This window comes from Riemerella anatipestifer ATCC 11845 = DSM 15868 (assembly GCF_000252855.1).
Classification (GTDB): domain Bacteria; phylum Bacteroidota; class Bacteroidia; order Flavobacteriales; family Weeksellaceae; genus Riemerella; species Riemerella anatipestifera.
The window spans coordinates 1,557,132-1,614,802 of record NC_017045.1; the positions used below are offsets into that span (position 1 = coordinate 1,557,132).

Sequence of the window (57,671 nt, forward strand, 5' to 3'; positions counted from 1 at the left end):
GGGCTAAATATTTTAGCATTAGTAATTTATTTATAATTTTAGTACAAAAATAGGACAGATTTTCTATTTACGAAAAATAAAGTCTCTTTTTTTGGTTTGGCAAAACATTTGTGAGAACGGTGGTTATGTTTAAAAACAAATCTTTTCTTTCTATAAAAGTTCCTTTATTGGTGCTATCGGCGGTATGGTTGGGATTCTTATTGCAATCCGTAGGTTTAGTGGAGCATTGTCAAGGGGCGCTAATTCCTTTGGCTCCAGAAGGGCTAAAAGGCGTTTTGTTTTCTCCTTTTCTACATTCGGGATTAGAGCATATATGGAGTAACTCTGTTCCTCTGGGAGTTTTACTTTTTTTGTTATACGAGTTTTACCCTAAAATAGCAAATGTTATTTTCTTGTTGGGTTGGTTGTCTACAGGTTTTTTAGTTTGGCTGACATCTCAGGTAGACTTATTTACAGGGGAAATGTATTATACCTGTATTATAGGAGCGAGTGGTATTGTCTATATGCTAGCTTTCTTCTTATTCTTTAGTGGAATTTTTAGATGGAATATGAAATTGCTTACCATCTCTCTCCTTGTAGCGTTGTATTACGGGAGTCTAATTTGGGGAATTTTTCCTGAAGAATTCTTTTCTCAACTAGACCAACCTAGCCAAATCTCTTGGCAGTCTCATTTAGTAGGAGCGGTAGTAGGCATTATTTTGGCGTTTATGTATAGAAAACAAGGCGAAAAAAAACGCCGATTTATATGGCAATACCCTAATTATTACAGCGAAAAAGATGATAAACTTTGGCAAGCCTATAAAGCAGAACACCCCGAAGATTTTGAGGAGCTCCCAAAACTGAATGAACCTGATATATGGGAAGAACTTAATAGATTGCGTAGGCAGTAATAACTATTTATTTTTGGTTTCCTCTAAAATAATGGAAGGTAGTTGTTGCTTTCTTCTTTCTTTAGTTTCTTCTTTTTTGGCAGAGGTAATCCATAACATTAGTTCTTTTTTTCGGGTGTACGATAGCTTGTTATAAGCTAACCCTACTTCAGGATAAGCATTAAATATAGTTAATACTTCCTCGGGTACAACCACCACTCGTTCCTCCAAATCTTGCTCAAGGCTTACCTCTACAGTATCTCCAAAGGTTTTATTTAATGATGCCCTCACTTCTTTAGTTAAAATTAAAAAATGGTAGGATTTACCCATTTTAGCAAGGCTTCCTCGGTATGGCACTTTATTGTCGAATAGCACTTTTACCTTTACTTGCCCTTTTTTGCCAAAAAGTTCTTCGGTGGAAAAAGGGAAGACCACATAACCAGCATTGTCCGTTCCGTGTTGGATAATTTCTGCAGTGAAGTTAATAGTTTTCATATTAAATTTTTCCATTTAGAAAATCTTGTCTTAGAGGTTCGTTTAGTTTTTCTATAGCGTATCTTAGAGTAGTTCTAGGCATAGTGGTGTAGTGCTGTTTGAGGAACTCTAATAATATTTCTTCGTTTTTTATCATAATATTTAAATAAGAAAACATCTTAGTAATGAGATGCTTTCTGGTCTGTTACTTCTCTCATATCCATCCTTAATAAGTGATAAGGATTTTGTATTATACTCTACTTAATGTTCGTCTTATTTTTCAATATATAGATTATGCTTACAACTATATAGATAGATACAATTGCATTACCTATCAAATTTAAAATACTCATATTCTCAAAATCTGTTATAATACAATAAAAATTGTAAGTAACAAAAAAAACAGAAACTATAATAAGAGAACACAATATATATTTTTTCATTTAAATAAAATCACTTTTTATTATGCGAACGAATTCTTATAAATATTATACATAATCCGTTGTGTATTATAATTATTTAAATTAAAGTTTTAAAAAAATTACAATAAACAATCTAAGTGCAAGTTACAACTTGCTTTACAAGTTTTACAAAAAATATCAGAAAAATCAACTTTTAACTTATCAAAGAGGAAACACCTATTATGATACGATGTAATTATGCTAAATCACTCGATAGGTTTAAAACACGGATACTTGCCAAAATAACTTCCTTTTTAAAATACACAACCGATTTAAATAATATATCTAAATTTACAAACCTTGTTTTCCTTCCACCCAATATGGCTCAGTTTGTATTTGTGTTTTTTGGTTAATCCCTAGTTTGGTTAAAGTATTTCGTAAGTTGGCAATAGATTTTGCATTTCCAGTCAAATAAAAAGCAATATTTTCTTTATTTCCTTGATAATTATTTAAAAATTCTTTCGTTTTTTCAATAGCATATTGAGCCTTGTTGATAGTAGATTTTTTGCAAGTTTCTATTTCAAAATCCAATTCATCAGCGATATTCAAATTTTTATCATCCAGTTCAGCCAAACAATAGTAGTTCTCTGGTATTTCACGAGTAAGGCATTCCATTAAACCCAAAGAAGTTTCATCTCCAAAGATAAAATGAAAATCCACATCGGTACGAAGTGCGGTTTTACCTCCTGGTCCAATCAGTTTATAATTATCCCCAACTTTCAATTGCTCCACCCACTTACTACCAACTCCCTGGTTGTGAACATAAAATAACACCTCGCAAACCCCTTTTTCTTGATTAAAATACGAAGGTGTATAATGCCGAAATTGGGTATCGCTTACCCGAAATTCAATGATATTTCCTGCGGAAAAATGTTTTTTAATTTTAGACAAATCTCCTTCAAATCGTACTTTTTTAAAGGTTTTCGTCAACATTTCGGTATACGTTACTTGTACTGGATGATAACTTCCACTAAAAAGTGCTTCAAAGGCATCTGCCATCCATTTCGGTGTCTTAGGCATAATTTTATTTTTTTTAATTATTCTAAATAACAAATGTAATTAAAATTTTTAAAATATGATTTTTCTGATAAAATTGTTTCTACCTTATTCTTGGCGTGAACAAGATGCTTGTATTAGAAGAGATAATTAAGGAGAATGCCATCATGTAAAATAATACCGAATATTTTCTATACTAATGATTATCCATAGCCTTTACAATAACGCTATGAGTTTAAAAGTCCAAATTTTGATAGTTTTACAATCATATATACCTCTGTTTGTGCATTTAACACAATAAGCTAATTATTTAAAATAGATTCTATTAAATTTTTCCATTTAGAAAGTCTTGTCTTAGAGGTTCATCTAGTTTTTCTATGGCGTATCTTAGTGTGGTTCTAGGCATAGCGGTATAGTGCTGTTTGAGAAACTCTAATAATATTTCTTTATTTCTTTTGCCTAGTTCTCTCAACATCCAGCCATTAGCTTTGTGCATTAAATCGTGAGGATGATTAAGGTGTTTCAATATGAGTTTTTGAGGAAGCGTATATTGTTCTTTCCGTATGTAGTAAAGCATTGATACTACTGCAATTCTATTTTGCCATAGGTTTTTAGAATTGGCTAGACTATCCAAAAGAGATTCAGCATTGTTATCAAAACAATATCTACCCAAAAGTTTATAGGCGGAAGTATCTACCAAATCCCAATTATTAACACCTTCAAGATTTGATAAATAAAAATCTACTAACTCTTTTCGTTTTGGAGGTGTTTTTTCAAATTTCAGGACGAGCATAAGCAGTGCTGTTAGCCTGTGTTCGTGTATTTCTGACTGTAGGAGTTGCTTAATTTCTTCTAAAGAAACTGTTTGCCAAAACGCTTTTGCAACTTGTCTTTGGTCTGGTACGGTAACACCAATAAACTGGTCTCCCTCGGCATATTCTCCTTTATTAGCTTTAAAATATTTAAGACTAAATGTAGCTCTTTGCTCGTCGGATAAATCTTTGAGTGCTTGTTTAATTTCTAGTAAAATCATTTTGCAAATGTAGTAGATTACGGCATAGAGTTACTTAAAAAATAATGACTATATTTGTCCTGCTAATGAGTCAAAAAGTCCGCATATTGTTTTTGCTACTGTGTTTGGGTATTTTTATTTTTCCTAAACAGGGTTCTTATGCGAATGTAGCAAAAACCCTGCACTGGCAAGTAGAAACTTCTAATTGCTGTGGAAAAGAACATACTAAAGAATGTTGTTCTACTCATTCTAAAGGAGAAAGCCAACACCAGAACCCTTGTGGTTCGGATTGTAGTAAGTGTCCTAATGTTTATTCATTTAATCAATTAGTTTATTCTTTAAGTATAAATCAATGGAGTGTATTATGCCATTTAAAATTTCATAAAAAGCCTAATACATATTATTTCAGATTTATTCCTACTAAACCTTTAGTAGAGATTTGGCAACCACCCAAGATAGGTTAGTTTATAGATATTTTTTTAGGTGAGATAACCTAAGAATAGTAGTTAAATATCGTTTCGTCAAATGATGAAATGGCAATGTATCGTATAAATTAAACCTAAAATCAATGAAAAATAGATTAAAAGGAACAATGTTAATTGTTCTAATATTGGTGTTTGCAAACCATATAAAAGCACAAATTCAAAACCCTAAAACAGAAACTGCTATAGTATTAGGTAACTGTGGTATGTGTAAGGCAACCATAGAAAAAGCAGCTAATGAGGAAAATGTAGTGGAAGCTGTTTGGGATAAAGAAAAGAAAATCCTTACTTATACTTATGATTCTCAAAAAACTTCAAAAGAAAAAATTCTCAAAAAAATCGCAGAAGTAGGATATGATAATGAGTTGTATAGAGCAGATGAGGATACTTATAAGAAGCTGCCCCAATGCTGTTTATACACTAGACGACTTTCTAATATCACACTAAAATCCGAGGAAGATTCCATTCAAAAAGAAGACCACCACCACGACCATCATCAAAAATCGAAGCAAATAGATGAGGTTGTGGTTACCAAAGTAGGAGAAGCCACATCACTAAATAAAAGAGAGGTAGGCTTAACTTTTAATATTTCTTCCAAAGAGCTACTAAAAGCCGCTTGCTGTAATCTCTCCGAAAGTTTTGAGACCAATGCAACAGTAGATGTAGCTTTTACCAATGCTGTAACAGGAACAAAGCAACTCAGAATGCTAGGCTTGGAGCAAAAATACACTACTCTTACCAAAGAACTTTTACCAGAAATAAGAGGACTGGCAACCGCTTATGGACTTAATTTTATTCCTGGTAGATGGATTGGTGGCATACAGCTTACCAAAGGAGGAAGTACCGTGGTTAGTGGCTACGAAGGTATTACGGGACAAATTAACACAGAGTTAGTCAAGTTTAACCAAAATCCAAAAACAGAACTTAATTTCTTTGCTGATGAAAACGGGCGTACAGAGTTTAACCTCGTTAATACCTCACTACTCTCTGAACATTGGAATCAGTCTATTTTAGTACACGCTAATGGAACTTTTCCAGAAATGGACAGAAATAAAGATGGATTTTTAGACCAACCTAAAGGTCATCAACTTAATGTAACTTACCTGTTGAACTATACTGATTTAGACCATACGGGTTGGGGCAATCATTTAGGTCTGAATGTAGTTAAAGATGAAAGAAAAGCAGGGCAGGTTGGTTATGATTGGAAGAAAACACAACATCAACAAAGTCTTTATGGCGTGGGTGTTGATATTTCTAGGTTCCAAATTTGGAATAAAACAGGTTATGTTTTTAAAGGAAAACCTTATCAAAGTTTGGGATTCATCAATCAGTTTACCTATCATCAGCAGGATAGCTTTTTCGGAGAGAGAACTTATTTTGGAAAGCAACAATCTTTCTACTCCAATTTAATTTTTGAAAGTATTATTGGAAATTCCAATCATAAATATAAAGTGGGAGGGAGCTTTTTGTATGATGCTTATGATGAAGATTATTTAGTTCAAAATTTTATAAGAACAGAACGAGTAGCAGGAACATTTGCAGAATATACACTCACAGGAGCAGCTTATACTTTGGTAGCTGGGTTGAGGTCTGATTTCCATAATTTGGCAGGAACGCAACTTTCTCCTAGATTGAATTTGAAGTATGATATTGATGATAAAACCATTGTAAGACTAAGTGCGGGGAGAGGATTTAGAACGGCTAATATTTTTGCGGAAAACCAAAACTTTTTCGCCTCTAATAGAACAATAGAAGTGCTAAATCCTAACGGTAAAATTTATGGACTTTCTCCAGAAATTGCGTGGAACTATGGACTAAGTTTGCAGAAAGAGTTTAAACTTTTTAAGAGAAAAGCATTGTGGCTAACAGATGTTTTTCGCACCGATTTTCAAAGTCAGGTCATTGTAGATTTAGACTATTCTCCTCAAAAGATGCTTTTTTATAATTTAGAAGGCAAGTCTAGGGCATTGGCTTTCCAAACCCAGCTGGATTTTAGCCCAGCCAACAGATTAGATTTTAGGCTAGCTTATAAGTATTATGATGTATGGGCGGATTATCTAGGGGGAAGAAGATATGTGCCATTTACCGCAAAGCATAGAGGTTTCATCAATATGGCATATTCTACTGTGAAAAACAGCAAACAGGCTTACTGGAATTTAGATGCAACTTTGCAGTGGATAGGCGCTCAAAGATTGCCTAATACTTACCAAAATCCAGAAGAATATCAAACGAAAGTGTTTACAAAGCCTTATGCTCTACTGAATGCTCAAATATCAAGATTTTTTAATCGTAATATTAGATTGTATTTAGGAGCAGAAAACTTAACTTCCTATACTCAAAAACGCCCAATTATAGATGCTAAAAATCCTTTTGGTAACTACTTTGACGGTGGGATGATTTATGCGCCCATTATGCCAGCTAACTTTTACACAGGTATAGATGTTAGTTTTTAAGTGAAGTAGATAATATAACTCTTAAAATAAAAAGCCGATACATTGTGTATCGGCTTTCTTTGTTTTGAAATTGGAACTTTGTATTAGAAAGTATATTTAAATCCTAATACAGCACTCCATGTAGTAAATCTGCTACTTGCAGGTCTGTATGGAGAAGAAACCAATTCGCTACCCTCTCTTTCCATTTGGAAGTTAGGATTAGGCGTTAGAGTTCTATCGGCAACTCTTAAAATAGCGGCACCATAAGAACTTATGTTATAATCTTGAATCCCCCAATTAGAGTTAAGCATATTTCCAAAGTTGATTATATCACAAGTAATCTGGATTTTGTCTCCTCTTCTTACCATATTTGTAAATAAGTTTTGAGTAAGTCTTATATCAAAACGATTTAACCAAGGTAAAAGGAATTCGTTACGAGGTAATATTTGACCTCTGTATTTTTCAAGACCATTATTTGCTATAAATTTATCAAATGCTTCTCTTTGCTGATCCGCAGTAAATACAACAGAACCACCTCTAGTAATATCAGCAAATTTTAAATCTGCAGTATTCTTTGGGATATAGAGTAAATCATTAGACATACCATCTCCATTCACATCATTAGCGTAGTAGTAAGAGAATCTACCTTGATGACCACCTGTATAATAAACACCTAAAGTAGTTCCTTTTATAGTATAGCTAAGATTCGCAACCACTCTATGAGGAATAGCAAATGCAGATGTGCTTAAGAATTGCTGGTTAGGTGTATCTACCACGGGAGAGCCTCCCCAAGCGGAAGATGCACTAGAGCCTGAGTTAGAAGATACTTCTTTAGCATCTGAATAAGTATAGAATACGGAACCGGATAGCCCGTTCCAAGGTCTTAAAGTAGCACCAATAGTAGCTGAGAGTGCGTAACCTTTAGTTCTTGTATTTGTTAATACCGTAGCATCATTCCCTCCAATGGCACTATTGTATTGGTAAGATGCTCTATTAGGGTAAAATACTCTATCTACTCCAGCGTAGGTCATTTTGGCATCAGATTCTTTTCTGTTAGCTCCAAACTGGAAAACTGCGTTCACATCTCTAGTATAGAGTAGGTCAGAAGATAGGGTTAAGTAAGTATTAGGTATCTTATAATCTATACCCAAACTAGACCTCCATACTGATGGCATTTTGAAATTATCATCTACCAAAGAAAATGTACTTGGAACACCTGCTTTTGGACTGCTTATGAACACATTTTCAGCCCCAACAGGAACGTTTTTTAAATGATAATAAATATCACCTGGTTGGAATCTTACATTTCCTATCCAACTGGCAACATCTGCGTAAGAACCAGGCTCTATAGTGTTTTGGAGTACTCCAGCATTGGTTGGCATATTGGTTAACCAAACAAAAGGAACTCGTCCTGTAAAGATACCTGTACCACCTCGGATAACCAAAGAACGGTCTCCGTTAACATCATAATTAAATCCAAAACGAGGAGAAAGCATCACTCTTGATTTTGGCCATCTACCAGAATTATAAGTTCTCTCATTTCCATTAACATCTAAAAGAGCGAGGCTGTTAATAGCTTCATTTGGTGTTAACTTATTAAGGTAAAGAGGGAGCTCTGCTCTTAAGCCTACAGTGAAGTTGAATCTGTCGTTAAGTGTTATTTTATCTTGAATGTAAGCTGAAGCAAGTCCAAAATTAATTCTAGAATAGGTGTCTTGCCCTTGATAAGGATAAGTGAGCCCGAACATAATAGGAGCTACTTCCGCTGAAGTTCCTGTTTTTAAGAAATCTTCTACAGAAGCATATCTATAATACCCTGTACCCATTCTGGTATATGAGTTTCCGAATTTTTGAAGTTCAAAAGCAACCCCTCCTGTAACAGAGTGTTTTCCTGATGTATAAGTAAGGTTGTTTATGAATGAATAGTTGTTATTTACAACATCGTTTAAGTATGAGAACAGCTCAGTTCCAAAGCTGATGTAGTTACCTCCAGTAGGTGAGCCATCCCAAATATCCACGAATGGGAACAAAGATTTAGAAGGTGTTGTTCTTTTATCTTGAATATTAGAGTAAGTGAACAAAAATTTGTTTGATAATTTAGAGCTAAATGTAGAGTTAAGTTCTGCAGTTAAAGACTGAACTTTATTGTTGAATCCATAATTACCATTTTCAAAAGTCATTGCTCTATCGCTTACACGCCCCCAAGCCGATCTAGGTCTAGGTCCTGATGTAGCATTAGCTATCTGCATAGAGTTCCCATCTAAAATATTATATCTAATGGCAAATTTATGCTTATCACTAATGTTCCAGTCTAATCTAATCAAAAGCTTGTCTCCAGTTTGCATAGCTTCATTCGCGTAGCCTTGGTACCTGCCTGGGTCGTACCCCCATCTGTCAATTAAGTGATTTCTAACGGCAATAAGATCACTCTCTTTAACTCTAGAAATGTTGGAAACTGGGTCTGCTATACCATCTTGAGATGCTTTCCATAAATTTGCTCCCGATGCATTTGCTCCTGTAGAAACTTCCCTTTCCGCACTAACGAAGAAGAATAACTTGTTCTTTACTATAGGACCTCCTATGGTAAGACCATTTGTCATTTTAGCGCCAGATAATCTATCTATATTTTCTCCATTTATTCTCCATCTGTTAAGCTCTTTTGCGTTATAATATCCGTATAAAGACCCTTGGAATTTGTTTGTCCCTGATTTTGTAACAGCGTTTATACCTGCCCCAGTAAATCCTGACTGTGTAACATCAAAAGGAGCAATGTTAACCGTAATTTCTTGAATAGCATCTAGTGAAATAGGTTGTGCATTGCCACCAGGTAAAGGGTTGCCACTAAGACCAAAACCATTATTAAAGTTAGCACCATCTATTTGTAGATTGTTATATCTAGAGTCTCTACCAGCAAAAGAAGTTCCATTAGATTGTGGAGTTAATCTAGTAAATTCTGTGATACTACGAGAAGATTGCGGTAATTCTTGGATTTGCTTTAACCCTACATTAACACCCGCACCGGCTTTATTACCACTTCTTCCCTTGCCACCAGAAAGAACCACTTCTTGGATAGTTTTAGTTTTTTCCCCTAAAGTAGCATTTAAAACATAAGGTCTGTCAAGTTCAATGTAAACATCCTCGTAAACCATTGGCGTTTGTCCAGAATATTGTATTTCAACCTTGTAAGGTCCTCCCACTCGCATGTTAGGAAGGTTGAAACTTCCTGAGTTACTTGATTTAGCAGAATAGACGGTTCCCGAAGGGAGGTGTGTAGCCTTAATGCTAGCACTGGTAGATTTTTGCCCTGAAACAGTAGTTACAACTCCAGTCATACTTCCTGTAGTTACCTGAGCTTGCATCGTTCCATAACCACAAAATGCTATAGCAGCGATTAAAACGGTCTTTTTCATTGACCCCATGTTTTTTACCATGACGAAATGTATTTTAAAGTAAGTTTTTCGGTGGCAAATATCGTTAATTATACTTTAACTAATTTTAACTTTATGTTAATTTTTAGTTTAAGTTGATTAAAAATGATTGTTGATTTTTGTGTGGCTTATGAAGCTATTGAGTTGTTAAATAATGGTGTGTGTTAATCTACTAAAGATAATGTTTATTATATTCATTTTGTAGTAAATTAAAAAAGCCAATACAATTATGTATCGGCTTTTTAAAATTTTAAATGATTACTTTCTTAGAATGTGAAGCTCACAGAAGCAGACCATGTTCTTCCGAAACCAAAGAAGACCTGGTTAGAAGTGTCTAAACCTTTGTAAGTGTTGTTCTTCAAATAAGCATCATACTGTTGTTGGGCTGTAGCGCCAGTAGCAGTATTATCATTGAAATCAGCTAGAGTTTTGGTATGGTTGTTAGTTCTAGCTTCAGCAATGTAAGTGGTGTCAAGTACATTGTAAATATTTCCTGTAAAAGTAAAAGCATTTCTATTATTCAGCTTTAATTTATAGGAAAGCCCTAAATCCATCAAGTTGTAGCTTGGTAATTTAAGAGACCCCTTGTGATTTGCAGAGGTAAAGCTACTGGGATTGATATCAGCATATAAATTATCTATATATCTCCAGTCTGCGTTGAATGATAATCCATCTACAGGTCTAATAGCTAGTCCTAAATTTGATGTTATCTGAGCTGAGTTACCTACTTTTACACCATCTAGATAAAGTGTAATTTGGTCTACAGCCTTGTTGTTAGCACCTAAAATAGGAGCATTGCTGTCATCAAAATAGCTTGCAGAAACATTTCCTTTATATTGCCAGTTTCCTGCAGAGAACATACCTGTTAATGATAATAATTTAGAAAGTTTATACTCCATATCTACCTCTATACCATGGTGAACTTGAGTTACCCCAAAGATATTGGCGATCCCTAATATGGTTTGAGCCTTACCATTAGCATCTTTTAATATAGGGTAGTTTCCTTGAGCATCTGGCGTTGCACTATAATCATACAAACTAAACTCATTTCTATTAGAGATTACTCTATCTCCCCAATGTGTTCTGTAAAGGTTTAAGTTAGCATTAAAATTACTAGATCTAAAACTATATCCTATCTCTGTTCCGAAGATTTTTTCATTCGTAAGGTTAGGGTTTAGGTAGTTTCTGTTGTTAGGATATACTGCATCAAAAAATGGCTGACGCTCATAGTATCCAACATTAGCAAACACATTATGATTTTCGTTGATGTTATAGTTAGCACCTGTCTTTATATTAAATCCGATAAGATTGTTAAATCCTGTTTTGGTTTTCATTGCGGATTTAGGATTTGTAGCTACGGCCAATGTACCTGGTAGTAAAAAATGGTCTATTCTTTGGAATGATTGGTTAGATATAGACCCTTGGAAGAATGCTGATAACTTGTCGTTAGTATATTCTACTTGACCAAACACTCCTCCCCAAAGAACTTCACCATCATTGTTATAAGAAATAGCCTCATGGTTTATTTTGGCAAAAGGATTCCAAGGTGCTCTATCTGTATAGGTTGTTGTAAGTCGTCTAGTAGAGTTAGCTAGGCTTTTGTTGGCTGTGTCTGTATAAGAAGTAGCACTTAGCAAATCGTTCAATACTTGATAGTGCATTCCCTTATAATATCTACCATCTAAACCAACACTCATTTTTAAATTAGAATTAAATTTATGAGTGAAATTAGTTAAGAATCCATACCAGTCGTGTTGATTGATACCAGATCTTCTAAGAATTTTAGGAGCGTTAGGGTTGGCAGAGTTATCTGCTACCATTTGGTCTATATTTAATTGACCGTTAGTCATTCTATATCCCTCCAAATTTCTTGCAATAAGAGGGCTAGTTCCACCACCGCCTCTTCCCCAAGAGCCGTAGATTACGGTTGCTAGATCATTGTTAGAATTAATCTTCCAATTCCAGTTAAACATGGCTACCGGCTTGTGGTAGTAGTTTACCCACCAAGCATATTTTTCTCCATTAAGATAACCCCAATCTGCGTTGTAGCGTCTGTTAGGTTTTCCATCTGTACTATACTTTATGTAGTCAGCTATGGTAACTTGGTTTCTTCTTTGTTCGTGCCATTGTGGAGCACCCGTGATTGTAAACTGGAAATCGTGGGTTTTATTAGGTTGGAATCCTAATGCAAAGTAATAGTTATATCCTTCAAAATCTGTCCCGTCAGCGTACATTGCTCCCGCTGTTCTACTCATTAAGAACGAAGAAGACCAACCTTTTTCATTTTTACCTGTATTGTATGAGAATAATGATTTGTGATATCCGTTATTACCTACACCTACAGTTACTATCCCTTGTTGTTTTTTATCTGCAGCTCTTGAAACAATGTTAATAGTTCCTCCCACAGAAGCAATAGCTAATTTGGAAGCACCAAGACCTCTCTGAACTTGCATTGCAGATGTAACATCAGAAAGCCCAGCCCAGTTAGACCAGTATACTTTGCCGTTTTCCATATCGTTAACAGGCATACCGTTAATCATTACAGCAATATTTTCTTGTGCAAAACCTCTAATGTTTATTCTAGAGTCTCCAAAACCACCACCACTCTTTGTTGCATAAACAGATGGTGTGGAGTTAAGAATTTCAGGGAACTCTTGGTTACCCATTTTTTCTACGATTTTAGACTCTTTAATAGTGGAAACAGCTACAGGTGTTTTTCTGTCTTTGGCAATATCTGCTACCCCTGTAAGAACTACGGTCTCAATATCTTTAGACCTTGCTGAATCTTTTACCGACTGTGCGAAATAAACACTTGCAGTAGAGAGTGTTACTACGGCTGTAAATGCCGTCTTTCTTAAAGCATTAATTTTCATAAGATTTATTATATCTAAAATAAGTTTTTCGGCGGCAAATATCGTTAATTATTTTTTAACTAATTTTAACTTTGGGTTGTTTTTTTTAATTTAATTGAATAAGAGAGTTTTTGTTGTGTCTAACTGTTTGTTTTCCATTATTTTATGTTGATTGTTCTTTGTGTTTAATATTATGTGTAGGATAATTTTAATGCCACTTTTTTGCTAAATAGTTAACGGATAAAAGAATGTTTCTGTTCTGAGAATTATAATGAAAGCAAAAATACCGATACATATTAGTACCGGTATTAAATGATTTTATTTTTTAGATATACAAAACTTACGAGAGCTATTCTGAAGGAATAATAGAATGTTATTTAATGAATTGAAACAAATCATCAGAAGGTTTTCTTACTTTTTTACCATGTTGAAATAAATCATCGTGAGCTCTATAACCTAATGCTAAACATACCGTAGGGATTTCCTTAGAAGAATCTATGTCTAAAACTTCTGCTACTTTATGAGCGTCGAATCCCTCCATAGGGCAAGTATCTACTCCCTCTAAAGCGGCTGAAAATATAAAGTTGCTTAGTAATATGTAAGCTTGTTTTTCATTCCAATAAGGTAGAGTTTCGCTGTTATGTCTATTGATATAGCCTTCTACACTATTTCTGAAAGGCTGTAATAGGTCTAGGGAAACTTGGCGTTCTTTAACAATAAGGTCAAAGTAGTTATCTACATAGTTTTTCTCTAATTCCTTTTTAGAAATAATGACTAATAAATGCGAACAAGTAGAAGTCTGTGAAGGGTTATAAAAAGCTGAAGCTAAATCTTCCTTTTTTGAAGGAGAAGAAATAACTAAAACTCTGTAAGGTTGTAGCCCTAGAGAACTTGCAGATAGTCTACCAGCTTCTAATATACGATTTAGGGTTTCCTCTGTAACTTTTTTTTCAGTATCAAATTTTTTTACAGAGTAGCGTTTGTTTAGTGCGTCTATATAATTCATTCGGCAAATATATAAACATTTCTGTAAAAGCATGGTTATTTGTATTTCTCATTTACACCTATATTTGCAGATATAAAACACAAAAATGCAGAGCCTAAAAACTTTTTTTTATTTCCTATGCCTACTGTGGTATACCATAGGCTTTGCACAAGATAAAAAATATTTTTTACACGATACTACCACTAAGAAAACAGTCATAAAAAAAGACTCACTTTCTGCAGTTAAGTTTTTAGATTCATTGGTAGAAAATAAGTATTACTTCACAAAGTTACTCAGAGCAGAAAAAAATGGTAATAGAGTTGATATTTATTTTGATAAAGGACAAAATTATCAACAAGTTTTAGTAAAATTACCAGATTCCATAGCGAGTGAATTAGGCTTGAAAGACACATTTGTTACCACAAATCTAGATTCTTTAAAAAAAACTATCAATAAAGCTTATTTAGAGAAAGGTTTTGCATTTAATCGGGTTAAATCTACCTTTTTAGGTTTAGATGCTACGGGTAAACCAATAGCTAGTATTTCTATAATTAAAGATAAAAAAAGAGTAATAGATGCTTTCAAAATAAAAGGCTACGATAAAGTGCCAAAACGATTTGTTTATAATTTAGAAAAGGAGTTTAAAGGAAAACTGCACCACTCTACCCAACTGATGGCTATACATAAACGTCTGCAAAATCATAGTTTTGTTTTATTGGAAAGACCACCTCAGACACTATTTACGCCAGATTCTACACAAGTATTTTTATTTTTACAAAAAAAGAAAAACAATAGTTTTGATGGTGTTTTAGGATTTGGTAACAACCAGTCCGAAAAACTAACATTTAATGGGACACTTAACTTTAACCTGAAAAACATCTTTAATAGTTTTGAAACCCTCAATCTTTTTTGGCAAAGGACACCTAATAGTGGGCAAACCTTTGATGTAGGTATAGAGATACCTTATTTGTTTAATTCTGATATAGGTACTCAGTTTAAAATGACTATTTTTAGGCAAGATTCTGCTTTTGCTCATGTTAAAATTCAGCCGAGTTTATATTACCAGTGGGAATTTAGACATAAGATTGGTGTTAGAGGGAGTTTTGAATTGTCTTCGGTGCTTTCCGAAACTTACAGTTTGGCAAGAGAGTTTAGCCGAAAAGGTGTGGGACTTTGGTATGACTACACTGAAAATAGCGACAATGAACTAATGCCATACCTTATGAAAATAAATGCTGAAGCGGATATATTGAATACTCAATATACAGATAATAAGGCTTCGCAGTGGCGTTATAGGATTTTTGCGGAACGAAACATTAACCTCAAGGGGAAACATTACCTCAATTTGCATCTCAATTCTGCTCGATTGCAAACTAGAGAAGTATTGTCTATAAATGAATTGTATAGGATAGGCGGTTGGAACTCGTTAAGAGGGTTCAATGAGGAAAGTTTACTTACAAGTGCCTATTTATATGGTGGTGCAGAGTATCGTTATTTGGTAGGGCAGCAAGCTTTTTTTGATGTTTTCGGGCAACTAGCTCAAGTAAGGGCTTCTGGCAGTAGTATTCATAACTACTTTTATAGCGTAGGGGCTGGTTTTAATTTTAGATTACCTCTCGGTATTATGAGTTTTCAAATCTCTAATGGTACGGCATTTGGTAATCCGTTCAAATTCAAAGATACCAAAATACATTGGGGATTGGTTACCCGATTTTAAACAAGTGATTAAATAAAGACTGAGACATAAATTAAAAATTGTATCTTTGTAACCCTTTTTTGATTCTGAAAAATATTTATGGTACACTATTCATAAGGAGTTTTCCGTTATACAGATAGTTGAAAAATATGAACAATAACGAGTTTGGTAAAGAAGTTTGGAAGCCTATTGAGTTTGATTTTGAATTTACTAACGATTGTAGATTTGAAGTTTCTAACTTAGGGAGGGTGAGAAGTTTTAATAAAGTTTCACAAGGTAGGATTTTAAATGGTTCTACTACTGGAGGATACAAAATAATTAGGCTTAAATTATATAGACCAAGAACAGAAAAAGAGCAGCAAAAGTTTGATGAACTTAAAGCCGAAATCTCCAATCTGTACAATAAAAGAAGAGAGCATATTAAAAAATATAATGATATAGCAAGCTTTGAAGCGACAACATTGTTGTTAGAAAAAAAGAAAAAACAGCTAAGTCAAAAATTAGCAAGAAATCTAAAGAAACGAACCATTAACCATCATTTTTTAATACATCGTTTGGTTGCGACTTATTTTCTACCTAAGCCAAAATCAGAGGAAACTGTTGTAGGGCATTTAGATTTTGATAAAACTAATAATACGGTAAGCAATCTTAAATGGATGACTCCTGAGGAGAATCAAGCCCATCAAAATAATAGTCCCAAAGTAATATCAGAACGAAAGTGGCGTAAATACAGAGGAAGCAATCGCACAAAGGGAATGAAATTAACTTCTACCCAAGTTATACATATCAAAACTCAACTGAAAAGAAATCGTCCAGTTAAGCAAATTGCAAAGCAGTTTGATATTTCAACTATGCAAGTTTGGCGAATTAAAAGTGGCGAAAATTGGGCTCATATCAAAATTCCAGAATCATAGCTAAAATTATGTTTTTAATAAAAAAGAACTCGTTTTGATGATATTCAAAACGAGTTTTTGGTTTATTATTCTTCTATTTCGGCATCATTGTCATAATACTGAAAAAGGAAATCATTATAAGGAAATCTAGAAATATGTATGCGGTGGACTTCGTCATAGATAAGCTTTTTCATTTCTGGGAAGTTTTCCTTCGTTAATGCAGAAATAAATACAGTCGGAAATTTAGACTTCGCCATCCAAGTTTTTCTCCATTCATCTAGTGATATATTTTTCTTGGTGGCAGGTGTTAAATCATCTTCGTCTTTTTTCTCATAGGAGAAGTCATCTATCTTATTAAAAATCATAATAGCAGGTTTCCTATGAGCATCTATCTCCTGTAAAATCTGATTTACAGACTCTATATGGTCTTCAAAACTCTCGTGCGAAATATCTACCACGTGTACCAATAGGTCAGCTTCTCTCACTTCGTCAAGTGTAGATTTGAAACTTTCCACCAATTGGGTAGGAAGTTTTCGGATAAAACCAACGGTATCTGTCAAAAGGAAAGGTAAGTTGCCAATCACTACTTTTCTTACCGTGGTGTCTAGTGTTGCAAAGAGTTTGTTTTCTGCAAATACTTCCGATTTGGAAATGACGTTCATTAGAGTAGATTTGCCCACATTGGTATAGCCTACTAAAGCCACACGCACCATTTTTCCTCGGTTATTTCTTTGGGTTGCCATTTGTTTATCAATGGTCTTTAGTTTTTCTTTTAGTAAAGAAATTCTATCTCTAATGATTCTTCGGTCGGTTTCAATTTCGGTTTCCCCAGGTCCACGCATTCCGATACCACCTCGCTGACGCTCTAAGTGCGTCCACATACGGGTCAGTCTAGGGAGTAGATACTCGTATTGTGCAAGTTCTACCTGTGTTCTAGCATAAGAGGTTTGAGCTCTTTGGGCGAAGATATCCAAAATTAAATTTGTACGGTCTAGTATTTTTACTTCCATTTCCCTTTCGAGGTTTTTAAGCTGTGAAGGCGAAAGTTCGTCATCAAAAATAACGGTTCCTACTTCGTTTTCCTTTACAAAATCTCTTATTTCCTCCATTTTTCCTTTACCTACAAAGGTTCTGGAGTCTGGTTGAGAAAGTTTTTGGGTGAAACGTTTTTCTACCGTAGCTCCAGCGGTATAGGCTAAAAATTCTAGTTCGTCTAGATATTCGGTGAGTTTATCTTCGTCTTGGTCTTTGGTAATTAAGCCTACCAAAACAGCTTTTTCATATAAATGTTCCTTTTTTTCTAACATAAATCTAATTCTTTGATTAAGAAATTACACCGCTCCCCACTAATTCATCTTCTAAATACCAAGCGGCAAATTGCCCTTCTGCTACGGCAGACTGTGGGTTTTCAAATTCTATGTATAGCCCGTCTTCGTATTTGTGTAAGGTCGCTTTTTCCAATGGTTGACGGTAGCGTATCCTTGCCATCACTTCCATTGTTTCGTTGTTTTTCAGCTCTAAATCTTCTCTTACCCAATGAATATCGTTAGGCTCTATCTTGATTACCTTTTGGAATAAACCTGGGAAATTTTTGCCTTCCCCTACAAAGATGAGGTTTTCTTTAACATCTCTAGAAATGATAAAACAACTCTCCTTATGCCCACCAATGCCCAGACCTTTACTTTGCCCGATGGTGAAAAATTGAGCTCCTTGATGTTTACCAATACTCTTACCATCGGATTTTTGGTAAGTGATTTTTTTGGAAAGGTATTTTAATTCTTCATACTTATTGCTAAAGCTAGGGCGCGGTTGATGATAGGCTTTAAAATCTTTAAAGATTTCTATGATTTCGCCTTCCTTAGGTTTTAGCTGTTGTTGCAAAAATTGAGGCAGACTTACCTTTCCTATAAAGCATAACCCTTGGGAGTCTTTTTTGTTAGCAGTTACCAGCCCTATTTCTTTAGCTATTTCTCTTACTTCAGGCTTAGTAAGTTCTCCAATAGGGAATAGTGCTTTAGAAAGTTGCTCCTGATTGAGCTGGCACAGAAAATAGCTTTGGTCTTTGTTGTGGTCTTTCCCTGCTAAAAGATGATAGGTGGTAGTTCCGTTCTCATCTTCTGTGGTGCTTAGCCTTGCGTAATGCCCAGTAGCTACCTTGTCTGCTCCTAAAGAAAGAGCGGTTTTCATAAATACATCAAATTTGACTTCTCTGTTGCATAAGACATCAGGGTTTGGGGTTCTTCCTTTTTCGTATTCTTCAAACATATAATCTACGATGCGTTCTTTGTAGAGTTCGCTCATATCTATTACTTGAAACGGAATGCCTAGCTTTTGGGCAACTAGTAGGGCATCGTTACTGTCCTCAATCCAAGGGCATTCGTCTTCTAGCGTTACCGAAGCATCGTTCCAATTTCTCATAAATAAGCCGATGACTTCGTGCCCTTGTTGCTGCAAAAGGTACGCTGCTACACTGCTATCTACACCGCCGGATAAACCTACAACTACTTTCATTTTGATGATTTAAAAATTATAATTATTTCACATATAAATCCGAAATAATACTGCAAAGTTACAATTTTTAACCTTGTTTTTAGTAAAACGAAAATGCCAGCACGAAATTTGTAATGTTGAGGTATAAATTAAATTTCTTAAATATTATGAAGTATTTATTAGCTCTAGGGTTAGGTGTAGTTTCAGTATTTGGTTTTTCTCAAATTCAGACTGCTAAAAGAATAGATTTGGGTAACAAATGGACTTTTGGCGGATATGCTGGGCTTGGTGGTGCTTTGAGTGGTGGAGGTAGAGCTACCTCATTATTTGTTTCTCCTAGAGTGGGGTATATGGTGTCTCCTAATTTTGAAGTAGGTATGGCGAGTAATCTTACATGGACTAATGCTTCTAGTTTTTCTAATACCATGATTGGTGTAGGTCCTTTTGCTAATTATTATTTTGATAGGAAATTTTTTGTGCAAGGTCTATATCAGCATCACTTCATCAATCTTAAAAATAAGATAAGCAACGAAAAATATTCAACAAACGAACCTGCTTTGTATCTAGGAGGAGGTTATATGCAACGCTTGGGGAGTAATGCTTATATGCAAATAGGAGGTATGTATAATGTGCTTTATAACAAAGATAAAAGCTACTTTAGTAATGCTTTTGTGCCTAATGTTGGGATAGTGTTTGGGCTGTAAATTGCTTTACTGATGATTATCATTTTGGTTTTAGTACAAATTATTGTTTAGATTTGGTTTAAATAACTATATTTGCAGTCTAAAACTGAAATCTATTGAAATCCACAGCAGAAGATAAATTAAATATCTTTCCCAAGCATACTTATGGTAGGGTTTTGGGCTATGATGATAGCCAATTAGAAATGCCTACAAAAATTATGGAAATGGGCTTGCTACCCGATACTGTATTTAAAGTGCTTTATCAAGCTCCTTTTAATGGGCCTTTATACATTGAATTTGGAGAGGAAAAAAATCGTATCGCTCTTAGAGAAGAAGAAGCGGCTTATATTCTAGTGGAACCAATGTAAAGTTTTAGGGCTTGTCAAAACTAAAATACCCAATGATGAAGGAAGATAAGACCACCAAAAAAGTACTTTTAGTAGGAAATCCTAATGTAGGGAAGTCCACTATATTTAATAAACTTTGTAATCTTCAGCAAAAAACAGGTAATTATGCTGGGGTTACGGTGTCTAGCCATTCGGGAACTTATATTTTTAATAATGAAACAGTACAGGTTACAGACTTGCCTGGGGCTTACAGTATTTATCCTTCATCAGAAGACGAAGCGGTTTTTAGTCAGTTTCTCCTTAGTAATAGAGAAGATTACTCTGGGATTATTTATATTTTAGAGGCAATTAGTATTAAAAGAGGATTGCTATTATTTCAGCAGATACAAGATTTGGGTATTCCTGTTGTATTGGTGGTTAATCAGATAGATCAAGCAGAGAAAAGAGGTGTTAAAATAAACATCAATTTGCTTGAAGAAAAATTAGGAGTTAAAGTTTTAGCTACTAACGCTAAAGAAAATGAAGGTATAGATAATATTAAAGAAGCTGTTTATCAAAATTTATTTAGTGTTTTAAAAGAAAATGCGTTTAAAATTCCTAGTGAGCAGTCAGGTTTAATACATAAACTATCACTTCAAATTCAAGAAAATAATTATTACAAAGTATGGACTTTGCTAGCGTCTGAGGAATATCTTGGAGAAGTTAAAAGTATTAAACAAAAGCTTGATAGCAAAGATACTAAATGTGTTATTCCTAAAAGATTACAGGTTAAAGAGACTATAAGGAGATATCAAACAATAGAGCCTATTGTAGCTGAGGTGATATCTAGAACTCCTCAAACAACAGAGAGTTTTACCGAAAAGCTAGATAAATTGCTCGTGCATAAGGTTTTCGGGTATCTTATTTTTGGGGTTTTATTGATGATTATCTTCCAAAGTGTATTTTTTCTTGCGGATTATCCAATGACGTGGATAGATGAAGCTTTTGCATGGTTGGCAGAAAAATCGGCGGAGGTGTTACCCGAAGGACCAATCAATAGTTTAGTATCTAGTGGTATAATACCAGGGCTTGGTGGCATTATTATTTTTGCACCACAGATAGGTATTCTTCTCTATTTTCTCTATTTATTGGAAGATTCTGGCTATATGGCAAGAGTGGTTTTTCTTATGGATAGGCTATTGAGACCTTTTGGGCTGAACGGTAAAAGTATTGTGCCTTTAGTGTCTGGGACGGCCTGTGCGATACCCGCAATTATGTCCACCAGAAATATTGAAAATATTAAGGAACGCCTCATTACTATTTTAGTAACACCGTTTATGACTTGTGCTGCAAGGCTGCCAGTGTATAGCATTATTATTACCTTAGTTATTCCAGATAAATATTTTCTAGGTGTGAGTTATAGAGCGATGGTTCTGATGGGTATGTATCTTTTAGGCTTTGTTACGGCTCTTTTGGCATCTTTAGTATTGAAAAAAATTATTAAGACAAAAGAAAAGTCTTTCCTTGTTATGGATTTGCCTACTTATAAAGTGCCTCTTTTTGGGTATGATTTAAAGTTGGTTTTAGGGAAAGTTTGGGATTTTATTACAGGAGCAGGTAAGGTTATCTTTTCGGTGAGTATCATATTGTGGGTTTTAAGTTACTTTGGACCGAAGCAATCGACGGACGAATGGATAAGTGCCGATGTAGCTTTAGAAAATTCTTATCTTTCTAAAATGGGCAAAACCATAGAACCAGCGATTAGTCCACTAGGATATGATTGGAAAATGGGCGTAGGGATAATCACTAGTTTTGCAGCAAGAGAAGTATTTGTGGGTACAATGTCAACCCTATATAGCCTAGATGAAGATGTGGAGGAAGGTACTATTGTCCAGAAAATGCAACAAGATACAAAGGCTAATGGAGAAAAAGTATTTAGCTTTGCTACTGGACTTTCCATATTATTATTCTACGCTTTTGCGATGCAGTGCATCTCTACTATAGCAGTGGTTTATAGAGAAACTAAAAGCTGGAAATGGACTTTGATTCAAATCGTGGGAATGTCAGGATTGGCATATGTAGCATCTTTAATAGTGTATCAAATATTCAAGTAAACTAAACTATGAATGCACTTTGGTTACAATATATTATTATTTTACTTGTTTTTTTAATGGCGAGTTATTCTCTTTTTAAAGTGGTTAAAAAAAGTGTTTCTCCCACTAAATTTAAAAGTAAAAGAACTCACTGTGATAAAGATTGTAGCTGTTCTTGAGTTATTTAGGTGTTAAATAAAATTTATTTTCAAGAAAAATAGCAAAACTATTGTTTTGTGTTGTTTAAAGTAGTAAATTTGCAACCTTTCATTTTTACTTTTTATTAGATTTATTAGGATTGCTGTGTGTAACTATTTAGTTCACACAGCTTTTTGTTTTTAATTTGGGGGTCTAAAATATCAAGGAAAATCTCCTTTCTTATGAGTGTCGCTCCAAGGCTTTCTAAATGTTGGGAATAAACCTGACAGTCTATCAGTCTTACTTGATTGTGATATTTCTCAGCAAAATAGATAAGTCCAGCTTTAGAGGCGTTGCTTGCCTTACTAAACATACTTTCTCCACAGAATATATTATGAGTCATGATACCATAAAATCCACCGACGAGAATGTTATTCTGATAAACTTCTATACTTTTTGCTATGCCTAGTTGGTGTAATCTAAGATAGGTTTCTATCATTTGCTCAGTAATCCAAGTCCCATCTTGTTCGGAGCGTTTTATATAAGCACAATTTTTAATAACGGCTTCAAAGTTGTGATTTTCTTTAAACTCAAAACAATTACTTTTCATAATTTTCCTCATAGATTTAGATATTTTTATCTGTCTAGGAAATAATACGAACCTTTCTAGCGGAGACCACCAAAGGATTTCTTCCCCTTCATTAAACCATGGGAAAATGCCATTTTGGTAAGCTAATAGTACTCTTTTAGGAGAAAGGTCGCCACCAATAGCTACAATGTCTTCTTTTTGATAATAGGGATTAGGAAAAACGGTAGTTTCTTTAGGTAAAAGAATCATAAGGAGTGAGAGTTGAAATAATAATCCCACCTATTTAAAATGGTGGGATTGTATTAGATGATATTATTTTAATTAAAATGGTAAATCGTCATCTTCGTCCTCAAAAGGATTTTCGTTAGATGATGAGGTTGCTTGTGGAGCGTTCATGGCTTTTGTAGGTTCGTTTTGATAGCCAGAACCTTCGGTTTTTTCTATTCTCCAGCCAACGATAGAGTTAAAGTACTTTACTTCACCTTGAGGGCTTGTCCATTCTCTACCTCTAATGTTGATGCCTATTTTCACGGCATCACCTTCGGAAAAAGGTTCTAAAGCATGAACTTTTTCTTGTAAAAATTCTATATTGATAGGTTGTGGGTATTGTTCTTGGGTTAGTAAAACTAATTCTCTTTTCTGAAACCCACTTGGAAATGTTTGTGTTTCTCCTATTTTTTTAATTGTACCTTGTAACTCCATTGTCTTAAAATGTATTTTAAATAGACCGTAAAGATAAGAATAAAAAATAAATATTTTATAAAATTCGGGTTTTGGCTTTTCTTTTTATTGTCTATTTATATTGATTATCAAATCAGTAAAAATAATATTGTAAAAATTAACAAAAAAACTTGGATAGAATTGAAAAAAGTTTCTATATTTGCAACCACAAAAGAGGAGTTATCTCTTCTTGAGTAGAGTAAAAGTTTTCACATAGTTTTTTTAAACACCTGCGGATGTGGTGTAATTGGTAGCCACGCTAGACTTAGGATCTAGTGCCGAGAGGCGTGGGGGTTCGAGTCCCTTCATCCGCACTGTTTGCGAAAATAGCTCAGCTGGTAGAGCGCAACCTTGCCAAGGTTGAGGTCGCGGGTTCGAACCCCGTTTTTCGCTCTGTCTATATGCCCTGGTGGTGGAACTGGTAGACACGCAGGACTTAAAATCCTGTGCCTCTTTTGGCGTGCGGGTTCAAGTCCCGCCTGGGGTACTAAACCGTTGTTAATCTTTATGATTTTCAACGGTTTTTCGTTTTATATGAATTTATTTTCCAACTATATTTCTGTTTTGTGACTTCTCATTATGAAAAAAGTTTACTTTTGTTTTTTTTAAGAAAGTAAATGTATGCATTCAAGGGTAAGCTATATTATATTGCTAGTGATTGTGTTAGTGAGTTGTAATTCGCTAGATAGATATAATCGACATATAGAAACGCCTATTTCCAAAGAGAAATTGATAAAGGATATTAACTATGTGGAGAGGATTTTGTTTAAAAATCACCCTAGAATAGATTGGTATATAGACCAAAAGTCATTGCACTATTCTTTTGATTCTTTGAGGGAAACAATAGACAAACCATTAACTCCAAAGGAATTTTATTTAAAAATAACACCTGTGGTGGCCAAGATAAAACAAGGTCATATCACGATGAAGCCTCTCCTTAAAACTTATTCAAGTTCAGAAAGAAGTAGATATAAGGAATCCAAAAATCCTTTAAGTGGGTTAAGCTATTATTATGAAGATGGACGATTATTTATAGAAAAAAATACCAAAAAAGAGGCTGATGTTCTTCTTAGAGGTATGGAAATCGTTTCGGTTAATGGCATAACTCCTCAAGAATTATATGAAAAATATAAAGGAGGGCTTACTTCAGATGGTTATAATCAAACCTTTATTCCATACTATTTTGCGGGTATGGTTAATCGTTTTTATCTAAATGAGTTAGGTTTTGTGGATAGTCTGGAAATAAAAGCAAAATGTGCAGATAGCTTGGTAATTTTTAATGCCAAAAGGGAGTTTAAAAAAATAGCTTATAAAGGATTAAACCCTAAAGAACAAACTAAAGACACTCTTTCTAAAGTTAAAAATGAGATTGAACATTTAACGAAAGAAGAAAAAATAGCTAAAAGATTAGAACAAAGGAAGGTTAATAGGAAAAAGAGAATTTATGGTTATGATACAGATGAAAAAGTTTATATAAATGATTTATCTTTCCCCGTGAAAGGAGATTCTAGTATAGCGGTTCTTAAAATCAGAAGTTTTTCTTCGGGTCGTAAGAAGGCTTATGACGAAGTTTTTAAGATATTAAAAGAGCGTGAAGTTAGACACTTAGTATTAGACCTTAGAAATAATTTAGGAGGTCGTATTTCTCAAATATACCACTTATCAAAATACTTGTCTCAAAAGGAGTTTCGTATGGTTGATGACCCCATAGTAACAAATAAAATGGTGTATCTTAATTACTTTAGAGGCGGGAATATTGTGAGTAAAATATTGCTTTCTCCCATTACTATTCCTCTTTTTCTTAAAAATACAATTTCTACTTATAAAGATTCCTATGGATATTGGCGTACTCCGATTAAACAATCTCGAAAAACACAGCCTAAAGCACTTAATTATACTAATAAAGCTTATGTGTTAATCAATGGTAAAAGCTTTTCTGCCTCTAGCATCATTAGTGCGTATCTCAAACCTTTACCAAATGTAATCTTAATAGGAGAAGAAACAGGTGGTACACACAATGGAACAGTAGCTGGTATGATGCCTAGATTTGAATTACCATATTCAAAACTAAATATAAGGTTTGGACTGCTTAGTATAGAGCCTACTTATAAAATGGATAAAGAGGGAAGGGGAGTAATGCCTAATATTGAGCTCAAAGAAAAAGCAGAAAATATTATCGAAGAAGATGATAAAATGTTAAACTTTGTGCTTTATGATTTAATTCCTCGTGCCTTTTCTTCGTGATGTTGAATGTATTTATGGGAGGATAAAATAAAAAACTCAACAAAAATGTTGAGTTTTAGTGGGTTCTGAGGGATTCGAACCCCCGACCCTCTGGGTGTAAACCAGATGCTCTGAACCAACTGAGCTAAGAACCCTTTTGGTGGGCGATGAGGGATTCGAACCCCCGACCCTCTGGGTGTAAACCAGATGCTCTGAACCAACTGAGCTAACCGCCCTAAATTTCTCATTTGAGTGGTGCAAATATACGAGTTATTTATTAACTGGCAAATTTTTTTCTAAAAAATCTCCTACAACAAAATTACTTCCACCAATAAAAATCATCTCATCTGCTTTGCATAAGCGTTTCGCAGCATTGTAGCCTTCATTTACATCGTCAAAAATTTGGTAGTTTAAACCCTTATTTTGGATTAAATTCTCGTAGTTTTTTGGGGGAAGTCCTCTGTTTATTTGAGGTTTTACAAAGTAATAACAGTCTTTTGGTGAGGTTAGATCGAATACAGGTTCTATTTTTTTATCATTTACGAAGCCTATCACAATATGTTTTTTCTTTGGTATGGCATTCAGTTGTTTAAAAACTTCGGTTAAACCAGCGTGGTTGTGTCCTGTATCGCAGACGACGAGAGGGTTTTTAGAAACCTCAAACCAGCGTCCCATAAATTTGGTATTATTATGAACATTAAGCAGTCCATTCTCAATAGATTGTTCAGAAATTTGGAAGCCTAATTTTTTTAATTCTTGTATAATTTCTATCACAACACGAATGTTTTTCTTTTGACAATCGCCCTTTAAATCAGTTTTGTATGGGGTTGCTATGGAAGTGGCGTCTATGAAATTAGCTTCCTTGGATTGGGCATTTTCTTGTATTACTTTTTTTATTTCTGGCTGTTCTTCGCCGCAGATGATGGTGGTTTTGGGTTTAATTATTCCAGCTTTTTCTGTAGCTATTTCTTCCAATGTCTCTCCTAAAAGGTTTTGGTGATCTAGCGCAATATTGGTAATGGCGGACACTAAAGGAGAGATAATGTTAGTAGCGTCTAATCGTCCACCGAGACCGACTTCTATAATGGCAAAATCTACCTTTTGTTCATAAAAATATTGAAATGCCATTATAGTGGTAAACTCAAAAAAGGAAGGTTTAATATCCTTAGGGAGGTTTTTGAGTTTATTGATAAAATCAAAAACAAAGCTTTTGTTTGCGTTGGTGCCGTTTACTTTTATTCTTTCTGTAAACTCTACGAGGTGTGGGGAGTTGTAAAGCCCCACTTTGTAACCCTGTTCTTGAAGTACGGATGCTAACATATTGCTTGTAGAGCCTTTACCATTAGTTCCGCCTATGTGTATTGTTTTTAATTTGTTTTGAGGGTTTCCGAAAAAATCGCAAAGTTTTTTTATGTTATCTAGTCCTGGTTTGTAAGCTTTTTGTCCATCTATTTGGTAGTTGGGCATTTGTGTGAACAGCCATTCCAAAGCACTTTGATATTCTTCTGTAGTGAACATGATTTATTTTTATTCAAAGATAGATAAATTTTATATTTTTGTGACTGACCTGGAGGTAAAAGATGATTTTAGAAAATTTGAAAAATCTATTTAAAATATTTAAAAAATCTAGGATTAACCCTAAAAGTAATAATATGACTTTAGAAAGTTTTAAAGCTCTTCCTGATATTGTGCGATTTATGGAGGAGCCTGACTGTCATTGGCAACAAAGTATAAAGCCTAATACGCCCCAGTTCAAATCTGATATAGTTTTAGAATATACCTATTATCCTTCGTCTTTTGAAAGTGATAATCCAGAGGAAGATAAAGCTAGTCTAAAAAAGATAAAGGCAAAAAATATATTTGAACCGTATGAAAAAACATTTTTAGAGCCTTTTAATATTGGTTTTTTATCAGATGAAGATAAAAAGAATGATGGCGAATATAACTTGATTTTAATGTATTTTGGAGTTCCATCATTTGGAGAATTTAAAAAATATTTTAAGACATTGGGGCTGATGTTTTATCTGATTCCGTCGTATTATGAAGACGGGACAATGAATGTGGCTGTTTTTTATAATTTAAATCCGTGTCTTCCTCCGTTTGAGACAGTTGTTGAGGCTAAAGTTCTTGATGTGAATACACAAAATGAGTACGAAAAGTACTATTTAAAAGCTTTTACTGAAGCTGTAGAAATTGTTTGTAATGAGTTTGAGATTGTTACAGAGAAAAACCAAGGGAAATTTGTAAAATCAGTAGAAGAAGCTCCAGAAAAACTGCTGGAAGAATTTATAGAAATTGTTGGTGTGAAGGGCTTTCGGAGTGAAGAGGAAATTCAGGTGTTTAAACAAAACTGGCATTTAATTCAAGAAAACCCTGAGAAATATAAAGAAATACTTGTGGATGAAGGTTATTTTGATGAGGATTCTGAGGTGGATATACCTTATTTTACTCAACATTTGCTGTCCGAGTTATTATTGACTTTCAATTCCGATTGGAAAGTGGATTATGATGATTTAAGTCAGTTTATTTCCGAAGAAATACAGCAAGAATTTACTATTAAAGATAAAGAAATGTGGCAGATTGCAGAGAAAATAGAAAAAGAATCTGACTTTACAATGCTAAATATTGATACACAGATGGATAGTTATTCGCTTTTTATTTGCAAAAAGTCAGAAAAAGAGAGGGTTTTGGAAATTGCAAGAAAGTTAGATTTCCCTATTGAAGCTCGTTTTTAGTAAAAGATAAATGAAATTTATAGAACGGATAGATAAAACTTGGCTAAATATGTTTTGAAATAAGGTGTTTTGAGCTTTTATTTCAACAAGTTGAGTGTATTATGTTTTGTGGTGTGATAAAAAAACTGTACCTTTGCAGAGGATTTGCGGGAAATAATGGAAAGGCTTCGAAAGAAAGCCTTTTTTCGTAGTCCTACTATTCGAGGTTTAACAAACAAGAGTATGAGTATAAAAGCACAGGTGGAAACGCTACTTAACGATTTCCTTTCGGAGAGAGAAGATTTATTTTTAATAGATCTTAAAGTGTCGGCGGGAGATGATGTGGTAGTTATTTTAGATGGAGATAATGGAGTTACCTTGCAAGATTGTCTAGATGCAAGTAGAGCTATAGAGTTTAATATGGATAGAGAAGAGCATGACTTTAGCCTTCAGGTGATGTCGGCAGGACTCAGCGAGCCATTGACTCAAATAAGACAGTTTAGAAAAAACATAGGCAGAGATTTGGATATTCTGCTGAATGACTCCTCTAAAATAGAAGGTGAGTTGGCTAGAGTGGAAGAGAATAAAGTAGTGTTAATCTTACGCTACCGTAAACCTAAGGAAATAGGTAAAGGTAAGATAGATGTAGAGGAGGAGAAAGAAATTTTACTTTCGGATATAAAAAAAGCTTTAGTAGCTATTAAGTTTTAGTGTGGTAAAATCAGTTTAATTGTAAATAATAAAGAAGTATATAGATGGATAATTTAGCTTTGATAGAAGCGTTTGGGGATTTTAAAGAAGAGAAAAATATCAGTAAGATTGATTTGATGGCAATCATAGAAGATTCTCTTAAAACCCTTCTAAGGAAAAGATATGATTCTGATGATCATTTTGATGTGATTGTAAATCCAGATAAGGGAGATTTCCAGATTTTTCTCAATAAAACTATTGTAGAAGACCAAATGTCAGAAGATGACGATTTGGAAATAGAAATTTCGGAAGCTAGAAAAACAGATCCTACTTTTGAAGTGGGGGAAGAGTTTACTCAAGAAATTAAAGTATCTCAACTGGGGAGAAGAAATATCTTAACGCTTAAGCAAATTTTAGCAACTAAAATACAAGAGCATCACAATGCTTACTTATATGAGCAATTCAAGGATAGAATTGGGGAAATTATGGTGGGAGAAGTTCATCATATCCGTTTCAAGCATGTGATATTATTAGATGATGAGGGCAACGAATATATTTTGCCAAAAGACAAGCAGATACCTTCAGATTTCTTTAGAAAAGGAGATAATGTGAGAGCTGTGATAGAAAGTGTTGATTTTAAAGGAAGTAAACCTCAAATTACGATTTCTAGAATATCGCCTAAGTTCTTAGAGAGACTATTAGAATTGGAAATTCCAGAAATTCAAGATGGAACTATTATTCTTAAAAAAGTGGTAAGAATACCAGGTGAAAAAGCTAAAATTGCTGTAGATGCTTACGATGATAGAATAGACCCTGTGGGAGCGTGTGTGGGGGTTAAAGGTTCTAGAATACACGGTGTGGTAAGAGAACTTAGAAATGAAAATATAGATGTTATCCAATGGTCTAAAAATCCAGAAATATTGGTTAAGAGAGCTTTGGGTAATGTTACTATAAATAAAATAGACATCAATGCAGAGGAGTCAAAAGCATTGGTATACACGCCTTCGGAGGAGATTGCTAAAATCATAGGTAAGCAAGGTCAAAATATCAAATTAGCTTCTTGGCTATCTGATTATGAAATAGATGTTTACAGGGAAGCTCATGAAGATGATGATGTAGAGCTAGATGAATTTAGTGATGAAATTGAGGATTGGGTGATAGAGACTTTCAAAAAAGTTGGTTTAGATACGGCTAAGAGTATCATAGATAAGGATACGGAGGCCTTAGTTCGTTTGACTGACTTGGAAGAAGAAACAATAGAAGAAGTTAAAAGAATTTTAGCAGAAGAGTTTAACGATTAGTAACTCTTGTGAAACGGAAAACTAAAATGAAGTTAAGCTTCGTTTAAACAATAAATAATTTATAAAATAAAAAGCGAAATAACACCAGTGGTTATTAGCAAATATCAAATACATTATGCCAAAAAATATTAGATTAAATAAAGCAATTAAGGAACTTAATATCTCGGTATCTAGAGCGGTAGAATTTCTAAGAACCAAAAATATAGAGATAGATAGTAATCCAAATGCTCTATTGGCACCAGAGGCATATTCTGCATTGGAAGCTGAGTTCAAAAAAGATGGAGAGCAAAAAAAGGCTTCTAATGAGGTGGTAATTTCTAAAGTTCCAGAGGAAAAGATTGAACTAAAAGAGGAAAAAGCCCCTGAGGTTATAAGAGCCAAGTCTTCTGAAAAACTTGAACCTAAAGTTTTAGGTAAAATAGATTTAGGTCAAAATAAGACAGAAGAAAAAAAGACTGAGGTTAAAGAAGAACCTATAGTAGAGACAGAAGAGAAAGAAGAGCCTGTAAAATTGGAGGCAGATTCTCAAAAGACTGAACTGAAAGTTTTAGATAAGATAGACTTGAGTCAGATAGAATCTTCTAGACCGAAGCCTTCCAAAAAATTAGAAGCTAAGAAAGAAAAAACAGTAGCTAAAAAAGAAGAAAAATCTGAGGTTAAGAAAGAAGAGAAGTCAGCTGTTAAAGTGGAAGAAGTGGTTCAACCTAAAAAAGAGGCAGAAGTTAAAGAGGCAGTTGTTGCGGAAGAGCCTCAAAAAATTGAAACCAACTATCAAAAACTGGAGGGTCCTAAAATTTTAAAACAAACTGTGGACTTATCTCAGTTTGAAACTCGTCCTAAGAAAAAGAAGAGGAAAAGAATTACAAAGACTACTGATGCTAAACCTGTTCAAGGACAAAATAAAGAGCAAGATAATAAGACTAAAGGTAATAATTCTGGAGGAGTTCGCCCTGACAATAAAGGAAATCGTGGAGGAAAGAAGAAGAGAGGAGAGAAGACAATGCCTGTAGAGCTTACAGAAGAGCAAGTAAAAAATCAAATTAAGGAGACTTTAGAGAAACTAACCAATAAAGGTGGTAAATCTAAGTCAGCTAAATATAGAAAGGAGAAGAGAACTCAGCGTAGAGAGCAAGATGCAGAACAACAAGAGTTAGAGGCAAAGGATAGAACACTTAAAGTAACCGAGTTTATTACAGTGAGTGAGTTGGCTAGTCTTATGGATGTATCGCCAATGGAAGTAATATCAGCTTGCTTTGCCTTAGGAGTAATGGTAACAATGAACCAAAGATTAGAGGCAGATACACTAACATTAGTGGCGGAAGAGTTTGGTTTTGATATTGTTTTTGCCGATGCGGAACTTACAGATGATAATGCGGAAGAGGAAGAAGATACAGAAGAAGATTTAGTTCACAGAGCGCCTATCGTAACGGTAATGGGGCATGTGGATCACGGTAAAACTTCGTTACTCGACTATATAAGAAAAACCAACGTTATCGCTGGGGAGTCTGGAGGTATCACTCAGCACATCGGAGCTTACAATGTTAAGTTAGAAAATGGAGAACGCATTACTTTCCTAGATACACCAGGACACGAAGCCTTTACAGCGATGAGAGCTAGAGGGGCTCAAGTTACTGATATTGCTATCATTGTAATTGCAGCGGACGACGATGTAATGCCACAAACAAAAGAGGCTATCTCTCACGCTCAGGCAGCGGGAGTTCCTATGATTATTGCAATTAACAAGGTGGATAAACCAAATGCTAATCCAGATAAAATTAGAGAGCAGTTATCTCAATTAAATATATTGGTAGAAGAATGGGGTGGTAATGTACAATCTCAAGAAATATCTGCTAAGTTTGGTAATAATGTGGATTTACTTTTAGAAAAAGTATTGATACAGGCGGAACTTTTAGAGCTTAAAGCTAATCCTAATAAGCGTTCTAACGGAGTTATTATAGAGGCTGCCTTGGATAAAGGTAGAGGTTATGTAGCTACAATGCTTGTTCAGGCAGGTACACTTAAAGTGGGAGACTATGTCTTAGCTGGTAAAAACCACGGTAAGGTGAAGGCAATGCTAGATGAAAGAGGTAATAATATGGAGGAGGCAGGACCTTCTATCCCTGTAACTATCTTAGGTTTAGACGGAGCACCTACTGCGGGAGATAAGTTTAAAGTTTATGAAGATGAAAGAGAAGCTAAAAACTTAGCGAATAAGAGAGAACAGCTTCATAGAGAGCAGTCTATAAGAACTAAGAAACATTTAACATTAGACGAAATAGGAAGACGTATCGCTTTGGGCGACTTCAAAGAGCTTAATATTATCCTTAAAGGTGATGTGGATGGTTCTGTGGAAGCACTATCTGATATGTTACAAAAACTATCTACTGAGGAAATTCAAATCAATATATTACACAAAGGCGTTGGTCAAATTACAGAGAGCGACATCTTATTGGCAACTGCTTCAGACGCTGTAGTTATTGGCTTTAATGTAAGAGCGGGAGCAAACGCAAAAGATTTAGCGGACAAAGAAGAGATAGAAATAAGAACTTACTCTGTCATCTACGACGCCATAGACGATGTTAAGGAAGCTATGGAAGGAATGCTTTCTCCTGAAATTAAAGAGCAAGTGGTGGGTAATGTTGAAATTAGAGAAGTGTTTAAGATTTCTAAAGTAGGCTCTATTGCAGGGTGTATGGTACTTACAGGTAAAGTTACTAGAAACTCTAAGATAAGACTTCTAAGGGATGGTATTGTGAAGTTTGATGGCGAACTTGAGAGTTTAAAACGCTTTAAAGATGATGTTAAAGAGGTTGCCAAGGGCTACGAATGTGGGCTTAACCTTAAAGGCTATAATGATATAGAGGTTGGAGATATCTTAGAAGTTTATGAACAAGTAAGTGTTAAGAAAAAATTGAAGTAATATAAGTTTTTATTTTCACGATTTAATATAAAGGGGCTCAGTTGAATTTACTGGGCCTCTTTTTTATTAATTTATAATGAATCTAAATTGTGATTATTTTAATATTATGATAATAATGATAATTTAATTTTAAATTGTTGATTATTAGGTTTTATTAAATTGTTTGTGATATAATCCTTAAAAATAGACTTGTTTTTTGATGAAAATGTATAGTGTTTTTAGGTGATAAGTAATAAAAAAAGCTGATTTATTTGTAAATATTAAGAATTATTAACATATTTGCCAGGTATAATATTAAATTTTGTTAATATGAATGTGAAATTAAGGGTGCTTACTGCTGGAGCTGTTTTCTTTATAGGAGCTCAAAGTGTAGTAGCACAAAAAGCAAAAAAAGACACGGTAAAAGAGATTGAAGAGGTGGTTATGGTGGCTTATGGTAAGCAGACTAAAGAATCCTTAACGGGGTCAGTGTCGGAAGTTAAGGCCAAGGATATTAAGGATATCACAACTGCTAATGTTGTTCAAGGTATGACTGGTAAAGTAGCTGGGGTGCAAATTGCTACAACCAATGGTTTGCCAGGAGAAGAGCCTACAGTTAGATTTAGGGGGGTTGGTTCTATCAATGGTTCTGCAACACCCTTGTATGTGGTGGATGGGGTTCCTTTTAATGGGAATATAGCAGCTATTAATAATGCGGATATAGAGTCAATGTCTTTCCTAAAGGATGCTTCTGCAGCAGCACTTTACGGAAGTAGAGGTGCTAATGGGGTAGTTATCATTACAACAAAAAAAGGAAAACAGGGTAAAACAAGATATTCATTTGATATGAAATCTGGGGTTTCAGATAGAGGAGTTCCTGAGTATAATATTTCTAGAAGCCCAAGTCAGTACTATGAGTACTATTACAATGTTTTGAGAAATCAAGAGATTCACGGAGGAGCTACACTAGCTGATGCTCATAATTCTGCTGTTGCAGGCTTAATTGGTGGTGCTAATGGTTTAGGATATAATATTACAAATGTAGCTAATGACCAAATAATCACAGCTGATGGTAAGTTTAACCCTAATGCTTCTGTTTTATACCAAGAAGATTGGGCTAAGACTTTATTCCAAAAAGGGTTTTATACTAATACATTCTTTAGTGCATCTGGTGCTACTAATGCAACTTCTTTCTACTACTCTTTAGGATATGAATCCAACGAGACTTATATGACTAATGCTAAGTTTGATAAGGTAACAGCTCGTGTTAAGGCAGATTCTAAGTTAGGAGAAAAACTTAAGTTTGGAGGTAATTTGTCTTATTCTAATATGGTACAAAATGTTCCTGATGGATTTAATGGGACAACAAGTTACTCTAATCCGTTTCAGTTTTCTAGGTATATTGCTCCTATTTATCCAGTTTACGCTTATGCAGCAGATGGGACACCAATATATACTACGTCGGGAATTAGAGCTTTTGATGATGGAACTGGGAGGATAGCTCCTTTTGTTAGGCCTTATGCTCAGTTACAGAACCCTTATGCAACTGCTTTATATGACATAAAGACAAGAAAAACTAACCAAATTTTTGCAAGTGGTTACGGTACTTACTCTATTCTTGATGGTTTAGATTTTACATATACTGTAACAGGAGAGTATAATAACTTGAGAGGCTATTCCTTTGATACTCCACTGTATGGAGATGCGGTAGATGATAATGGTAGAGTTTATAACTGGAACAATATTACTGTTGCTTTAACTCAACAGCAAATGTTGACCTATAATAAGAAATTTGGAAACTTAGGAGTTGAGGCAATGTTGGGGCATGAAACATTGAAGAGACAGTTTGATACAATGTCAAATTATATGAAGAACGGAGGGTTACTGGATAGCCCTTATGCAAACCATTTTTCTGTAATTGCTGATGCAAGTGGATATGGTAGACCTTATGCTTTAGAAGGGTATTTAGCTAGGTTAAACTTAAATTATGCAGGCAAGTACTTTCTTAATGCAAATGCAAGGAGAGATGGTTCTTCTAGGTTTCACCCAGATAATAGATGGGGTAATTTCTACGGGTTTGGTGCTGCATGGGTAGTTTCCAAGGAGAAATTTTTAGCAAATTTATCTTGGTTAAACAAATTTAAGCTTAAGGCCTCGTATGGAGAACAAGGAAATGATAACTTAGATCAGTATGGGAATAACTCTTTCTATGACTTGCCGTACAAGGATTACTATAGAAGAGTTACAATGACTACTGTTGCTGATATGTCAGTATTGCCTGCAACTACAGTTTATAGAGGTAATAAAGATATTACTTGGGAGAAAAATGCTAATTTAAACGCAGGTTTTGAGCTGTCCTTATTTGGAAATAGATTAAATATAGATGCGGAGTATTTTAGAAGAAAGTCTTTTGATATGCTTTATACAAGACCTCTTCCTTTACATCAAGGATTAACTGTGATACCTGATAACTTGGGAGATATGGAAAATAAAGGGGTAGAAGTTACAGTTTCAGTAGATGCTATCAAAACCCAAGATTTTAATTTATCTTTCAATGTCAATGGAACCTCTTTAAAGAATAGAATACTGAGATTGCCTAATACACCTCTTGTTAGTGGAAACTTTATTCTTGAAGAAGGGGGAAGTATGTATACATGGAGAATGAGGGAGTTTGTAGGAGTAAACCCTGATACAGGAGCAGCATTGTTTGCCGTTTTGAAAGCAGATGGTACAAAAACAACTACTGAAACTTACTCAGATGCTACTCTTATAAATACAGGTAAAACCTCTGTGCCTAAATATTATGGTGGATTTGGTATAAATACTTCATACAAGAACTTTGATTTTACGGCTAATTTTGCTTATCAGTTAGGAGGATGGGGATATGACTATGAATGGATGGGACTCATGGGAGCAGGAAGAGGACAAAATTTCCACTCAGATTTTTATAATACTTGGTCAGTAGATAATAAATCAGCTAATCTGCCGGTTGTTTTACCAGAGAATGACAAGCTTTATTATGGTATGTCTACCATGGGGTTAATAAAGTCTGACTATTTGTCTTTACAAAATGTAAGTTTAGGTTATACATTTGATAGAGATCTTATTAATAGCACAGGGATAGATAGATTAAGAGTTTATATAATGTCTGATAATGTTCACGTATGGTCAAAAAGAAAAGGATATGATCCAAGAATGTCTTATACAGGATCTGCTAGCAGCTCTTTTTCACCTCTTAGAACAATCGCTTTAGGATTGAATGTTGGTTTTTAGATTAAAGATTAAGTAAAAAAATAAAAAAATGAAAAAGTATATAATAGCGACCTTGACTTTATTATCTGTCGTAAATTGTAGTGATGAGTTTTTAAATACGGAAACTCAAGATTTAGTTTCAACAGATCGTTTTGAGGATGTGTTGAAAAAATATCCAGAGAAGGCTATGTTTATATTAGGAGGGTTGGAGCAAGGTAATACTAGGTATTTAGCCTCTTCTAATACTCGAGAAGCGAGTACTGGTGCACACGATGATTTTGGGTATATGTCTATAAAATTGGGGCTAGATCATATGACAAATGATTTTATTCAAACTCAGAATCATTGGTTTTCATCATATTATAGATATTTAGCACCTAATGTGGATAACACTGGAACGGAAATGATATGGAAGTTCTATTATAAAGTTATCTTTAATATGAATGAACTTTTGACTAATCTACCAGAAGAAAGTACTTTAGATCAGCAAGGGCTTTATTTTAAAGGGAGACTTTTAACTATGAGAGCTGCATGCTATTTGGATCTTATAAGACTTTATGCAAAAGGATCTGAGGGGATACCATATATTGCATTAGAGAAAGGAATAAGTGTTGCGTCTAGGTATCCTACTGCTAGTGTCTATGGTGAAATAGAGAAAGACTTGTTACGTGCTTATTCTTTGTTAAATGGATACTCAACTGGAGCATCAAAGGAGTTTATTAATCAAAATGTAGCTGCTGGTTTTTTAGCCAGGTTGTACTTAACTACAGGAAATAATTCTGAGGCAGCAAAATATGCAAAATACGCTAGAACGGGTTATTCACCTATGAGTTCAACTCAGCTTATGGATGGTTTTAGTGATATTAATAATCCAGAGTGGATGTGGGGTACAGATATTTCTACATCTACATCTACAGTTTATGCATCGTTCTTTTCTCATATAGCAAATTTAAGTCCTGGATATGCAGGATTATTGAGGGTGTATAAGAGTATAGACAAAAGGCTGTATGAAAAAATATCAGATACTGATATTAGAAAGAAGTGGTTTGATGGTACAGCCCATAACCTTCCGAAGTATGCTAATGTTAAATTTGTAGATGCTACAAGGTTTGAGGGAGATTATGTTTATATGAGGGCTTCAGAAATGTATCTTATAGAAGCCGAAGCGTTGGCGTTATTTGGGGATGAAGCTAAAGCTAAACAGGTTTTATTTGAACTAATTTCTAAGAGAGACCCTTCTTATTCATTATCAACTAATAGTGGTCAAGCTTTGCTAGAGGAGATAAGAACTCATAAAAGGATAGAGTTATGGGGAGAAGGGGTTACATTTTTTGATATGAAGAGATTGAACGAAGCCTTGGTTAGAGATTATGCTGGTAGTAACCATGCTAGTCACGGTAAGTTCAATATAGAAGCAGGAAGTGATAAGTTCAGATTTAAGATTCCTCAAAGAGAATTGGATACCAACCCAAAGGTTTCTAACTAGGGTTTTGTTGTGAAATTCTAAACTTACTTTGATTTTAAATATTTGGAGTAAGTTTGTTAGAATTTTGTAAAACTTATTTTACATATCTTTGTACCTCATAAAACTTTATGAGGTACATTTTTTTTATAGTAGTGTTATTGGCTTCTACTTGGGTAAAAGCACAAGAGAAATCGGTAGATAAAATAAAGCAAGATTCATTAGTCATAGATAGGGGAGAGAAAGACTCGGCTAAAGTCTTTATTCCTACTATTCAAGATTATAGATATAAGAAACAATTTGGGCAGTATCAAGTATTTGATACGGTTTTTAGTATAGACAAATACTATCAGTTCATTCAGTATAATAATAGAGATGTTTTTGGTAAGGTGCCATTTGCTAATGTAGGAGCAGGTTTTCAAGATTTAGTGTATTCAGTTAATCCAGAGCAGAACCTAACTCTTTTGCCAACCAATAAATCACACTTCATACAAGGTATTCAAGATATACGCTATTATGATGTTAAAACGCCTACTACGGCTTTTGTTTACCATAATGGTGTTGGAAATGGGGGAACCCTAAAATCTACCTATACTCAAAATATTGGGCAGAATTTCAATTTTGCGTTGGATTATACAGGACTTAGGTCTCAAGGGTTTTATAGAAGAAGTTTAACCTCTAGTAATAATTTTACAGTTTCGGCACAGTTTCAGTCTAGAAATCAAAAATATCAAGCTTATGCCCACTTTACACACCAGAATGTTAATGCAGAAGAGTATGGAGGTATTGTAAGCTTGGATAATTTCCTTAACGATACCCGATTTAAAAATAGAAATAATCTCGAAGTTAACCTCACGGGTTCTGATTCTAGATTTTCATATAGAAGGTATTATTACAGCCACGAATTTCGTCCGTTTTCTTCGGAGCGTTTTCCGTTTAAGTTAAGGCATAGTATTTTTCATCAAGGTAATAAGTACTATTTTAAACAATCTAGTGTAGAAAGTTATTTTCAACAAAGAGGTGGCGGTGTATTAACAGAGATGCCTTTGGTGAATAAAAAATATTCTGAGAACTTAAGTAATACATTAAGTTTACTTTGGGATAATGAAAAATTTAAACTAGATGCAGGTATTAGGCATCAAAGTATCAGTTTGGGTACGGGTAATGCCCAGTTTGATATTTATAAGGAAAATAGGCTAGGAGCGATTGGGAATTTAGACATCAATCTTTGGGATAAACTGAAATTACAGTCTTTCTTAGAAATCTCTAGAGGTGCTATTTTTGGAAATTATGTAAAAACAACCAATCATTTAAAGTTAGAACCTATTGAGGGCTATTTCTTAGATGCTAAAGCTAATTTCCAGTCGGTAGCGCCAAGTTTTAACTATTTGGTAAACGCTTCACTTTATCCTAATTTTAATTATCAGTGGCAAGATTTTAAAAATCAAAATATTCTAGAAATTGGTGGAACTTTAGGCTTGAAATGGTTTGATGCGAAAGTATCCGCTAATTATTTTAGGATAGACCAAATGGCTTATTTTAATGAGTTGTATCAGCCTAAGCAAAGTTCGGCTTCGGTTAATATCTCTCAGATTGGTGGAGAAGCCTTGTTTAAGTATGGTAAATTTAACTTTAATCCAAATCTTTTATTTCAGGCGGTTCTCAATAATAAAGATTTGTTGCCTTTGCCACATTTTGTAGGAAGACTCAATTTCTACTATCAAACACCAGCCTTTAAAAAAGCAGCAGAGTTACAGACAGGAATCCAAGTGTATTATTTCTCAAAGTTCAACTCTAGAGAATACGCTCCTGTACTTAACGAATTTGTGTTGCCGTCTGCCTCTGCTCATAGCATAGGAGGGCAGCCTATTGCTTCGGCTTATTTTAATATGAAAGTGAAAAGAATGCTTATCTATGCAGAAGCACAGCACTTTAATACTACATTTATGAAAAATAGGTCATATACAGCACCATATTTTCCTATTTCTGATTTTAGGCTTAATTTAGGTGTAGTTTGGTATCTTTTTTACTAAATTTGAAGTATGAAAACGCTTATTCCATTTCAGGAGATAGATACAATCCCTAAGCTAATTAGGGATTTTTTAGATGATAAAATAGAGGATTTTAAACCGTATTCATTTAATATTACCAACATAGCTGAAAAGATAGAGGCTAAATCCCAAACATTTTCTAACGAGAAAAGGGAGGTTTTAGTTAAAGTCATTCAAGAGCAATATGAAGGTATTGAGCTTTCTTCATCACAAAAGGAAAATTTGGAAGCTTTGCTAAAAGAAAATACATTTACTATTACTACAGGGCATCAGCTTAATTTGTTTACAGGACCTGTATTTTTTATTTATAAGATTTTACAGACGATTAAAACGAGTGTTTATCTTAAAGAACAATTTCCTGAAAAGCATTTTGTTCCTATTTTTTGGATGGCTACGGAAGACCATGATTTTGTTGAAATCAATCACTTCAGGACAGATGAAAATTACTACGAGATAGAAGGTGTACAAGGTGGAGCGGTAGGTAGAATTAAGGTTGAGTCTAACACGTTTTTAGAACAATTTAAAAAGGAAATGGAAAGTTTTCCTTTTGGAAAAGAACTTACTGATTGGCTTGATAAGGCTTATGGTTTAGGGCAGAGTTTATCGCAATCTATAAGAATTTTAGCTCAAAAATTATTTTCAGATTATGGACTTTTACTCATAGATGGAGATGATAAGGCTTTGAAATCACAAATGTCCTCCATCTTTAAAGAAGAGCTTTTTTCTCAAAAACTTTATAACGAAACTAAACAAAAGGTAGCGTATTTAGCACAAACATACTCTAAAGTGCAGGTAAACCCTAGAGAAATCAATTTGTTTTACCTTACAGATAAACGCCAAAGGATAGATCGAGATGGAGATTTATATAGAGTGATAGAGACCAAAAAGGTATTTACGGAGCAAGAAATGTTGGAGGAGTTACAAAACTTTCCTGAAAGATTTAGCCCTAATGCTTTGATGAGACCTGTGTATCAGGAGACAGTGTTGCCTAATATCGTTTATATAGGCGGAAATGCAGAAATAATGTATTGGCTAGAGCTGGTAGATTATTTCAAAAGTATAGGGTTAGAATTTCCAATTTTAATACCACGCCATTCATTCACTTTTATTGATGAAAAAACTTTTGCTAAAATTGGTAAGTTAGAGCTTAATGTTAAGGATTTTTTCAATGATTATCAGAGAGTATTTGGAGAAAAACTATTGGGAAATTCAGTTTTATTACCTATTATTGACGAGAAAGAAAAATTGCTAAAGCAAGGTTTTGATGAATTGAAAGAAAAAGCTCAACAGACAGAAGTTACTTTCTTTAACCTTGTGGAAGCAGAACAGAAGCGTCAGCTAAAATCGTATCAAAAAATGAGAGTCCGCCTGTTAAAAGCAGAAAAGAAAAAAAATCAAGATTTGTTAGAACGATTGAATCTACTAGCAGACAAGATAAATCCTAATGCTAAATGGCAGGAAAGACAATATAATTTTAGCGTATTTTACAGAGGTTTGGGTAAAAAATGGTTGGATATCTGTTTAGAAGAAATGCCTGTGGATAAGTCGGTAATGTTAGTGTTAGCTATTTAATTGGAAAAATGTATTTTTGCAATCTAGTTTATAAACAATGAAAAAAATATTAATTGCTCCTATATTTTTAATGAGTTTCTTTTTACAGGCACAAACGCACACTGTAGCCGAGAAAGAGACACCATATTCTATCTCTAAAAAGTATGGTTTATCTCTAAAAGAACTTTACGAACTTAATCCTGAAATAAAGGACGGAGCCATTAAGATAGGACAAACCCTTAATATTGGTAAAAAATCAACTGGGCAAAAACAGAAAGTAGTGGCTGCTTCTAAGGAGGTTCAGTTGGGTAAAATTATATTGAAGCCAAAACAAACTTTGTATAGTTTAACACGCCAGTACCATGTTACAGAAGCAGAGGTAAGAAAGCTTAATCCAAATTTAGAAATGAAGATAGGGGAGGAAGTGGTATTGCCTTTGGATAAAATTACCAAATATGGGGCGTCTGAACTAGTAACCACTTCTACTCCTAAAGAAGTTGCTACTCCAGCTCCAGCACAGGAAAGTTCGTCTGTAGAAAAAACAACGAAGACTTTATCTGAAGGAGAATATGAAGTGCAGTCAAGAGACAACTATTCTCGTATTACAAAGCAGTTTGGAATCAGTAAGAAAGATCTTTTCGCACTTAATCCTGGCTTAGAAGAAAGTGGATTGAAAGTTGGGGATATCATTAAAGTGAAGCACCCAGCTGTCGCAAACTCTACAGAGAGTGCGAAACCAGACTTTTCAGAAACTAAAAAGGTAACTCCTTCTCAAGAAGATTATGTTACTTATACTGTTCAGGCAGGTGATACCGTTTTTGGTATTCTTAGCAAATATGATTTAGATTTAGACCAACTTCTAGAACTAAATCCTCAAATTTCAGATGGACTAAAACCAGGAATGGTTCTTAAAATAAAGAAATTTAACAAAGCCTATGTTAAGAAAAACACAAATGCACTTAAAGTAGTGTTGATGTTACCATTTGGCTTTGATACGGGAGATTCTAAATACAGAGGACTTGCAACGGATTTCCTTATGGGAGCGAAGTTGGCAGTGGAGATGAATGCTAGAAAGGGACAAGAGCTAGACTTTAATATTATAGATGCGGGTAACGAAAAAGCATTCAAGAAGAACTTAATCCAAATAGATCCATCTAATACCGATTTAATTATAGGTCCATTGTTTAAGACCAATGTATTAGAAGTTTTGGATTATGTTAAAGATACTCAAATTCCCGTAGTCGCTCCATTTGCTAATAGTGAGGATATGTACGATTTTGGTAATTTAATTATTGCTGAAACAGATAAGACCATCTATGCTGATAGAATTGTAAAAGAGGTTAAAGAGGTTTTTTCTAACCAAAAGATTTATATTGTATCAGGGGCAGAGACAACAAACGCTGATTATATAAAAACAAAGTTGGAAAAATCTTTAAGGAAAGCGGATATAGTTATAGTAGATAATGCATCTAAAATAGAGCTAGAGCAGAATATGATGACAGGGCAAAGTTCTCCTGTAATCGCTATTTTAGCAAGTGATGACGATGCTGTTGGTAATGCGTTTGCTTCCAAGCTGATTAATTTATCTAAAGAAACTAAAGGTATCAAAGCTTTTAGTATGTTCTATACGTCGGCTTTTGATAAAAAAGTAGATGAGCTAAGTCAAGCTAATTTGGTGTATATAATGGATAGGAAAATCAATTCAGAAGGAAGCTTTGAAAAAGAAGTCTTAGCGGCATATAAAGCCAAATATTGTAAAACACCTTCTAAATATGCTGTGGTAGGTTTTGATATCGTTAATGATATGCTTTCTAGAGAAAATAAGAAAGGAGAAATATTTAAGCAAATGGGGCAAACTCAAACACAGTTAGCTACAAAATTTGAATTCCAAAGAATAAAACCAAACGGGGCCTATGTAAATGTAGGTTACCGTGTAGTAAGACTTTTACCATAAATTTAATAAAAAAACTAAAGAGATAATCTTTGAAAAAATAAGTATGAAAGCATTAGTGTTCCCAGGTCAGGGGTCTCAGTTTGTAGGAATGGGACAGGAACTGTACGACAGTAGAAAAGATATTAAAGACTTAATGGAGTTTTCTAATGAGATATTAGGTTTTAATATCCTGAAAATTATGTTTAATGGTTCAGAGGAAGATTTAAAACAAACTAGAGTAACGCAGCCTGCAATATTTATACATTCAGTAGCCGCAGTTAAAGCTATAGATGCCACAGGTGTTCAGATGGTAGCTGGACACTCTTTAGGAGAGTTTTCGGCATTGGTAGCGAGTGGTGTTTTATCTTTTGAAGACGGTTTAAAATTAGTAGCACAAAGAGCTGATGCCATGCAAAAAGCGTGTGACGCTAATCCTTCTTCTATGGCAGCTATTTTAGGTTTGGAAGATGAGAGAGTGGAAGAAATCTGTACTCAAATAGATGGGGTAGTAGTACCTGCAAACTATAACTGCCCTGGGCAATTGGTAATATCTGGAGAAACCAAAGCAGTAGAGGAAGCCTGTGCTAAACTTAAAGAAGCGGGAGCTAAGAGAGCATTGCTATTACCTGTTAATGGAGCATTTCATTCACCACTAATGAAGCCTGCACAAGACCAGTTAGCAACAGCGATAGAAAATACAAAATTCAGAAAGGCGAGTTTCTCTATTTATCAAAATATTACAACCACTGCGGTGGCTAATGAGGAGGATATCAAACAAAACCTTATTGCACAGCTTACAGGACCTGTAAAGTGGACGCAGTCTATTCAAAATATGATTAAAGACGGTGCAACTTCTTTTGTGGAAGTAGGTCCAGGTAAAACATTACAAGGGTTAATCAAAAAGATAAGTTCAGAAGTGGTGGTATCTTCTGCAATGTAAAAAAACTAAGTAAACGAGTTTAATAAAAAACTTGCACTCTCTATAAAGAGTGCAAGTTTTTTTATAGAAATTTATACTTAAGCAAAATCTTTAAGAAGTTGAGTTAGGGTATTTACATCGTGTACGCCACTGCCTTTCCATAGAAGGTCACTATTTTTAAAAATCATAAGAGTGGGTACACTTCTTACGCCGTATTCGTTAGCGATAGAAGGGTAATTATCTATATCTATTTTTACAATTCTAGCCGCATCTCCTACATTTTCTTTTACGGTGTTGAGTACCGAAGACTGTACCTTGCAAGGTTGGCACCAAGTAGCAAAAAAGTCTATGAGTACAGGTTTGGGAGATTCTATAAGTTCTTTAAATTTTTGAGACATAATTTTTATTTTAAGATTTTCTTCTGAAGAGAGCTCCAGCCTCCACCATTATAAGCAGTGAAACCATTATTAGATAAGATAGATTTAGCCGAAGCACTACGCATACCACTGGCACAACAGGTAATTACGGGTCTGCTTTTATCTAAGCGATTGAGGTTTTGGTTTAGCTCCTGTAATGGGATATTGATGGAGTTGAAAATATGCCCTGAATTGTATTCGGCTTTCGTTCTCACATCTATTATTTGGGCTCCCTTTGCGGCTAAATCTTGAAAATCTACGGTGTTCCCTCCAAAAAGTTTTTTTATAAAGTTTAGCATAATTTATTTAATATGTTTAATGCAAATCTAGGATTTTATATTGAAATTAAAATATCTGTTAAAGCTCTTGAATTATAATAAAAATATTTGCTAGTCTAGAACCTAAATAAATAATTTCTATGTTAACTTTTACCTCCACCATTGTTCTTCTTCCTTTTGTTTGGCTTGTTTCGTTTCTGAAGTTTCGGTAAAACCTTCTTGAGCAAGCTTATAAATTTTCCAACCGTTTTTTAGATATTTATCATTAACACTAAATTCTCCTGCTCCAATATCAAGGTCGCCACTTTCTGGAATTCTGTAGTCTCCCCAATTACATCTTTTAGTTTTATTTGTTTTATAGCTCGTCCAACTACCAACAAATTGATTATTTGAAAAACCATCAGAAAAGAAATTTAAGGCATCGTATCGAAATTGCCCTTTATCGTCTATCAAAAAATGACTCTTTAGTTTACCTTTTATAAATCCAGTCGAAGGTTGTTTTTTATCTTCATACAGAGTTACATCACAATCTGCATATCCCTGTTTGTAATTTGGGAAGTCACTACTTTTATAGATTTTAGCTTGTTTAATAGTGATTGTTCCTTGAAATGTGCAGATGGTTTCTCTAACTTTTGTTTTTCCAGATACCAAATATTCATAAGGATTTGTTGGGTTCTGAATAACTGAGGTAAAATGAATAAAAAATCTTTGATAATTATTTCCTATGAAGCCTAATATTTCGGGTCGTTTTGCCTTTTCTTTTATTTTTTCTTCTCTGTTTTCCGAAATAATACTATCTGCAGCAATAACTTTGGAAAGATTATAATTTTTAATTTGTTCAAAAAAATCAATCTTTATTCTGTCTTGTGCGTAGGAGTTTCCAAATAACAAAACTGCTAATATGGTAACTGAGATGTATCTAAATTTGTCTTTTAGAGTATTCATTTTGTTTCTTTTTGTAGGTTTTTTACTTCGTTCCAAGCCCCAGCGTTATACACTTTTTTAAAGCCGTGTTTCTCTAGAATAGTCTTAGCTTCTTTGGAGCGTCTTCCAGAACGACAGAAAAGTACAATATTCTGCGAAGAATTTAGCTTATCTAAATGATTTTCTAACTGGTCTAAAGGTATGTTGATGGCTCCATTAGCACTGCCTTCTGCAAATTCTTCTGGAGTCCTTACATCCACCAAAATACTATTGGGAGCATTTATAATTTTTTTGATATTTGCTTCGCTAGTATTTTTTGTATCGGCTACACACCAGATAATTCCAGTATCTTTGGCTTTACTAGTTGTTTGGCAGGAGGCAAGCCCCAGAGCTAAACCTCCGCCAAGTATCAACAGATGTATGGCTTTCATGGTTTAGAATTTAATTTTAGATTGACATACAAAATCAGTGGTAGGTACTGAAGTCTCCTTAATTTTAGCAAAACCACCATCTACTTCTGTAAAGTTTCGGATACCTCTAGAATTGAGTATGCTAGAGGCTATCATACTACGATAACCTCCTGCACAATGGATGTAGAAATGTGTATCGTCTAGTTCTTTTGCCCAATCGTTAATCTCCATAAGAGGGCGGCTAAGGGCGTCTTCTACATGCTCAGCAGAGTATTCTCCTATATTTCTTACATCTACTACTTTTGTGTCTTTGTGGTATTCATTCGCAAAGGCTTCGGCAGAAATTCTTTTAATAGTATCTATTTCTTTTCCTGAATTTTTCCACGAGTCAAAACCACCTTTGAGGTAGCCCACTACATTATCAAACCCCACACGAGCAAGCCTAGTAATGGTTTCTTCTACGGTACCTTCTTCGCAAACTAATAGCAGGGGTTGCTTAACATCTACAATCATTGCACCTACCCAAGGAGCAAAGCTGCCTTTAAGACCAATGTTGATAGAGTTAGGCACAAAACCTTGATGGAAATCAGCCGCATTTCTAGTGTCAAGGATTAAAGCTCCTGTATTCTCTGCCACGGTTTCAAAATCTTCTACGGATAGAGCCTCTTTACCGTTTTTTAAAACTTCATCAAAGCTGGTGTAGCCTCCTTTGTTCATAGCCACATTCATTCCGAAGTATTGTGGTGGAGCGGTAAGTCCGTCCAAAACTGCCTCTATAAAAGCCTTTTTGCTAGACTGGTTGAGGGCATAGTTTATTTTCTTTTGGTTGCCAAGACTATCCACGGTTTCCTTCATCATATTTTTGCCACAAGCAGAACCTGCTCCGTGTGCTGGATATACGGTAACCTCATCTGGTAGAGGGAGAATTTTGTTGTAAAGGCTTTCGTACAATAGTCCCGCTAACTCTTCTTGAGTAAGATTAGTGGCTTTTTGTGCCAAATCAGGACGCCCTACATCACCTAAAAATAGCGTGTCACCACTAAACAATGCAGTTTCTTTTCCGTTTTCATCAAGGAGTAGAAAACACGCACTTTCCATCGTATGTCCTGGGGTGTGTAGCACTTTTATTTTAACCTTTCCTAACTCAAAAATTTGATGGTCTTCTGCAATAATAGCTTCAAAACTAGGCTTTGCAGTAGGACCGTAGATGATAGGAGCTCCTGTTTTTTTACTTAAATCTAAATGTCCCGATACAAAATCAGCATGGAAGTGAGTTTCAAAAATGTATTTTAGGGTAACACCGTCTTTCTCTAAACGCTCTAAGTAAGGTTGTACTTCACGCAGTGGGTCTATAATGGCTGCTTCGCCGTTAGAAGTAATGTAATAAGCACCTTGTGCAAGGCAACCTGTGTATATTTGTTCTATTTTCATAATGATTCTATTTTTATTTTAAAATTAATTCTTTAATTAGGATATAAACTCCCATACCTAACACAAACCAACCAAAAGCAGGTTTGAGTTTTTTACCATCTACTCTTTTAGATAAAGCTAAACCTAATAAAACTCCTAGAATAGATAGCCCTGTAAAAGATAAGAGAAAATACCAGTCTATGGCGACTTTGTCTAAAGAGCTTACAAAACCTATAGTACTACTAAGGGTAATAATAAACAGTGAGGTGCCAATAGCTTCTTTCATTTTTAACCCTAAAATCATTACCAAAGCAGGAATGATAAGAAATCCTCCACCAGCACCTACTAGCCCCGTAATAATGCCTACCAACAGCCCTTGAGAAATAAGCAAGGTATTTCTAGATGGAGAAATCTCTAGGGTGCTTGGTTCAGTTTTACTTCTCACAATCATTTTGTAGGAAGCTAAAAGCATTAGTGAGGCAAATAAAATGAGAAGAAACATATCTTTAGTAAGGCAAATACCCCAACGGTTGATGATGTACTCGGGTAGATGAGGTACAACCACCCTCCTAGAGAAAAGCACTCCTAAGACGGAAGGGATACCAAATAGTAAAGCGGTATTGAGGTGTATTTGTTTCTCTTTAAAGTGTCCCAAAGAGCCTACCAATCCATTACAAGCAACCACAAATAAAGAGAGTGTAGTTGAGGTAACGGCATCCAACGCAAAAAGGTAGGCAAAAACAGGGACGCTTAAAATACTCCCACCACCGCCCATAAGACCGAGTACCAAACCAATAATGATAGCGAAAAAATAACCGAGTAGCTCCATAATTTTGATACAAAGGTAAGACTTACGCTTTACAAGTTATGAAACTTGGGTTACAGAAGTCCGTTTTTTGGATTAGGCTATTTCTATAACTTCAATTTGGTGCGAACCAAAATCAACCTTATCTCCTACTTTAGCATTTTTAATTTTTGAATAGATAGGTGCTTCTTCGGATATACAAACCACATCTTTCCCTTCGTATTTGAATGGTGGCACTGAAATTCCAATAAAAATATAACTTTTGTCGGTTTTAATAAGACAACCACTTTCAATACTTGTATGGTGTTCTTGAGCGGAATGTTCTATGAATGCTAAATGATTTTTTGCCGTATTTGCCATCTGTTCAAACCTAAGCTGCATATCTTTAGCTTCCGTTTGGTGCGAAAAGTCTTCAGGGTCGTGAGTAGCGTCTTCATCTATGTCAGACTCTATACGGTAACGCTCTACAGATTTTTGTAGGTTATCCACTATCTTTTGTTGCTCGTTAGCAATGGCTTTTAAAATGATTTCTTTTTCCATAAGGATTATATCTTTTATAGAGTAACAAATATAAGCAAAATCTACCACATTTAGGACTGGTTTGTCCTAGATGAGATTATTTAAGATAGATAAAAGAGCTATTATTCAGTTTTATTTCTTAATTTTATCCATCAAAAAATGTAAAATGGCAGACAAAACTAAATTTATAGAAGAACTAAGCAGTAGATATAGCTCCAAAGGAGATAGTATTATCCTAGGGAAGGGAATGCTAGATGGAGAGGTAATAAAAGAGGTAGATGTAAAACTTCCGTTAAAAACCTTAAACCGTCATGGTCTTATAGCTGGGGCTACAGGAACAGGAAAAACGAAGACTATACAGGTCTTTGTAGAGCAGCTTTCCCATGCAGGAATACCGTCTTTAGTAATGGATATTAAAGGTGATTTTTCAGGAATAGCAGAGGCAGGGGAAGAAAATAACATCATTAAAGAACGCTATGCTAAAACAGAACTACCATATAACGCTCAATCTTTTCCAGTAGAGTTAATGACGATTTCTGGGGCTAAAGGTGTTCAGTTAAGAGCTACGGTTACAGAGTTTGGACCGGTGCTACTTAGTAAAATATTGGGTCTTAATGATACCCAGAGTAGCATTATGTCCATTGTTTTTAAATATTGCGATGATAAGGGCTTGCCTTTAATTGATTTAGAAGATATTAAAAAAGTATTGCAGTATGTAACTGCGGACGATAATGGTAAGAAAGAAATAGCAGAAAACTACGGCTCTATTGCACCAGCATCGTTAGGGGCTATTTTGAGGTCTATTGTAGCTTTAGAGCAAGAGGGGGCAACAGCGTTCTTTGGTGAGCCTAGCTTTGAGGTTAATGATTTGTTACAAACCAAAGATGGGAAAGGTGTGGTGAATATTATGCGTGTAGACGATATTCAGAATAAACCCAACCTATTTTCTACCTTTATGCTGTCTTTGTTTGCCGAGATTTATCTTACTTTTCCAGAGGAAGGCGATAGTGGCAAACCGAAATTGGTGCTTTTTATAGACGAAGCTCATTTAATTTTTAAAGAAGCCTCCAAAACTTTGCTTTCACAGATAGAAACTATGGTGAAACTTATTCGTTCTAAAGGAGTTGGTATTTACTTTATTACCCAAATACCTGGAGATGTGCCAGAGAATGTTTTGAGTCAGTTAGGTCTTAAGATTCAGCATGCATTGAGAGGGTTTACAGCTAAAGATAGAAAAGAAATAGAAAAAGCCATACAAAACTATCCTGTTACAGAGTATTATAAAGCTGAAGAACTCATCCAAAATTTAGGAATAGGAGAGGCGTTTGTAACTGCGTTGGACGAGAAAGGTATCCCGACCCCTTTGGTACAGACTTACCTTATTTCGCCAGAAAGTAGAATGGGAGTATTAACGGCTACTGAGATAGATAATCTAACGGCAGGGTCAGCTTTAGTTAAGAAATATCAGAATAGTATAGATAAAGAAAGTGCTTACGAGATTTTATCTAAAAGAATGGTTCCTGTAGCTGATGGAAGTCAGACTGTTCAAGAAGCACCTAAAACAACCGTGACTAAAGAACAAGAAGAACCTAGCATATTTGACACTGTATTGAAAAGTCCTATGGCTAAAACTTTTGGTACAACTCTAATGAGAGAAGGAGCAAAAGCCATACTAGGTATGCTTGGATTAAAATCCACTTCTAGGAGAAGGTACTAACAATTAATATCATAACCTATAAAATTAAATGATTCAGATTAAATCTGAATCATTTTTTTGTGGATTAAGCGGTGGTTAAATTTGCATTTGATGAAAAATATCCGCAAGTTTGCACCCTTTGATATTGTGATTGTTTTTATTTTAAAAACTAAATGTATTCGGTAATAGACATAGAGAGTAATGGTGGTGCATTCCGAGAGGAGTGCATTATAGAGGTCGCTATCTATCGTTATGATGGGCATAAGATAGTAGACCAATTTATCTCTATGGTAAATCCAGAAGCCGATATTTCTCATTTCGTTCAAAAACTGACAGGCATCACGCCTAAAATGGTTAAAACAGCTCCCAAGTTCCACGAAATTGCCAAAAGAATTATTGAAATTACGGAAGGAAGCACCTTAGTAGGGCATAATGTAGATTTTGATTATAGAATGTTAAGGCAGTCTTTTAAGAGATTGGGTTATCATTTCAGTATAGAAACATTAGACACTATACCTTTAGCCAAAAAACTTATTCCTAATGAAGAAAGTTATTCTTTGGGGAAATTGGTAAAATCTTTAGGAATACCTTTGGCAGAACATCATAGAGCAAGTAGTGATGCTAGAGCAACGCTAGACCTTTTTAAACTGCTAATGACTAAGGATAAAGATAACGAGATTATCCAATCCCACTTTGAGGAAGCTAATGCAAAAACTTACTTCAATAAAATTAAAGCTCTTACGCAAGATTTACCAGCAGAACGAGGGATTGTTTATTTCCAAGATGCTAGAGGAAAGGTTATTTTATCCGAGGTTACAGATGGTATTTATAAGTTTGCGAAGAAGGTATTTAATGCCAAATCTAAAAAGTGGCAAAAAATACAAAATGAAGTAGAACAGATTTCTTATGAACTAGTGGCGTCAGAGTTGTTTGCAAAGCTGATTATGAATACTAAAGGTCTTGCCAAAACGACACATTTGCCGTATGGACTTTTTTTTGAAAATGATGAATGGCTTGTCAAAAGAGTGCGTAGAGATATGCCGTTATTGCCTATGATTAAATTTAAAACCCATTCGCAGGGGAGAAAAGTGCTTAATTTTATTAAAAATCACGAAGTTTTAAATAACAAAGAAGCTCTTGAACAGTTTTTAAGTTTTAAAGATAAAAATATCCTTTTTACAGGACAGGGCAGGACGAGAGGCGAAAAATCGTTTTTGTTGATAGAAAAAGGACAAGTGTCGGGTTATGGATTTTACGATTGGTATCACCAGATAAGCACTTACGATAAACTTTCGAAGTTAAAAATAAAAGTAGATAGAGTTTCTTCTGATTTGAAAAACGAAATAAAGTTAGCCTTGCTCAGAAATGAGTTTAAAATACAGGAGATTCCTAGCTAATATTTTCTTTCAGAGCTGAAAGTTAAATTCGTATTTTTGTACTTATGCTAAATAAAATTTACATACAAAATTTTGCCCTTATAGATAAATTGAGTTTAAATCTTAATAAGGGTTTGCAGGTCATTACAGGAGAAACGGGAGCTGGTAAATCTATTATTTTAGGAGCTTTAAGGCTGATTCTTGGCGAGAGAGCTGACTTGAAAGCAGTGGCAGATGCAGAACAAAAAAGTGTTGTAGAGGCTGAGTTTGAAGTTTCTAACGACTTAAAATCCTTTTTTGATGAGAATGATTTAGACTTTGAAAATCTCACCATCATTAGGAGAGAAATTCTCCCAAGTGGCAAATCTAGGGCTTTTGTGAACGATGTCCCTGTAACATTAGATGTTCTTAAAAATTTATCATCTAAGTTGGTGGATATACATTCGCAGTTTGAAACTTCGTTGTTATTTACGGAGGCTTATCAGTTTAAGATTATAGATGGCATTGCACAAAATCAGTCTATTTTAGCAGAATATCAAAAGACTTTTTCGGCTTATCAGAATTTAAAGAAGGATTTAGAAGAAGCTCAAAATCATTTATCAGAAGGACTTAAAGAGAGAGATTATAAGTCTTTTCTACTCCAAGAATTAGAAGAATTAGCGTTAGATAAGATAGATTTTGAAGAGATTAAAAATCAATTAAATACGCAAGAAAATGCGGAATTTATATCGGAGAATTTAGCTGCGGTGATTTCTCGTTTTCATCAAGAGGAGATTGGGGTATTAGATGCTTTAGCGGACGCTAAAACGAAACTGTATAGAGTATCGGAGGCTTCCTCTCAATTTGATGAGGTTAGTCAGCGTTTAGATTCTGTGTTTGAGGAGTTTAAAGATATTGTAAGCGAAGTAGAAAATCAGGTAGAAAAAATAGAAATGAATCCACATTTACTATCTGAACTTACAACGATAGTTAATAAAATCAATACACTATTTGTAAAGCACCAAGTAGATACAGTGGAGGATTTACTAGCTATTAAAAATAAACTGTCCGAAGAGCAAAATAGCTTTGATACATTAGAGCAGAGGATAGGTGATATTACTCAAAAATTGGAACAATCTTTAACTCAGTTAGAAACTTTGTCAAAAGAATTGTCTTCAACTAGAGTTAATGCCAGTCTTGTGTTTAAAGATAAAATAGAGCAGCTACTGAAACAGTTAGGTCTAGAGAAAGCAAAAATAGAAGTTAGTTTTTCGGAGGTAGAAACATTTAATTCCTTTGGGAAAGAGAGCATCAATATTTTATTTCAAGCCAACACGGGGTTTCCGCTTAAACCTATACAGTCCGCAATTTCTGGCGGAGAGCGTTCTAGAGTGATGCTAAGTGTTAAGAAAATAATGGCGGAAACGACAGCTTTACCAACTTTAATTCTTGATGAAATAGATACAGGCGTTTCTGGAAGAGTGGCAGAGGAAATAGGAAAGGTGATGAAAGAAATGGCTAAAGATATGCAATTGATAGTGATTACCCATTTGGCACAGGTAGCGGCTAAAGGACACCATAATTACAAAGTGGTTAAAAGCGAGGTGGAAGGCAGAACGCAGTCTAGAATTATCTCGTTATCAGAAGATGAAAAACTACACGAGATAGCCCAAATCTTATCAGGAGCCAAGATTACAGACGCTGCTCTAGAACAGGCTAAGGAGCTGATGAAATAAGAAAAACAGTAATTATGTTGTAACAAATCCAATGGTTTTGCTACTTATTGTTTAGAATAAAATTTTAATTATGAAAAAAATAAATCTTTTAGTGTTACTTCTTTTAGCAGGGTTGTTTTCTGCACAGGAGGTTAATCGTTTCTTTTATGAAATGACTTTTAAACCAAGCAAAGATTCTGCTAACAAGGTGGAAAAAGAGCTTACGGTATTAGATGTGTGGAAAGATAAATCGGTTTATAGAGATTATATGGCGGTTTCTCAAGATTCGCTGATGAAGGCTTTTATGGAACAAGTTAAGAAAACAGGTAATATGTTTGACCAAGAAAAATTTGGATTAAAACAAGGTAAATTTACTTATTCTATAGTAAAGCCTTACCCAATTAAAGAGGTAGCTTATGAAGACTTTATTTTGGAAAAAAAGTTTGTATATAAAGAGCCTGTAAAACTGGATTGGAAAATAGAAACAGAAAAAGCTACGATAGAAAATTACTCTACACAAAAAGCAACCACTTCTTTTGGTGGAAGAAATTGGGTAGCTTGGTTTACTACAGATATTCCTTTTGCTGATGGTCCGTATAAATTTTATGGTTTACCGGGGCTTATTGTTAAAATAGAAGATACCCAAAACCATTATCAGTGGGTGCTTAAAGGAAATGAGAAACTCTCTGAAGAAAAAGCAACACCATATATGGATAAAATGATGAAAGAATTTGGTGCGGGGAATGGGATAGAGGTAACTCGCGAGAAGTTTGATAAAGCTTATCAAGCCTATAAGCAAGACCCATTTGCTTCTATCAAAACACATTTTAATAATCCAGCAATGAAAGAATATAAACTTCCAGACGGTTCTTATTTTGTAGATAAAATAAAAGAAGCGGAAGTGAAACTGAAAAAGTTTTTAAACGAAAATAATAACCCTATTGAACTAAAATAAAATTGTAAAAAAGAGGCTAACCTAAGTTAGTCTCTTTTTTTACGACAATATCATTAGGAAATCCAGCAACTCCACCACTTACCGCAAATTTCATGGCATCAGCTGCGTTGATATTTTCTAATAATTTTACATTTTTACTTTCTACCAAAACTACCCAGCCAGAGACGGCGTAAGAATGCGGAAGATAGACCGATACATGCTCCTGAAGTCCCATGATAGAAACTTCTTTTTGAGTAAGGAAGCCTACTCTCCAAACTTCTGGGGAATCGTTAGTTTTTATGAGTACAGGTATATTAAATTTCTTTTTATCTCCAACAAAAGAAGACATCACATCTTTTAAAGAAGTGTAAATGAATTTGATACCTGGCGTATGCTCAAGTAGATAATCTATACTATCTACTAAGATTCTTCCTAACAGAAATTTATTACCTAGCCAGCCTATAAGTGCCGTGCTGCTGATTACCAATATAAAGATAAGACCTGGAAATTTCTCCGCAATGGAAGGTATAATGTTGTCTATGCTAGAAACAATATACCAAATAATCCATACCGTTGCAGCAACAGGACCGATAATGACTAATCCTTGCAAAAAAGAACGAAGGAAGAGTCCAAGATAATCGTTTAAGTTTTTATTCATTATCTTTTAGAGAGCTACTAGATTGTCTTTTCTCTTCGTTTCTTGGTATTTTGTGTCCAGGTCTAGTCCATTTAGGATTTTCTCCTAGAGCTCTGTACTGGCTGTTTTCTTTGTCCACTACCTCTCTTTTAGCGTGTTTTTCAAAAGGTTGTTGAGGTTTTATTCCTAATAGATTAAATAAGGTTTTGTCCTCGTTAATATCAGGGTTAGGGGTGGTTAATAATTTATCTCCTGCAAAAATAGAGTTGGCTCCTGCAAAGAAACAAAGTGCTTGCCCTTCCTTAGAAAATTCTGTTCTTCCTGCGGAAAGTCTTACTTGAGTTTTAGGTAAAACAATTCTAGCAGTCGCTACCATTCTTACAAACTCAAAAATGTTTACAGGTTCTTGGTCTTCCATAGGCGTTCCTTCTACGGCAACCAAAGCATTGATTGGAACACTTTCGGGCTGTGGCATCATATTGGCTAAAACTTTTAGCATTCCACAGCGGTCTTCCACACTTTCTCCCATACCAATAATTCCTCCAGAACAAAGGGTGATAGAGGTTTTTCTTACATTATTGATGGTTTCTAATCGGTCTTCAAAAGCACGGGTAGAAATCACTTCTTTATAATATTCTTCGGAACTATCTATATTATGGTTATAGGCGTATAGCCCAGCTTCTTCTAGCCTTTTAGCTTGATTTTCGGTAAGCATTCCTAGGGTGCAACATACTTCCATATCTAGTTTGGTTACCTCTCTTACCATATCTAGCACATGGTCAAAATCAGGACCGTCTTTTACATTTCTCCACGCTGCTCCTAGACATACCCTAGAAATGCCATTTTGCTTGGCTCTTAAGGCTTGAGCTTTTACTTGGTTTACAGGTAACATCTCGTGGATTTTAACCTCTGTGTGGTATCTTGCTGCTTGAGGACAGTAACCACAATCTTCTGGGCAACCTCCTGTTTTTACAGAAATGAGCGAGGATACTTGTATTTTATTAGGGTCGTGGTGTTGGCGATGAACCTCTGCTGCACGATAAATCAAGTCAAAGAAAGGCAAGTTATAAATATCTAAAATCTCTTGGGTCGTCCAGTTTTGTTTAATCATTTTATTTTGTTATAGATTTTTGTTCAAATTAGAGGTTGTAAATTTACTTATTTTTTCTTTAACGAAAGATGAAAAACTAGAATTACAAAGTGCTTTTTATTTAACTTAGATATATTTCATAAAAAACTTTTGGATATTTATACGAAAGTTTTATCTTGGTGAAAAATTGAAGATTATAATGAAACAAATAGAGAATGTAGTAATATTTTTAGGCTTAATTTTCTCCACATTATTATTAGCTCAAAAGAATGATGAAAATACGCTGGAAGTAGAATTTGCCTATCTTTTAAAGGCGAAATTGGATAAAACTAATTCTTTCGTAGATGAGGAAGTTTTTCTTTTGCAAGTTTTAAAGGACAAAGCTTTCTTTTTTAGTGAAAATATGGCGAAAAATGACTCTGCAAGACAAAGTGATATTTACAGAGCTTTTGCCGCCACACCAAAAGGACGACCTATTAATGTTACAATGTCTGATAGATTGAAAGGTAAATATGATTATAGCGTTTTACAAACCAGCCAAGAAAATCAGTATTTTGAGGGAAATGGAAGTAGTTCATATACTTATAAAGAGCCAGTCATCAAAGATTGGAAATTGATAAATGAAAGCGAAACTATCAATACTTTCAGTTGCAAAAAAGCAATGCTACACTACAAAGGTAGAGATTGGGTGGCTTGGTATGCCCCAGAGATTCCGTTGCCTTACGGACCTTATAAATTTACAAGCTTGCCAGGTTTGGTGGTGAAAATAGAAAGTGAAGATGGCGAGTTTAGTTTTGAATTGGTAAAATCTACATTCAAAGATAACCTTAACGGCAAAGCACTTTCTTTACAAGACTCGCGATACAAA

At 34.7% G+C, this 57,671-nt stretch carries 46 protein-coding genes and 5 tRNA genes (2 of these 51 cut by a window edge); 27 read left to right on the forward strand and 24 right to left on the reverse strand.

Translation table 11 applies throughout. The annotated features are described in order from the left end of the window. A protein-coding gene (locus RA0C_RS07405; RefSeq protein WP_013447039.1) for a DUF3078 domain-containing protein crosses the window boundary here: on the reverse strand, positions 1-19 show its 5' portion. The gene continues 1,091 nt to the left of window position 1, outside the view; the window shows 19 of its 1,110 coding nt (coding positions 1-19); it begins with the start codon at positions 17-19; its stop codon lies beyond the left edge, outside the window. A 106-nt stretch (positions 20-125) separates the two neighbouring features. Between RA0C_RS07405 and RA0C_RS07410 the strand changes: the two genes are divergently transcribed. Further along, positions 126-890, forward strand: a complete 765-nt coding sequence (locus RA0C_RS07410) for a rhomboid family intramembrane serine protease (RefSeq protein ID WP_014937638.1) — start codon at positions 126-128, stop codon at positions 888-890. A gap of 3 nt (positions 891-893) precedes the next feature. On the opposite strand, the gene RA0C_RS07415 is transcribed toward RA0C_RS07410, so the two are convergent. From RA0C_RS07415 to RA0C_RS07430, 4 genes are all read right to left on the reverse strand, one after another. Beyond that, the gene (locus RA0C_RS07415) at positions 894-1,379 is read right to left on the reverse strand and encodes a YdeI/OmpD-associated family protein (RefSeq protein WP_014411319.1); all 486 of its coding nucleotides are present in this window, start codon (positions 1,377-1,379) and stop codon (positions 894-896) included. Then, positions 1,366-1,500 (reverse strand): DNA alkylation repair protein, encoded by a 135-nt coding sequence (locus RA0C_RS07420; RefSeq protein ID WP_014411320.1) that lies wholly within the window; start codon positions 1,498-1,500, stop codon positions 1,366-1,368. Before RA0C_RS07420 ends, RA0C_RS07415 begins: the two co-directional genes overlap by 14 nt. A gap of 595 nt (positions 1,501-2,095) precedes the next feature. Then, positions 2,096-2,824: a siderophore-interacting protein gene (locus RA0C_RS07425; protein WP_004916246.1), complete on the reverse strand. Its 729-nt coding sequence runs from the start codon at positions 2,822-2,824 to the stop codon at positions 2,096-2,098. Positions 2,825-3,125: 301 nt separating this feature from the next. Beyond that, a complete protein-coding gene (locus RA0C_RS07430) occupies positions 3,126-3,833 on the reverse strand; it encodes a DNA alkylation repair protein (protein WP_004916248.1) in 708 nt (235 codons plus the stop codon). A gap of 44 nt (positions 3,834-3,877) precedes the next feature. Between RA0C_RS07430 and RA0C_RS07435 the strand changes: the two genes are divergently transcribed. Then, on the forward strand, positions 3,878-4,276 hold the full coding sequence (locus tag RA0C_RS07435; protein WP_013447043.1) for a hypothetical protein: 399 nt from the start codon (positions 3,878-3,880) through the stop codon (positions 4,274-4,276). Positions 4,277-4,380: 104 nt separating this feature from the next. Further along, positions 4,381-6,747: a TonB-dependent receptor domain-containing protein gene (locus tag RA0C_RS07440; protein WP_013447044.1), complete on the forward strand. Its 2,367-nt coding sequence runs from the start codon at positions 4,381-4,383 to the stop codon at positions 6,745-6,747. A gap of 83 nt (positions 6,748-6,830) precedes the next feature. Here RA0C_RS07440 and RA0C_RS07445 read toward each other — a convergent pair whose 3' ends face one another. From RA0C_RS07445 to RA0C_RS07455, 3 genes are all read right to left on the reverse strand, one after another. Further along, positions 6,831-10,136 carry a TonB-dependent receptor gene (locus tag RA0C_RS07445; RefSeq protein ID WP_004916253.1) on the reverse strand — a complete coding sequence of 1,102 codons (3,306 nt, stop codon included), beginning with the start codon at positions 10,134-10,136 and terminating at the stop codon, positions 6,831-6,833. A gap of 284 nt (positions 10,137-10,420) precedes the next feature. Continuing rightward, positions 10,421-13,027 carry a TonB-dependent receptor gene (locus RA0C_RS07450; RefSeq protein WP_004916255.1) on the reverse strand — a complete coding sequence of 869 codons (2,607 nt, stop codon included), beginning with the start codon at positions 13,025-13,027 and terminating at the stop codon, positions 10,421-10,423. Positions 13,028-13,379: 352 nt separating this feature from the next. Then, positions 13,380-14,012: an NAD(P)H-dependent oxidoreductase gene (locus tag RA0C_RS07455; RefSeq protein ID WP_004916257.1), complete on the reverse strand. Its 633-nt coding sequence runs from the start codon at positions 14,010-14,012 to the stop codon at positions 13,380-13,382. Between the two features lie 85 nt (positions 14,013-14,097). Here RA0C_RS07455 and RA0C_RS07460 point away from each other — a divergent pair, with 85 nt between their 5' ends. Continuing rightward, a complete protein-coding gene (locus RA0C_RS07460) occupies positions 14,098-15,708 on the forward strand; it encodes a BamA/TamA family outer membrane protein (RefSeq protein ID WP_004916258.1) in 1,611 nt (536 codons plus the stop codon). Between the two features lie 128 nt (positions 15,709-15,836). Continuing rightward, positions 15,837-16,601, forward strand: coding sequence for an NUMOD4 domain-containing protein (locus RA0C_RS07465; RefSeq protein WP_004916259.1), 765 nt, complete (start codon positions 15,837-15,839; stop codon positions 16,599-16,601). Positions 16,602-16,666: 65 nt separating this feature from the next. Here the strand turns inward: RA0C_RS07465 and hflX are convergent, their stop codons facing one another. After that, positions 16,667-17,887: a GTPase HflX gene (hflX, locus tag RA0C_RS07470; protein ID WP_004916260.1), complete on the reverse strand. Its 1,221-nt coding sequence runs from the start codon at positions 17,885-17,887 to the stop codon at positions 16,667-16,669. 16 nt (positions 17,888-17,903) lie between these two features. Continuing rightward, positions 17,904-19,091 carry a tRNA 2-thiouridine(34) synthase MnmA gene (gene mnmA, locus RA0C_RS07475; protein WP_004916261.1) on the reverse strand — a complete coding sequence of 396 codons (1,188 nt, stop codon included), beginning with the start codon at positions 19,089-19,091 and terminating at the stop codon, positions 17,904-17,906. Between the two features lie 146 nt (positions 19,092-19,237). Here mnmA and RA0C_RS07480 point away from each other — a divergent pair, with 146 nt between their 5' ends. The 3 genes from RA0C_RS07480 to feoB all read left to right on the forward strand — a co-directional run bounded on the left by RA0C_RS07480 (position 19,238) and on the right by feoB (position 22,193). Further along, complete coding sequence (locus tag RA0C_RS07480; RefSeq protein WP_004916262.1) at positions 19,238-19,774, forward strand: hypothetical protein; 537 nt, start codon at positions 19,238-19,240, stop codon at positions 19,772-19,774. A gap of 95 nt (positions 19,775-19,869) precedes the next feature. Further along, positions 19,870-20,121 (forward strand): FeoA family protein, encoded by a 252-nt coding sequence (locus RA0C_RS07485; protein WP_004916263.1) that lies wholly within the window; start codon positions 19,870-19,872, stop codon positions 20,119-20,121. Positions 20,122-20,153: 32 nt separating this feature from the next. Next, complete coding sequence (gene feoB, locus RA0C_RS07490) at positions 20,154-22,193, forward strand: ferrous iron transport protein B (RefSeq protein WP_014411322.1); 2,040 nt, start codon at positions 20,154-20,156, stop codon at positions 22,191-22,193. A gap of 271 nt (positions 22,194-22,464) precedes the next feature. On the opposite strand, the gene aat is transcribed toward feoB, so the two are convergent. Beyond that, a complete protein-coding gene (gene aat / locus RA0C_RS07495; protein WP_013447047.1) occupies positions 22,465-23,148 on the reverse strand; it encodes a leucyl/phenylalanyl-tRNA--protein transferase in 684 nt (227 codons plus the stop codon). A gap of 72 nt (positions 23,149-23,220) precedes the next feature. Continuing rightward, positions 23,221-23,601, reverse strand: coding sequence for a DUF3127 domain-containing protein (locus RA0C_RS07500; protein ID WP_013447048.1), 381 nt, complete (start codon positions 23,599-23,601; stop codon positions 23,221-23,223). Positions 23,602-23,851: 250 nt separating this feature from the next. Here RA0C_RS07500 and RA0C_RS07505 point away from each other — a divergent pair. From RA0C_RS07505 to RA0C_RS07520, 4 genes are all read left to right on the forward strand, one after another. Next, a tRNA-Leu gene (locus RA0C_RS07505) sits at positions 23,852-23,933 on the forward strand. Positions 23,934-23,939: 6 nt separating this feature from the next. Further along, positions 23,940-24,012 (forward strand) — tRNA-Gly (locus RA0C_RS07510). Positions 24,013-24,022: 10 nt separating this feature from the next. Continuing rightward, a tRNA-Leu gene (locus RA0C_RS07515) sits at positions 24,023-24,106 on the forward strand. 134 nt (positions 24,107-24,240) lie between these two features. Continuing rightward, the gene (locus RA0C_RS07520; RefSeq protein ID WP_004916271.1) at positions 24,241-25,863 is read left to right on the forward strand and encodes a S41 family peptidase; all 1,623 of its coding nucleotides are present in this window, start codon (positions 24,241-24,243) and stop codon (positions 25,861-25,863) included. A gap of 59 nt (positions 25,864-25,922) precedes the next feature. Here the strand turns inward: RA0C_RS07520 and RA0C_RS07525 are convergent. The 3 genes from RA0C_RS07525 to RA0C_RS07535 all read right to left on the reverse strand — a co-directional run bounded on the left by RA0C_RS07525 (position 25,923) and on the right by RA0C_RS07535 (position 27,360). Beyond that, a tRNA-Val gene (locus tag RA0C_RS07525) sits at positions 25,923-25,997 on the reverse strand. 3 nt (positions 25,998-26,000) lie between these two features. Continuing rightward, positions 26,001-26,078 (reverse strand) — tRNA-Val (locus RA0C_RS07530). Between the two features lie 34 nt (positions 26,079-26,112). Further along, the gene (locus RA0C_RS07535) at positions 26,113-27,360 is read right to left on the reverse strand and encodes a bifunctional folylpolyglutamate synthase/dihydrofolate synthase (RefSeq protein ID WP_004916273.1); all 1,248 of its coding nucleotides are present in this window, start codon (positions 27,358-27,360) and stop codon (positions 26,113-26,115) included. A 62-nt stretch (positions 27,361-27,422) separates the two neighbouring features. Here RA0C_RS07535 and RA0C_RS07540 point away from each other — a divergent pair, with 62 nt between their 5' ends. From RA0C_RS07540 to fabD, 10 genes are all read left to right on the forward strand, one after another. After that, positions 27,423-28,577 (forward strand): DUF6630 family protein, encoded by a 1,155-nt coding sequence (locus tag RA0C_RS07540; RefSeq protein ID WP_013447049.1) that lies wholly within the window; start codon positions 27,423-27,425, stop codon positions 28,575-28,577. A gap of 222 nt (positions 28,578-28,799) precedes the next feature. Beyond that, positions 28,800-29,267: a ribosome assembly cofactor RimP gene (gene rimP, locus RA0C_RS07545; protein ID WP_013447050.1), complete on the forward strand. Its 468-nt coding sequence runs from the start codon at positions 28,800-28,802 to the stop codon at positions 29,265-29,267. 44 nt (positions 29,268-29,311) lie between these two features. Next, the gene (nusA, locus tag RA0C_RS07550; protein ID WP_004916278.1) at positions 29,312-30,547 is read left to right on the forward strand and encodes a transcription termination factor NusA; all 1,236 of its coding nucleotides are present in this window, start codon (positions 29,312-29,314) and stop codon (positions 30,545-30,547) included. Between the two features lie 115 nt (positions 30,548-30,662). Next, entirely contained in the window at positions 30,663-33,467 is a 2,805-nt protein-coding gene (gene infB, locus RA0C_RS07555) for a translation initiation factor IF-2 (RefSeq protein WP_004916280.1), read from the forward strand. A 309-nt stretch (positions 33,468-33,776) separates the two neighbouring features. Beyond that, positions 33,777-36,719 carry a SusC/RagA family TonB-linked outer membrane protein gene (locus RA0C_RS07560; protein WP_004916281.1) on the forward strand — a complete coding sequence of 981 codons (2,943 nt, stop codon included), beginning with the start codon at positions 33,777-33,779 and terminating at the stop codon, positions 36,717-36,719. Positions 36,720-36,747: 28 nt separating this feature from the next. Continuing rightward, a complete protein-coding gene (locus RA0C_RS07565; protein WP_004916282.1) occupies positions 36,748-38,184 on the forward strand; it encodes a RagB/SusD family nutrient uptake outer membrane protein in 1,437 nt (478 codons plus the stop codon). Positions 38,185-38,291: 107 nt separating this feature from the next. Beyond that, positions 38,292-40,193 (forward strand): putative porin, encoded by a 1,902-nt coding sequence (locus RA0C_RS07570; RefSeq protein ID WP_004916283.1) that lies wholly within the window; start codon positions 38,292-38,294, stop codon positions 40,191-40,193. A 9-nt stretch (positions 40,194-40,202) separates the two neighbouring features. Beyond that, the gene (gene bshC / locus RA0C_RS07575; protein WP_004916284.1) at positions 40,203-41,783 is read left to right on the forward strand and encodes a bacillithiol biosynthesis cysteine-adding enzyme BshC; all 1,581 of its coding nucleotides are present in this window, start codon (positions 40,203-40,205) and stop codon (positions 41,781-41,783) included. Positions 41,784-41,820: 37 nt separating this feature from the next. Then, a complete protein-coding gene (locus RA0C_RS07580) occupies positions 41,821-43,716 on the forward strand; it encodes a LysM peptidoglycan-binding domain-containing protein (RefSeq protein ID WP_004916285.1) in 1,896 nt (631 codons plus the stop codon). Between the two features lie 43 nt (positions 43,717-43,759). Then, entirely contained in the window at positions 43,760-44,635 is an 876-nt protein-coding gene (gene fabD / locus RA0C_RS07585) for an ACP S-malonyltransferase (protein WP_004916286.1), read from the forward strand. Positions 44,636-44,712: 77 nt separating this feature from the next. On the opposite strand, the gene RA0C_RS07590 is transcribed toward fabD, so the two are convergent. The 7 genes from RA0C_RS07590 to RA0C_RS07620 all read right to left on the reverse strand — a co-directional run bounded on the left by RA0C_RS07590 (position 44,713) and on the right by RA0C_RS07620 (position 49,397). After that, positions 44,713-45,012 carry a thioredoxin family protein gene (locus RA0C_RS07590; RefSeq protein WP_004916287.1) on the reverse strand — a complete coding sequence of 100 codons (300 nt, stop codon included), beginning with the start codon at positions 45,010-45,012 and terminating at the stop codon, positions 44,713-44,715. Between the two features lie 5 nt (positions 45,013-45,017). Then, on the reverse strand, positions 45,018-45,329 hold the full coding sequence (locus tag RA0C_RS07595) for a rhodanese-like domain-containing protein (RefSeq protein ID WP_004916288.1): 312 nt from the start codon (positions 45,327-45,329) through the stop codon (positions 45,018-45,020). A gap of 129 nt (positions 45,330-45,458) precedes the next feature. Continuing rightward, positions 45,459-46,253 (reverse strand): hypothetical protein, encoded by a 795-nt coding sequence (locus RA0C_RS07600; protein WP_004916289.1) that lies wholly within the window; start codon positions 46,251-46,253, stop codon positions 45,459-45,461. After that, positions 46,250-46,663 carry a rhodanese-like domain-containing protein gene (locus RA0C_RS07605; RefSeq protein WP_004916290.1) on the reverse strand — a complete coding sequence of 138 codons (414 nt, stop codon included), beginning with the start codon at positions 46,661-46,663 and terminating at the stop codon, positions 46,250-46,252. Before RA0C_RS07605 ends, RA0C_RS07600 begins: the two co-directional genes overlap by 4 nt. 3 nt (positions 46,664-46,666) lie before the next feature. After that, positions 46,667-48,073, reverse strand: a complete 1,407-nt coding sequence (locus tag RA0C_RS07610; protein WP_004916291.1) for an MBL fold metallo-hydrolase — start codon at positions 48,071-48,073, stop codon at positions 46,667-46,669. Between the two features lie 13 nt (positions 48,074-48,086). Next, on the reverse strand, positions 48,087-48,881 hold the full coding sequence (locus tag RA0C_RS07615) for a sulfite exporter TauE/SafE family protein (RefSeq protein WP_004916292.1): 795 nt from the start codon (positions 48,879-48,881) through the stop codon (positions 48,087-48,089). Between the two features lie 72 nt (positions 48,882-48,953). After that, complete coding sequence (locus tag RA0C_RS07620) at positions 48,954-49,397, reverse strand: hypothetical protein (protein ID WP_013447051.1); 444 nt, start codon at positions 49,395-49,397, stop codon at positions 48,954-48,956. A gap of 145 nt (positions 49,398-49,542) precedes the next feature. On the opposite strand from RA0C_RS07620, the gene RA0C_RS07625 reads away from it, so the two are divergent. The 4 genes from RA0C_RS07625 to RA0C_RS07640 all read left to right on the forward strand — a co-directional run bounded on the left by RA0C_RS07625 (position 49,543) and on the right by RA0C_RS07640 (position 55,097). Continuing rightward, positions 49,543-51,093, forward strand: a complete 1,551-nt coding sequence (locus RA0C_RS07625; RefSeq protein WP_013447052.1) for a helicase HerA-like domain-containing protein — start codon at positions 49,543-49,545, stop codon at positions 51,091-51,093. A gap of 152 nt (positions 51,094-51,245) precedes the next feature. After that, the gene (locus tag RA0C_RS07630; RefSeq protein WP_004916295.1) at positions 51,246-52,469 is read left to right on the forward strand and encodes a 3'-5' exonuclease; all 1,224 of its coding nucleotides are present in this window, start codon (positions 51,246-51,248) and stop codon (positions 52,467-52,469) included. Between the two features lie 44 nt (positions 52,470-52,513). Beyond that, a complete protein-coding gene (locus tag RA0C_RS07635) occupies positions 52,514-54,163 on the forward strand; it encodes a DNA repair protein RecN (protein ID WP_013447053.1) in 1,650 nt (549 codons plus the stop codon). A gap of 70 nt (positions 54,164-54,233) precedes the next feature. Continuing rightward, positions 54,234-55,097, forward strand: a complete 864-nt coding sequence (locus RA0C_RS07640) for a GLPGLI family protein (protein WP_004916298.1) — start codon at positions 54,234-54,236, stop codon at positions 55,095-55,097. Positions 55,098-55,113: 16 nt separating this feature from the next. Here RA0C_RS07640 and RA0C_RS07645 read toward each other — a convergent pair whose 3' ends face one another. Both RA0C_RS07645 and bioB read right to left on the reverse strand, forming a co-directional pair. Further along, entirely contained in the window at positions 55,114-55,734 is a 621-nt protein-coding gene (locus RA0C_RS07645; protein ID WP_004916300.1) for a DUF502 domain-containing protein, read from the reverse strand. Further along, on the reverse strand, positions 55,727-56,824 hold the full coding sequence (gene bioB / locus RA0C_RS07650; RefSeq protein WP_004916302.1) for a biotin synthase BioB: 1,098 nt from the start codon (positions 56,822-56,824) through the stop codon (positions 55,727-55,729). The genes RA0C_RS07645 and bioB overlap by 8 nt, the downstream gene beginning before the upstream one ends. Before the next feature lie 178 nt (positions 56,825-57,002). On the opposite strand from bioB, the gene RA0C_RS07655 reads away from it, so the two are divergent. Continuing rightward, a protein-coding gene (locus RA0C_RS07655) for a GLPGLI family protein (RefSeq protein ID WP_004916304.1) crosses the window boundary here: on the forward strand, positions 57,003-57,671 show its 5' portion. Its footprint extends 189 nt past the window's final position; only the first 669 of its 858 coding nucleotides appear in the window; its start codon is at positions 57,003-57,005; the stop codon falls past the right edge of the window.

Bases quoted from the DNA above. Each gene is read 5' to 3' on its own strand.
- RA0C_RS07410 (WP_014937638.1), top strand. From the start codon at position 126: ATGTTTAAAAACAAATCTTTTCTTTCTATAAAAGTTCCTTTATTGGTG.
- RA0C_RS07415 (WP_014411319.1), bottom strand. From the start codon at position 1,379: ATGGAAAAATTTAATATGAAAACTATTAACTTCACTGCAGAAATTATC.
- RA0C_RS07420 (WP_014411320.1), bottom strand. From the start codon at position 1,500: ATGATAAAAAACGAAGAAATATTATTAGAGTTCCTCAAACAGCACTAC.
- RA0C_RS07425 (WP_004916246.1), bottom strand. From the start codon at position 2,824: ATGCCTAAGACACCGAAATGGATGGCAGATGCCTTTGAAGCACTTTTT.
- RA0C_RS07430 (WP_004916248.1), bottom strand. From the start codon at position 3,833: ATGATTTTACTAGAAATTAAACAAGCACTCAAAGATTTATCCGACGAG.
- RA0C_RS07435 (WP_013447043.1), top strand. From the start codon at position 3,878: ATGACTATATTTGTCCTGCTAATGAGTCAAAAAGTCCGCATATTGTTT.
- RA0C_RS07440 (WP_013447044.1), top strand. From the start codon at position 4,381: ATGAAAAATAGATTAAAAGGAACAATGTTAATTGTTCTAATATTGGTG.
- RA0C_RS07445 (WP_004916253.1), bottom strand. From the start codon at position 10,136: ATGAAAAAGACCGTTTTAATCGCTGCTATAGCATTTTGTGGTTATGGA.
- RA0C_RS07450 (WP_004916255.1), bottom strand. From the start codon at position 13,027: ATGAAAATTAATGCTTTAAGAAAGACGGCATTTACAGCCGTAGTAACA.
- RA0C_RS07455 (WP_004916257.1), bottom strand. From the start codon at position 14,012: ATGAATTATATAGACGCACTAAACAAACGCTACTCTGTAAAAAAATTT.
- RA0C_RS07460 (WP_004916258.1), top strand. From the start codon at position 14,098: ATGCAGAGCCTAAAAACTTTTTTTTATTTCCTATGCCTACTGTGGTAT.
- RA0C_RS07465 (WP_004916259.1), top strand. From the start codon at position 15,837: ATGAACAATAACGAGTTTGGTAAAGAAGTTTGGAAGCCTATTGAGTTT.
- hflX (WP_004916260.1), bottom strand. From the start codon at position 17,887: ATGTTAGAAAAAAAGGAACATTTATATGAAAAAGCTGTTTTGGTAGGC.
- mnmA (WP_004916261.1), bottom strand. From the start codon at position 19,091: ATGAAAGTAGTTGTAGGTTTATCCGGCGGTGTAGATAGCAGTGTAGCA.
- RA0C_RS07480 (WP_004916262.1), top strand. From the start codon at position 19,238: ATGAAGTATTTATTAGCTCTAGGGTTAGGTGTAGTTTCAGTATTTGGT.
- feoB (WP_014411322.1), top strand. From the start codon at position 20,154: ATGATGAAGGAAGATAAGACCACCAAAAAAGTACTTTTAGTAGGAAAT.
- aat (WP_013447047.1), bottom strand. From the start codon at position 23,148: ATGATTCTTTTACCTAAAGAAACTACCGTTTTTCCTAATCCCTATTAT.
- RA0C_RS07500 (WP_013447048.1), bottom strand. From the start codon at position 23,601: ATGGAGTTACAAGGTACAATTAAAAAAATAGGAGAAACACAAACATTT.
- RA0C_RS07520 (WP_004916271.1), top strand. From the start codon at position 24,241: ATGCATTCAAGGGTAAGCTATATTATATTGCTAGTGATTGTGTTAGTG.
- RA0C_RS07535 (WP_004916273.1), bottom strand. From the start codon at position 27,360: ATGTTCACTACAGAAGAATATCAAAGTGCTTTGGAATGGCTGTTCACA.
- RA0C_RS07540 (WP_013447049.1), top strand. From the start codon at position 27,423: ATGATTTTAGAAAATTTGAAAAATCTATTTAAAATATTTAAAAAATCT.
- rimP (WP_013447050.1), top strand. From the start codon at position 28,800: ATGAGTATAAAAGCACAGGTGGAAACGCTACTTAACGATTTCCTTTCG.
- nusA (WP_004916278.1), top strand. From the start codon at position 29,312: ATGGATAATTTAGCTTTGATAGAAGCGTTTGGGGATTTTAAAGAAGAG.
- infB (WP_004916280.1), top strand. From the start codon at position 30,663: ATGCCAAAAAATATTAGATTAAATAAAGCAATTAAGGAACTTAATATC.
- RA0C_RS07560 (WP_004916281.1), top strand. From the start codon at position 33,777: ATGAATGTGAAATTAAGGGTGCTTACTGCTGGAGCTGTTTTCTTTATA.
- RA0C_RS07565 (WP_004916282.1), top strand. From the start codon at position 36,748: ATGAAAAAGTATATAATAGCGACCTTGACTTTATTATCTGTCGTAAAT.
- RA0C_RS07570 (WP_004916283.1), top strand. From the start codon at position 38,292: ATGAGGTACATTTTTTTTATAGTAGTGTTATTGGCTTCTACTTGGGTA.
- bshC (WP_004916284.1), top strand. From the start codon at position 40,203: ATGAAAACGCTTATTCCATTTCAGGAGATAGATACAATCCCTAAGCTA.
- RA0C_RS07580 (WP_004916285.1), top strand. From the start codon at position 41,821: ATGAAAAAAATATTAATTGCTCCTATATTTTTAATGAGTTTCTTTTTA.
- fabD (WP_004916286.1), top strand. From the start codon at position 43,760: ATGAAAGCATTAGTGTTCCCAGGTCAGGGGTCTCAGTTTGTAGGAATG.
- RA0C_RS07590 (WP_004916287.1), bottom strand. From the start codon at position 45,012: ATGTCTCAAAAATTTAAAGAACTTATAGAATCTCCCAAACCTGTACTC.
- RA0C_RS07595 (WP_004916288.1), bottom strand. From the start codon at position 45,329: ATGCTAAACTTTATAAAAAAACTTTTTGGAGGGAACACCGTAGATTTT.
- RA0C_RS07600 (WP_004916289.1), bottom strand. From the start codon at position 46,253: ATGAATACTCTAAAAGACAAATTTAGATACATCTCAGTTACCATATTA.
- RA0C_RS07605 (WP_004916290.1), bottom strand. From the start codon at position 46,663: ATGAAAGCCATACATCTGTTGATACTTGGCGGAGGTTTAGCTCTGGGG.
- RA0C_RS07610 (WP_004916291.1), bottom strand. From the start codon at position 48,073: ATGAAAATAGAACAAATATACACAGGTTGCCTTGCACAAGGTGCTTAT.
- RA0C_RS07615 (WP_004916292.1), bottom strand. From the start codon at position 48,881: ATGGAGCTACTCGGTTATTTTTTCGCTATCATTATTGGTTTGGTACTC.
- RA0C_RS07620 (WP_013447051.1), bottom strand. From the start codon at position 49,397: ATGGAAAAAGAAATCATTTTAAAAGCCATTGCTAACGAGCAACAAAAG.
- RA0C_RS07625 (WP_013447052.1), top strand. From the start codon at position 49,543: ATGGCAGACAAAACTAAATTTATAGAAGAACTAAGCAGTAGATATAGC.
- RA0C_RS07630 (WP_004916295.1), top strand. From the start codon at position 51,246: ATGTATTCGGTAATAGACATAGAGAGTAATGGTGGTGCATTCCGAGAG.
- RA0C_RS07635 (WP_013447053.1), top strand. From the start codon at position 52,514: ATGCTAAATAAAATTTACATACAAAATTTTGCCCTTATAGATAAATTG.
- RA0C_RS07640 (WP_004916298.1), top strand. From the start codon at position 54,234: ATGAAAAAAATAAATCTTTTAGTGTTACTTCTTTTAGCAGGGTTGTTT.
- RA0C_RS07645 (WP_004916300.1), bottom strand. From the start codon at position 55,734: ATGAATAAAAACTTAAACGATTATCTTGGACTCTTCCTTCGTTCTTTT.
- bioB (WP_004916302.1), bottom strand. From the start codon at position 56,824: ATGATTAAACAAAACTGGACGACCCAAGAGATTTTAGATATTTATAAC.